Below are 41,255 nucleotides of genomic sequence, written 5' to 3' on the forward strand. Positions count from 1 at the left end.
CGCCCAGGTGGCGGAATTGGTAGACGCGCTAGCTTCAGGTGCTAGTATCCTTACGGATGTGGAGGTTCAAGTCCTCTCCTGGGCACCACCGCTCTCATGAGCAGATCGCGTCATGCAAGCTGAGCATTTTCAGAGCGAATTAACGAATTAAAAGAAACCGCGACCAGATCGCGGTTTTTTTGTGCCTGTGATTCCTCGCGCAGCCATTTATTTCAATAACGGGCGGGCAAGCGCGCCACCTCTTCCAACGCCCACCCCTCGGCGACGACCTCCCCTTCCAGCACTGCGGCCACCTCTTCGGGCAGGTTCGGGAAGAAATCGAGGCCGGTGCGCGCCTCCACCGCGTCGATGCTCACCAGGTAGTCATCCAGCGGTTCGTCGCCGCGCACATCCTGAGGCATGATGAAGGCCAGCGCCCTGGGCTCCTCGGCCGGTACCACGACGATCTTGTAGAAGGCTTCGGGGATCTCGACGAGCCCCACCCGATTGGTCACGTTGTCGAGGAAGCGTTCGGGGAAGACCGGACCGGTAATCACCTGCACCACGCCGAAGCGCGGCACAAAGTGGTCGATTACCACCTCCTCCAGGCGCTGCCACAGCCGGCGGTTGAGATCGGGCCGCTGGGGAGTGATGTTGCTCATCAGGAACGACTGCTGCTGGGCCTGGCGTCCATGCACCGCGGCAATGGCGTAGTTGGGAGCCAGATGACCGCGGTCGTAGCCGCTGCCGAAATAGCTGTCGGCGCCGATTGGCCAAAGGGTGCGCCAATCCTGGCGAAAGTCGGGCCTGGCCCCTGCCCTCGGGTCTTCCACCTCGTGCAGCAGATAGCTGACCCACAGCGGGTTGACCCGCACGTCCGACCAGCCGACCAGGAAACCGTCGTTGCGCAGCACGCGGTGGACGCTCAAGGGGGTTGGGCTTTCCCAGGTAGGCACGCCCATCCAGCTCAACTGGTCGCGGTACCCCTGTTCCTGGGTGTACCACAGGCCGCTGCCGACCAGCACGAAAACGAGCGAGATAGCGAACTGGCGGATGCGGGAGCGCCAGCGTGGCAGCGAAGCGCGGCGGCGCCTGCTGCGAGAACGTGCTAAGGCCATGGATCGTTCCGAATGGTGCCGCTGCCGGCACGTCTCGGCGCCGGCACTCAGCCTCCAGAGTATTGAGAAAAGAGAACCGCCGGGCTACCAGCCCAGCGAGAACATGGTTTCAAGATCGTGCCGGGAATGCACCTGCATGGCATTCAGGGTTTCGGTATCGCGAATGCCCTCGACGGCATTGAGGCGCTCGGTCACCAGCTCGGCCAGGCTCTCGAAATCACGGGTGCGGGCGATCGCCACCAGGTCGTAGCGGCCGCAAGTGGAGTAGACCTCGCTGATTCCCTCGACGTCGGCGAGCCGTTCGGCCACCGCCTTGACCTGGCCCTTGTCGGTGTTGATCAGGATCACGGCATTTTGCATCGGGCACCCTCCCCGTTAAAAAAAATCGTGCGGCTTGGCACGGCCGCGCTGGCGCGAGTATAGCAGGCCGGCCACAGGGGCTGAATCACGGTTCAGCCCCTGTCATCTAAATGCAAGGCGGCAGGAACACCACCGGGTAGCCGATGAACAGCGTGGCACCCGCCGAGAACAGATAAACCCCTGCCGAGGTGAAGGCAAAGTAGCATTCGCGGTGAAGCCCTGCCCGACGGGCCGCCGTGACACCGGCCCAGCTCAGCCCCAGCAGCAGCACGGTGGTGGCCAGCGTGGCCAGCCCCACAGCGATGTTGATGCCGGTCAGCATGCCTTGCTCCGGCGTGGGAGGCGCCACCGAGCAGGCCACCGAAAGTCCGGCATAGATGGCCACGAACCAGAGCCCCCAGATGGTTGGGCCGACAACCAGATGAATTGGATGAGCCATCCTCAACAGGCGCTTCATGAGGCCCCTCCCAGCAGTGTCGGCATGACCCAGACAGCCACGAACAGGCTCCAGTAGACGACCAGGTTGTAGTACCACAGGCGCAGCACCACCACCGGCTCGAGGGGCGCCTCGGCGCCGACGAAGCCGTAGCCGACCCGCAACCCCTGCAACAGACACAGCAGCGCCCCCAGCAGCGCATGGATCAGCACGTAGGCGAGCGCCACCAGTAGCGTAGCATCATGGGCGGTTTCGCTGGGTGCCAGCCCCGCCTGCCAGATCGCCAGGCCCAGCAGAGCCGACTGCAGCGCACCGAGCCCGGCGGCCAGGTACATGCCCCCGCCGAGCCCCGAATCGTTGTGCCGACGCAAGCGACGTACCATTTTGGCCAGCCACGCGCTGCCCAGCGTCAACGCGAGGCCCGCCCCCGCCAGCAGCGGCAGCGAGAGCGGAGACGTTTCCGGCATCTGCCATTCGGGGGCCACGGTCCACAGGTAGAACCAGCCGAACAGCAGCGAGAGGTAGAACGAACCGTTGGCCAGGTGGGCAACCGACATGGTCCAGACCCCGGGGCCATTCATGGTGCGTGAATGCAGCGGAGGCTGGCCGGGCGCCACCGTAGCGTCGGGCGCAGCCTTGGGATGCGCCCCGTTCTCCCATGACCAGCGCAGCAGGAACACGGCCGCCACCAGTGTCGCCACGCCCGCCAGCGGATAGAGCCTGACCAGAAGGCAGATGCACACCACTGCCAGGGACAGGGCAGCGAAGAATGGCCACCAGGAGTTGGTGGGCAAGTGCACCACTTCGCGCAGCTTGCCAGTCAGGGCATCGCTGCCCCAGGTCTCTCGTCGGCCATGGTCGATGGTGTTGAGGCCATGCTGCCCCTCGGTGATGGTGCGCGGCAGTTCGGGGTCGTCCCACAGCGGATGGCGCGTCTCGAGCCGCGGCAGGCTGACGAAGTTATAGGGCGTGGGCGGCTTGGGCATGGCCCACTCCAGGGTGTCGGCATTCCAGGGATTCTGCGGTGCCTTCCGGCCAAAGCGAAAATGTAGCGCAATGTCGAGGATCAGCAGCGCCACGCCGGCAGACATCATGAAGCCGCCCACCGACGAAATCAGATTGTAGATATCCCAGCCCATGGCGCTGTCGTAGGTGAACACGCGCCGGCGCATGCCCAGTAGTCCCGTCCAGTGCATGATCAGGAAGGTGACGTTGAAGCCGAGGAAGATCAGCCAAAAGCTCCACTTGCCAAGCCGCTCCGACGGCATTCTCCCCGAGACCAGCGGCAGCCAGTAGTAGAGCCCGGCCATCAACGGGAACAGCATGCCCCCCACCAGCACGTAGTGCATGTGAGCGACCACGAAGTGTGTATCGTGAACCTGCCAGTTGAACGGCACCAGAGCCAGCATCACCCCGGTCAGCCCGCCCAGCACGAAGATCACCAGGAAGCCGACGATCCACAGCATCGGCAGCGACATCACCGGCCGCCCCAGCCACAGCGTGGAGAGCCAGACGAAGATCTGGATGCCGGTGGGAATCGCCACCAGCATGCTCGCCGCCGAGAAGAAGGCCAGCGCCAGCTGCGGGATGCCCAGCGTGAACATGTGATGCACCCACAGGCCGAAGCTGATGAAGCCCATGATCACGATGGCGGCCACCACCCAGCCGTAGCCGACGATGGGGCGCCGGGCGAAGACCGGCAACAAGGTCGAGACGATACCCGCCCCCGGCAGGAAAATGATGTAGACCTCGGGATGCCCGAACAGCCAGAACAGGTGCGCCCAGAGCACCGGGTCGCCACCGCCCGCCACGTCGAAGAACGGCATGCCGGCGGCACGCTCCAGCTCGAGCAGGATGCTGCCCAGGATCAACGGCGGGAAGCCGACCACGATCATCAGCGCCATGGCCAGGATGTACCAAGCGAACAGCGGCATCTTGTGCAGCGCCATGCCTTCGGTACGCGTGCGCAGGATCGATACGACCAGCTCCACCCCGGCGGAAAGGGCGGATATCTCGACGAAGGTGATACCCAGCAGCCAGAAGTCCGAGCCGCGCCCCGGGGAGTAATCGCCGCTGCTGAGCGGGGTGTACATGAACCAGCCGCTTGATGGGGCCATCTCCAGCACCAGGCTGGAGGTCAGGATGATGCCGCCGAACAGATAGCAGAAATAACCGAAGGCCGAGAGCCGCGGGCAGACCAGGTCGCGGGCGCCGATCATCTTGGGGATCATGTAGATCGCCACTCCCTCGAGAATGGGGATGGCGAACAGGAACATCATCACCGTGCCGTGCATCGAGAAGACCTGATTGTAGGTCTCGTGCGACATGAAGTCGTTGTCGGGAAAGGCGAGCTGGGTGCGGATCAGCATCGCCAGCAGCCCGCCGATCAGGAAGAAGACCGCCCCGGTCACCATGAAGCGCAGGCCAACGCTGGTATGGTTGACTACGGTCAAAGCGCCCAGGCCGGCCGGATTGGCCCAGACTCTGGCCATACCCTCGTGCAGCCGGCGTATTCCGGGGGTCAGCGTCGCGTCCTTGGTATCGCTCATGGTTCCAACGTCTCCAGCCAGGCACCGATATCTTCAAGTGTCTCGGTATCGATATGGTTATGGGGCGGCATCCGGTTGCCGGGCTTGAGCGTCTGATGGTGCTGCAGCCAATAAGCGATGGCGCCCTCTTCCATGGGCAACACACCGGCGCCCAACGTGGGTCGGGAGCCGATGTCGCTGAGGTCGGGGCCCTCGATGTCGTGGGACATGTCGTCGACGATGAGCTCCTCGGGGAAGCCATCCACCGTATGGCAAGCCGCGCAGTGCTCGCCGAAGGCTTCCTGCGCCTCGTCGAATCCGTCACGCAGCTGGTGCGGTGAGCGGCGTTCGGCCAGCCAGGCCTCGAATTCATCACGCTCGAGCGCTTCGACGTGGAGCAGCATGTGAGTGTGCTGCGCACCGCAGTATTCGGCACACTGAGCGCCGAAGACACCGGACGACTCCGCCTCGAGGCGGACGGTGGAATGGCGCCCGGGCACCATGTCCCGCTTGCCCCCCAGGCGCGGAATCCAGAAGGCGTGAATGACATCGGCACTGGTCAGGCGAAAGTCGACGGGTTCGCCGGCCGGCATCACTAGTCGGTTGGCGGTGACGACGTCCCGCTCACCGTTAGCGCCGGGGTAACGCACCTCCCACCACCACTGGTGACCGACCACCTCGATGCGCTCGGCTTCACCTTCGGCAAGCGGCAGCGGCAGCATGCCGCGGCCGGTGGGTGCAGCGAATACCAACAGCGCGATGATGCTGGCCACCGGTAGCGCGACCCCTCCGCCGAGCACCCAGCGCAGCATGATACGTCGCTCTTCCCGCGCCGTGCGCTGCGGCTGCTCTCGCCGTCGGAAGGTGAAGAGCCACAGCACAAATACCACAGCGGCAACGATCAAGCTGACGGTGAGCATCGCCCACCAGACCCAGAATTGGTCCTGGGCCGCCGGACCCGCAGCATCCATGGTCGACATCTCGCCACTGCAGCCGGCCAGCAGGCCAAGCAGAGGACCTGCATACCAGATTGTCCGGCGTAGCCGGTTGACCCGGTACCGACCAAGGCGTTGAATGCCAGAGAGAGTATTGAACAGATCGCAAAGGACGCGAACATGGCCGACAAACCGATCCGCACCATCAATAGCCGTATTGCCATATTCGGCCACCCGATGCATCCCACCCTCGTCCACTTTCCTGTCGCATGCCTGCTGCTGCTGGTCGGCAGCGATGCTGCCTACCTTTATTCCGGGAACGCGTTCTGGGCCAAGGCGAGCCTGTGGTTGGCCGGTATCGGCGCATTGAGTGGCTGGATCGCCAGCACCGTGGGCCTGATCGACCTGGTCACGATCCGTCAGATCCGACGCAAGCTCCTCGGCTGGTGTCACGCCATCGTGGCAGTGATGATGCTGTCGCTGGCCTCGCTCAACTGGCTGTGGCGCTTCCTGGACTCCGCCAACCTGCTGCCCTGGGCTGTCGCCCTGACCCTCCTCACTGCAGTCCTGGTCGGCCTGACCGGTGCCCTTGGCGGCACGCTGGTCTACGAAGATGCGGTGGGAGTGGAGATCGACGACAAGTGAGGCGGACCATGCATGGCGGGGCGAATGGCACATCGTAACTCTCCTTGTCATGCCTCAAACAAATGGCTTGCTCAGCACAAGCACCAGGACAGTGAGCATCAACACGGCCGACGTGACGGCGATCAGCCCGCTTGCGGGTAACAGAAAGCGGTGTCGTTCCCGCTCCAGCCGCACGATCAGCCCCCCGCACAGGACATGGCACAGCACCATACCGCTGACGGCGGCGAGTTTGAGCACCAACCAGCCCATTGCAATCTGGCCGACAATGAACAACAGGGTACCGCTCATGATTGCGAGCAGAGCGAAAGGCGTGGCGATATGGGTGAAAACGAAACGCAGGATGATCGGCACGGGCAGATCGAACGAAGAAGCCCCCCGCGACCTGGCGCCAGCCAGCAACATGGCAGGGAGATAAAGCAGGGAAGCACACCAGCACAGCAGCGTGGCGATGTGCAGAACCTTGATCCACGGCATAACAGCATCCTTGCAGCAGCAGTGTGAACCCACCCTAACCAATGTAGGGCAGCGGGGCCAGGTTTACCGGACGACTTGCATCCGCCACGCACGGCCTCTCCCCTTACATAAGCGGCTCTGCTGAAACCGCATGACACCAAGCGGAAATGCAGCGCAACACTCTGCAATTGCGACCTTGGTAGAAAAAGTGTTCCCTCTGCTGACGCGAAGAACTTCATGTCCCTCGTTGAGTCAGATAGCCAGGCCGATGTATCAGCACCAACCTTGGCGCCAGTCTGGTCTGAAACGGGTATTCTTCCTTGACCGTGTTGAAGCAGGAGAGTCATCCATGGCCAAAAAGAGCCTCCCCTTGGCCGAACAGAGCCGACGTGCCTTTCTACGTTACAGCCTGCTGGGCGTAGCTGCCCTGCCCCTGGGAATCGGCGTCATGTCACGTCGAGCCTTCGCCCAGAGCCTGCCAAGGCTCGACCCCAACGACGAGCAGGCCCAGGCATTGAACTATGTCGAAGCGGCCGAGCAAGCCAGTGACCATCCGGCTTATGAAGAGGGTGAATCCTGCAGCACCTGCATGTTCTTCGAGCGGCGCAGCGAAGGCTGCCAGCTGTTTCCCCAGAACAGCGTCGAGCCCGGCGGATGGTGCCAATCCTGGGTCAGCGTGGACTGAGGCGGGCCCAAGGCCCGCCAGCGCCCCTCCTTTTCCTCGTACTACTCCTTTCCTTCCTCATCGGGTAGCGGCCACTGATAGCGCCGGACGACCGCTCCCTCTTCGGAGAGCGACTCCAGGCGCACGGGGAAGCCCCACAGCTGATGCAGATGCCGGATCACCGGATAGACGCTACGGCCCATCGGGCGTCGGCTGTCCTGCACGTGATGCAGGGTAAGCGAGCGATTGCCACGGATGTTGGCCTCGTAGACCTGAATGTTGGGCTCTCGCAGGGACAGCGCATACTGCTGCGCCAAGGCCTCGCGAATCCGGCGATAGCCACGCTCGTCGTGGATGGCGGCCACCTCGAGCATTTCCTCCTGATCGTCGTCGACGATGCTGAACAGCTTGAGGTCGCGCATCACCTTGGGTGAGAGGAACTGCTGGATGAACGACTCGTCCTTGAAATTACGCATGGCGAAATGCACCGCCTCGAGCCAATCGCTACCCGCGGTGTCGGGAAACCACTCACGGTCCTCGTCGGTGGGGTTCTCGCACATGCGCTTGATGTCGCTGAACATGGCAAAGCCCAGCGCATAGGGATTGATACCGCTGTAGAAGGGGCTGTCGAAACCGGGCTGACTGACTACGGCGGTGTGCGACTGCAGGAACTCCAGCATCAATCCCTCGTCGACCAGGCCTTCATCGTAGAGCCGGTTCATCAACGTGTAGTGCCAGAAGGAGGCCCAGCCCTCGTTCATGACCTGAGTCTGGCGCTGGGGATAGAAGTACTGCGCCAGCTTGCGCACGATACGCACGATCTCGCGCTGCCAGGGCGCCAGCAGCGGTGCGTTCTTCTCGAGAAAATAGAGCAGGTTCTCCTGGGGCTCGGGAGGATAGCGCCCCGCCGTGTGCAGTCCCAGGGGATCCTCCTCGCTGTCCAGGCTGCCGGGCAGGGCGTCGGCCTGCTGACGCCCTGGAATGGTACGCCACAGCGTGTTGACCTGGGCCTGGAGGTACTCCTCGCGCTCCGCCTGCCGCCGCACCTCCTCTTCGGCGGAGATGGGTGACGGCCGCTTGTAGCGGTCGACACCGTAGTTCTGCAGGGCATGGCAGGCGTCGAGCAGCTGTTCGACGGCGGTCACCCCGTGGCGCTCCTCGCACTCGGCCACGTAGCGGCGGGCGAAAACCAGGTAATCGACGATCGAACTCGCGTCCGTCCAGGTGCGGAACAGGTAGTTGCCCTTGAAGAAGGAGTTGTGGCCATAGCAGGCGTGAGCCATGACCAGCACCTGCATCATCAGCGTATTCTCTTCCATGAGATAGGCGATGCAGGGGTCCGAATTGATGACCAGCTCGTAGGCGAGCCCCATCTGGCCGCGCCGATAGGCCTGCTCCACCGCCAGGAACTGCTTGCCGAACGACCAGTGATGGTATCCCACCGGCATCCCCACGCTGGCATAGGCATCCATCATCTGTTCGGTGGTGATGATCTCGATCTGGTTGGGATAGGTGTCCAGCCGATACTCATCGGCCAGCCTGGCCAGCTCCCGCTCGTACGCATCGAGGATCTCGAAGTTCCAGTCGGAACCGGTGGCAATCGGCTTGCGTCGGGTCATGTTGCCTCCTCGTTCGCTCAATGGGCGGCGCGGCGCTTGAACAGCTCACGGAACACCGGATAGATGTCGCCCGCCTCGACGATCTGGCGCATGGCGAAACGGTCGGGGAATTCTGCAGCCACCGTCTCGTACTCCTCCCACAGTGCCTGATGTGCATGCGGGGTGATCTCCACGTAGGTGTAGTACTGCAGGCGCGGCATCAGCGTCTTCATCAACCGCTCGCGGCAGTTCACCGAATCGTCGTCCCAGTTGTCGCCGTCCGAGGCTTGGGCCACATAGAGATTCCACTGTGAAGGGGGATAGCGACGAGTGATGATCTCGTCGACCAGCGTCAAGGCACTGGAGACGATGGTGCCGCCGGTTTCGCGTGAGTAGAAGAACTCTTCCTCGTCGACCTCCTTGGCCGCGGTATGGTGGCGCACGAAGACCAGTTCGACCTTCTCGTAGTTGCGCTCGAGGAAGAGATACAGCAGCAGGAAGAAGCGCTTGGCGATGTCCTTGTGGGCCTGGGTCATGGAGCCGGAAACGTCCATGACACAGAACATCACCGCCTTGCTCGAAGGCTGCGGCTGGTTGATCAGGTTGTTGTAACGCAGGTCATAGGTGTCGATGAACGGCACCGCCTCGAGACGCTTCTCGAGACGCTCGATCTCGGCCTTGAGTTCGCTGATGCGAGATGGGTTACGCAGCACCGGGTCCTTGCGCTCTTCCTCTTTCAGCGATTCCTGCGCCTCTCGCAGCGCACGACGGATGGGGGCACGCATGGCAATGCGCCTGGCATACGCCTCGCGCATGGAACGCACGATATTGATCCGCGCCGGTACCCCGTCGCGGGTGACCCCGGCACGCACCGGCTTCACTTCATCCAGGTCCTTGAGCGCCTTGCGCTCGAGGTGCGGCAGTTCCAGGCCGTCGAAGACGAAGTCGAGAAACTCCTCGCGGGTCAGGCTGAAGGCGAACTCGTCCATGCCCTCGCCCTGGTTGGAGGCATTGCCCTCGCCGGCGCCCCCTCCACCGCCGCCCCCACCGGGGCGGCGCAGACGATCGCCCTCGACGAACTCCTTGTTGCCGGGGCTGACGATGGTGCGCTTGCCGCCGGGGCCATGCTGGAAGACCGGCTCCGAAATGTCGCGAGTCGGAATCGAGACCTTCTCGCCACGCTCCATGTCGGTGATCGAGCGGCGGTTGACGGCCTCCTCGACCGAGCGCTTGATGTGCGTCCGGTAGCGGTCGAGGAAGCGCTGGCGGTTCACGGCGCTCTTGTTCTTGGCGTTGGCGCGTCGATCGATGAAATAGGTCATGTTGACCTCCTGGCTCGCGCCGGTTATTGCGATTTACGCACCCGCAGGTACCACTCCGAGAGCAGCCGCACCTGCTTCTCGGTGTAGCCGCGATCTTTCATGCGGGCCACGAAGTCCTCGTGCTTCTTCTGGTCCGCGGTCGAGGCCTTGGCGTTGAAGGAGATCACCGGCAGCAGTTCCTCGGTGTTGGCGAACATCTTGTGCTCGATCACCCCGCGCAACTTCTCGTAGGACTGCCAGCTCGGGTTCATGCCGTTGTTCTGAGCTCGCGCCCGCAGCACGAAGTTGACCACCTCGTGACGGAAATCCTTGGGATTTGAGATGCCCGCCGGCTTCTCGATCTTCTCCAGCTCTTCGTTGAGCGCCTGACGGTTGAACAGCTCCCCGGTTTCCGGATCGCGATACTCCTGGTCCTGTATCCAGAAGTCGGCGTAGGTCACGTAGCGGTCGAAGATGTTCTGGCCGTACTCGGAGTAGGACTCGAGGTAGGCGGTCTGGATCTCCTTGCCTATGAAGTCGACATAGCGCGGCGCCATGAACTCCTTGATGTAACGCAGGTAGCGCTCGAAGGTCTCCTTGGGCAGATGCTCCTGCTCGAGGCGCTGCTCGAGGACGTAGAGCAGATGCACCGGGTTGGCGGCGATCTCGTGGTTGTCGAAGTTGAAGACCTTCGACAGGATCTTGAAGGCGAAGCGCGTGGAGAGCCCATCCATGCCCTCATCGACGCCGGCCGAATCTCGATACTCCTGGATTGACTTCGCCTTGGGGTCGGTGTCCTTGAGATTCTCGCCGTCGTAGACGCGCATCTTGGAGTAGATGCTCGAATTCTCCGGCTCCTTGAGCCGCGAGAGTACCGAGAACTGGGCCAGCATGCGCAGGGTGTCGGGAGCGCAGGGCGCCTGATCGAGCGAAGAGTGCTCGAGCAGCTTCTTGTAGATGTTGATCTCTTCGGTGACACGCAGGCAGTAGGGCACCTTGACGATATAGACGCGGTCGAGGAATGCCTCGTTGTTGCGATTGTTGCGGAACGCCTGCCATTCGCTCTCGTTGGAGTGGGCCAACACGATGCCGTCGAAGGGAATCGCCCCCATGCCCTCGGTGGGGTTGTAGTTGCCTTCCTGGGTGGCGGTCAGCAGCGGGTGCAGCACCTTGATCGGCGCCTTGAACATCTCGATGAACTCCATCAGGCCCTGGTTGGCCTTGCACAGGCCACCGGAGAAGCTGTAGGCGTCCGGGTCGTCCTGTGAATAGAGTTCGAGCTGGCGGATATCGACCTTACCCACCAGCGAGGAGATGTCCTGGTTGTTCTCGTCGCCCGGCTCGGTCTTGGAGATGGCGATCTGGTTGAGCCGCGAGGGATACAGCCGCACCACCTTGAACTGCGAGATGTCGCCGCCATACTCCTTGAGCCGCTTGGCCGCCCAGGGCGACATCACGCTCTTCACGTAGCGGCGCGGGATGCCGTACTCCTTCTCGAGCAGCTCGCCATCCTCCTCGGGAGAGAACAGGCCCAGTGGCGATTCGTATACCGGCGAGCCCTTGATGGCGTAGAACGGGATCCGCTCCATCAACAGCTTGAGCCGTTCGGCCAGCGACGACTTGCCACCGCCCACCGGCCCCAGGAGATAGAGGATCTGCTTGCGCTCCTCGAGCCCTTGGGCGGCATGGCGGAAGTAAGCCACGATCTGCTCGATCGCCTCCTCCATGCCGTAGAACTCGGCAAAGGCCGGATAGCGGCGAATCACCTTGTTGGAAAAGATTCGGGAGAGCCGCGGATCCTTGGCAGTGTCGATCACCTCGGGTTCGCCGATGGCCTTCAGCATCCGCTCGGCGGCGCTGGCGTAGGCCATGGGGTCCTCACGACACAGCTCCAGGTACTCCTGCAGGCTCATTTCCTCCTGCTGGACACGAGAGAAGCGGTTCTGCACATGATCGAAGATGCTCATCGAAGCCTCCTGTTTGCCTACCCTGTCGGCCACCCGGTCGGAATGGCCGCCTTGGGTTACTCATCAGCCTAGCCACTTCGGGGCGGAGTGGGTGGCAAAGAATCAACGCAAGGTAAGGATAATCATGAGAACGCCGAAGGCGCCAAGGGTTCGATGGATGAGAGCGCGGCATTAAACGCTGTTAAGACGCACAGCAAGGCCTACCTTGTTCGCCTCGCTGCAAGAGGCGCCTAGGCGACGAAAGGCGCATGACAGGCGGTCGGCGCCGGGTTCGGCGTCGGAAAATGCCATGAAGGGAGGGTTCGGCGGCACGACGAACGGTCGGGCGACCAACCGTCGCACATTGCAGGCAGGTAGCGATTGGGCAGCAAGAGATTTTTTCAGCTTAGCTGCCCAGGCGGGTTCGTCTGTCAACGCTACACGCTACAGTCCGGCCGCCACCCGCGTGCCCTGGTCGATGGCGCGTTTGGCGTCGAGCTCGGCGGCTTCGTCGGCCCCGCCGATCAGATGCACCGCCACGCCAGCCTCTTTTAGCGGATCGAGCAGCTCACGCACCGGATCCTGACCGGCACAGACCACCACGCTGTCGACTTCCAGCAAGCGCGGCTCCTCGACGTGGCGGATGTGCAGGCCAGCGTCGTCGATGCCTACATATTCACAGCCGGCCAACGCCTCGACGCCGCGGTGTCGCAGCGACATGCGGTGCACCCAGCCGGTCGACTTGCCCAGCCCCTTGCCGGGCTTGGAGCGTTTGCGCTGCAGCAGGTCGACCTGTCGTGGCGTGTCGGGCCGCTCGGGCGCCCGCAGTCCGCCCCGCTCGGCGACGCCGAGGTCCACTCCCCACTCGGCACACCAGGCCTCAAGATCCAGCGACGGATGCCCCACGTGGGTGAGCAGCTCGGCCACGTCGAAGCCGATGCCACCGGCGCCGATGATCGCCACACGCGGCCCCACGCGCTCGGGATGCAGGATCGCCGTGGGATAACTCATCACCTTGGGGTGATCGATGCCCGGCAGGTCGAGCCGTCGCGGGCGTACGCCACTGGCCAGGATCACCGCCTCGAAACCGCGCAGCGTCTGCACGTCCGGCTCGCTGCCGAGCTTCACCGAGACGCCATGCTTGGCGAGCATCACCTTGTAGTAGCGCAACGTCTCGTCGAATTCCTCCTTGCCGGGAATCTTGCGCGCCAGGTTGAACTGCCCGCCGAGCTCGCCGGTGCGTTCGAACAGCGTAACGCGATGGCCGCGCCGGGCGGCGGTGAGCGCCGCCGCCATACCTGCCGGGCCGCCACCGACCACGGCTACGTCGCGCGGCGTCTCGACCGGCTCGACCACGAGCTCGGTCTCATGGCATGCCTGGGGATTGACCAGACAGGAAGTAAGCTTGCCCTGGAAGGTGTGGTCGAGGCATGCCTGGTTACAGGCAATGCAGGTATTGATCTCGTCGACCCGCCCCTCGGCCGCCTTGCTCACCCAGGCCGGGTCGGCCAGGAAGGGACGCGCCATGGAAACCATGTCGGCATGCCCCTCGGCCAGGACCCGCTCGGCCACCTCGGGCATGTTGATGCGGTTGGTGGTGATCAGAGGAATGGAGAGTTCAGCCTTCATGCGCCGGGTCACCTCGGTGAAGGCCGCCCGCGGCACGCTGGTGACGATGGTCGGCACGCGCGCCTCGTGCCAACCGATGCCGGTGTTGATCAGGCTGGCGCCGGCAGTCTCGATGGCGCGCCCCAGTGCCACTACCTCGTCCCAGCTGCTGCCCTCTTCCACCAGATCGATCATCGACAGGCGGAAGATGATCAGGAAATCGTCTCCCACTGCTTGGCGAATGCGCGACACGATCTCGACCGCAAAGCGCATGCGGTTCTCGAACGCTCCGCCCCAGCGATCGCTGCGGTGATTGGTGCGCAGGCACAGGAACTGATTGATCAGGTAGCCCTCGGAGCCCATCACCTCGACACCGTCGTAACCGGCCTCACGCGCCAGGGAAGCACAGCGCACGTAATCGTCGATCTGGCGCTCCACCTCGTCGTCGCTGAGCTCGCGTGGAGTAAAGGGGTTGATCGGCGCCTGGATCGGCGATGGCGCCACCAGTTCGGGCGAATAGGCATAGCGTCCGGCATGCAGTATCTGCATGCAGATATGACTGCCTTCGTCATGTACCGTCTCGACCACGCCGCGATGGTCGGCCACCTGCTCGGCTCGCTCCAGCGTGGCGGCGCCCTGGAACACCGCACCTTCCGCATTGGGAGCGATACCACCGGTAACGATCAAGCCCACGCCCTCGCGGGCGCGCTCGGCATAGAAGGCCGCCAGGCGCGCAAAGCCATTCGGCGCCTCTTCGAGATTGGTATGCATGGAGCCCATCAGCACGCGGTTGGGCAGCGTCAGGTGGCCCACCTCGAGCGGACGAAAAAGATGAGGATAGCGCACGCCGAACTCCTCCTTGGGTCGAGTCACGGTTATTTCAAACAACTGTATGATAGCCAGGCGACAGGCGCAAAGGAAAAGCGAGCCTTACGCCCAAAGACGAAGTACGCTTTGCTCTCGCTACGGGGAGACGCCGCGACCCAGGCATGGCGGGCGAAAGCAAGACGGAGGGAGTATAGACGATACGAAAAGGCCCCGAGCCTGGAGCTCGGGGCCTGAAATCGGATGGCGGACCGGACGGGACTCGAACCCGCGACCTCCGGCGTGACAGGCCGGCATTCTAACCGACTGAACTACCGGTCCAACAGATGACGCAGCAATGGAAACGATGGCGGACCGGACGGGACTCGAACCCGCGACCTCCGGCGTGACAGGCCGGCATTCTAACCGACTGAACTACCGGTCCGCTGTTTGCTTCCTACGTGATCACCATTGCTTCGAGTTCGAGAGCGATGGTGGGTGGTACAGGGTTCGAACCTGTGACCCCCAGCTTGTAAGGCTGGTGCTCTCCCAGCTGAGCTAACCACCCCTGGTCACGTGGCGCTGAATTCTACAGGGATCGGCTTGGTTGTCAATGCCCTGGCCATGCAAAACGCTATCGAAGAGGCGGGTTCCCGCAGCGACAATCGCCACAGCCCGCGCCATCCGTAACATTGGTCATCCTGACGCCCCGTGCGCTTTCATGAAGGCGGCGATCACGGCCGCACCCTCCTCGATCAATTCCGCCTGGGTACGACCCGATCGTCGTCGCGGTTTCCAGTCGTGGTCGCCATCCTCCAACCAGTGCAGCTGCCTCTGGCCAGCCAGTTCATAGTGGGCAACTTCATCGCGGCTACCGAAGGGATCGCGACTGCCCTGCACCACCAGAGTGGGACAGGTGATCCGTGGCCAGTGTGCGAGGCGCAACTTCTCGGGTTTACGCGGCGGGTGGAAAGGGTAGCCACACAGCACCAAGCCGGCCGCTCGTTCTCGCGTCGCCAGCAGGCTGGCCACCCGGCCACCAAGGGATTTCCCGCCGAGCCACAGAGTACCCCCTTGAGGATGTGTCAGAATGTCGCACCAGCGCGACAATTCTTCTACCAGTTGGTCAATGGGTGGCGGCGGAATTCGCCTGTCTTCCCGCCGTGCACGCTGCATGTAGGCGAACTCTATGGCAAGGGTCTGCACGCCCTGTTCGGCAAGTGCATCTCGTAATTGATTCATGTAAAGCGAATGCTGCCCAGCCCCCGCACCATGGGCGATCAGCAGGCGCCCCACGCTGCCACTGCCCCTCACTTCGAGCGGCCCGAGCCCGTCGACGAGCCAGCGCCCAGGCTCCCGGCCGCCTCCCTGTTCACGCATCTGGAGTAAGCCAATGGCTACCGAATCTAAACGTGCAAAGTTGGACACACGTCAATTTCCTATACGAGTTTCGCCTGTATCCTTGTTTCAGTCTGTCAGGCGGCTGCGCTAGAATCCGCCCTGCTTTCTAACCTGCATTACCCTCAACCGGGATTCTTGCCGTGGCCAGCGCCACCGCGAGCTCTCGATATGCGTTCGACGGGAACCTGACATGAGCACAGCATTAGAGCATCCGACCTACAACTACAAGGTAGTTCGGCAGTTCGCGATCATGACAGTGGTGTGGGGCATCGTGGGCATGCTCCTCGGTGTCATCCTTGCCGCACAACTGGTATGGCCGCAACTCAACCTCGACTTGCCTTGGACGAGCTTCGGCCGCCTGCGCCCGTTGCACACCAACGCGGTCATCTTCGCCTTCGGCGGCTCCGCGCTGATGGCAACCTCGTACTATGTGGTACAACGCACCTGCCAGACACGGCTGTTTAGCGACCGGCTCGCCGCCTTCACCTTCTGGGGCTGGCAAGCGGTGATCGTGTCGGCGGTGATCACGCTGCCGCTGGGCTACACCACCGTCAAGGAGTACGCCGAGCTCGAGTGGCCGATCAACATCCTGATCGCCGTGGTCTGGGTCAGCTATGCCATCGTCTTCCTGATGACCATCAAGCAGCGCAAGACCTCCCACATCTATGTGGCCAACTGGTTCTTCGCCGCTTTCATCCTGACCGTGGCGGTGCTGCACATCGTCAACAACGCCGCGATCCCGGTGTCGTGGATGTACTCCACCTCCATCTATGCCGGCACCATCGACGCCATGGTGCAGTGGTGGTACGGGCACAACGCGGTGGGCTTCTTCCTGACCGCCGGCTTCCTCGGCATGATGTACTACTTCGTGCCCAAGCAGGCCGAGCGCCCCATCTACTCCTACCGCTTGTCGATCGTCCACTTCTGGGCGCTGATCATGATCTACATGTGGGCCGGCCCGCACCACCTGCACTACACCGCCCTGCCCAACTGGGCGCAGTCGCTGGGCATGGTGATGTCGATCATTCTGCTGGCGCCCTCCTGGGGCGGCATGATCAACGGCATGATGACCCTTTCCGGCGCCTGGCATAAGCTGCGCACCGATCCAACCCTGCGCTTCCTGGTCGTGGCCCTGTCGTTCTACGGCATGTCCACCTTCGAAGGTCCGATGATGGCGGTGAAGACGGTCAACGCACTGTCCCACTACACCGACTGGACCATCGGCCACGTACATGCCGGCGCGCTGGGCTGGGTAGCGATGATTACCATCGGCTCCATGTACCACCTGATTCCGCGCCTGTTCGGCCGCACCGAGATGCACTCGGTGGGACTGATTGCCGTGCACTTCTGGCTGGCCACCATCGGCACCGTGCTCTACATCGCCGCCATGTGGGTCAACGGCATCCTGCAAGGCCTGATGTGGCGAGCCATCAACCCCGACGGCACGTTGATGTACACCTTCATCGAAGCCGTCGAAGCCAGCGGTCCGGGCTACATCGTGCGCCTGATCGGCGGCCTGTTCTGGGTCACCGGCATGCTGATCATGGCCTACAACGTCTTCATGACCGTCAAGCGCAGCCAGGCCCTGGGCCAGCAGCCGCTGCCGCAGACCGCCTGAGCAACCGGGGAAACCGACACCAATGAAACACGAGATCATCGAAAAGAACGTTGGCCTACTCGCCGTGTTGATCCTGGTGGTGATCAGCTTCGGCGGCCTGGCCGAGATCGTGCCGCTGTTCTTCCAGAAGCAGACCACGGAACCGGTCGATGGCCTGCGCCCCCTCTCGGCGCTGGAGCTGGAAGGCCGCGACATCTATCGCCGCGAGGGCTGCGTGGGCTGCCATTCGCAGATGATTCGTCCGTTCCGCGCCGAAACCGAACGTTACGGCCACTACAGTGTGGCCGGCGAGTCGGTCTACGAGCACAACTTCCTGTGGGGCTCCAAGCGTACCGGCCCGGATCTGGCCCGTGTCGGCGGTCGCTACAGCGACGACTGGCATCGCGCCCACATGTACAACCCCCGCGACGTGGTGCCGGAGTCGGTCATGCCGGCGTATCCCTGGCTGTTCGAGAACACCCTCGACGGCGAGGACACCCCGCGCAAGATGGAAGTCCTGCGCAGCCTCGGCGTGCCCTACACCGATGAGGACATCGAGGGCGCCACGCGCGAGGTGCGTGGCCAGCAGGAAATCACGGCACTGGTGGCCTACCTGCAGCAGTTGGGGACCGTACTCGAGGGCACGCGCTGATCATGGATACCGGTACCTTTCGCGGCATCATCACCGGTCTGCTGATCATCGCCTTCCTCGGCATCGTCTGGTGGGCCTATTCCCGTCGGCGCAAGCCGGACTTCGACGAAGCGGCTCACTTGCCGTTCGCCGATGAAGACGAACAATCGAACCGAGACCGCAGCGCCTCGCAGCAGGGCTCGCACCGCGAGCAGGCAGGCGAAGCCGATTCCCGTAAAGACAGGGGAGACGAAAACGCATGAGCAATCTTTGGGATGACTCCCTTTCCGGGTTCTGGAGCGCCTGGATCATCTTGATCACGTTGGGCTCCATCGCCTTCGCTTTCTGGATCCTGTACTCCAATCGCAAGACCGACAAGGTGCCCGATGCCGAAGGCAACGTGGAAACCACCGGCCATGCCGCCGACGAGATCGAGGAGTACGACAACCCGCTGCCGCGCTGGTGGTTCCAGCTCTATGTCGGCACCGTGGTGTTTTCACTGGGATACCTGCTGCTTTATCCGGGCCTGGGCAACTTTGCCGGCCTGCTCGGCTGGACCCAGGAGGGCCAATGGGAAGAGGAGGTCGCCCGTGCCGAAGAGCGCTTCACGCCGATCTTCGCCCAGTACGAGGAGATCCCGATTCCCGAACTGGCCCAGGACGCCGAAGCCATGCGGGTTGCCGGCCGGATCTTCCAGAACAACTGTGCGGTGTGCCACGGTTCCAACGCTCAGGGCGGCTACGGCTTTCCCGATCTGACCGACGACGACTGGCTGTACGGTGGCGAGCCGGAGCAGATCCTGACCACCCTGGTGCGCGGGCGCAACGGCCTGATGCCCTCCTGGCAGCAGCTCGGCGAGGAGAACATCGAGAACGTCGCCAACCATGTACTGTCGCTCTCTGGCCTGGAGCACGACGCCGAGCGTGCCGAACTGGGTTCGGCGGTCTACACCTCGGTGTGTGCGGCCTGCCACGGGCCCGACGGCACCGGCACCCAGGCGCTGGGCGCGCCCAACCTGACCAACGATACCTGGCTCTACCAGGCCCCCGGTCAGAGCGTCCTCGATTCGGTACGACAGACCCTGCGTAACGGCCGCAACGGCCATATGCCGGCTCAGGAAGCCTACATCGGCGAAGAGCGCGTCCACCTGGTAGCCGCTTATATCTACAGTCTGCGCGACCGCGACTGAGGCCACCCGCCTCCAGGCGGGGCAGTGCGACCCACCGTCGCACTGCCCCGCCAGGCGACGGGCTCTCGATACAATGAAGCCCTCTTCATTGCCTTCCCCATGCGGGCCAGCGTTGCCCGCCGCGAGTCCGACATGAGCGACAAGATTCCCACTCGAGACGTGACCCCGGAAACGGTGGGCCACCACACGCCCCCGGCGACGGTCCGGCAGGACATGTACGCCAAGCGGCGTCATATCTACGTGCGAGAGATCAAAGGGCTCTTCCAGCGAGTACGCCGCGTCGCAAACTGGCTCCTGATGTTGGCCTTCTTCGGCCTGCCGTGGCTGACCTGGGGCGACCGCCCGCTGATCTGGTTCGACCTGCCCGGGCGCGAATTCCACATCTTCGCCGCGACCTTCTATCCCCAGGAATTCATCTTGCTCTCCTGGCTGTTGATCATCTGTGCGTTCGGTCTGTTCTTCATCACCGTGTTCGCCGGGCGCGTATGGTGCGGCTATACCTGTCCGCAGAGCGTGTGGACCTTTCTCTACATCTGGGTGGAGCATCGCCTGGAGGGTTCGCGCAATCGCCGCATCAAGCTCGACAGCGAACCGTTTAGCCTCGACAAGGCCTGGCGCAAGGTCGCCAAGCACGGCGTCTGGCTGGCCATTGCACTGGCCACCGGGGTCACCTTCGTCGGTTACTTCACGCCGATTCGCGATCTCGTGATCGAGCTGCCTACCCTGCAGGCCCATGGCTGGTCATATTTCTGGAGCGGCTTCTTTCTCGTCTTCACCTATCTCAACGCCGGCTGGTTGCGCGAACAGGTGTGCATCTACATGTGCCCCTACGCGCGCTTCCAGTCGGTGATGTTCGACGCCGATACGCTGATCGTCTCCTACGATGCCACCCGCGGCGAGCCCAGGGGCTCGCGCAAGAAGAGCCTCAGCCATGCCGAGGCCCGCGAGGCCGGTCATGGCGACTGCGTCGACTGCGATCTGTGCGTGCAGGTCTGCCCCACCGGCATCGACATTCGCAACGGACTGCAATACGAGTGCATTACCTGCGCGGCGTGCATCGATGCCTGCGACAGCGTGATGGACCGCATGAACTATCCGCGCGGACTGATTCGCTACACCACCGAGAACGCGCTCGAGGCAAAGCGGTCTCATATCCTACGCCCTCGCCTGCTCGGTTACTTCGCCGCCCTGATGGTGATGATCGGTCTGTTCGTCTGGGCGCTGGGCGACCGCATGCCACTCAATTTCGAAGTGGAACGCGAGCGCGGCCAGCTCTACCAGATGACCCGTGACGGACGTATCAGCAACGTCTATACCCTGACGGTACGCAACCTCGACGACCGGGATCATGGCTACCGACTCGACGTCCGCGGCCTGCCCGGCCTCGAACTCGACACCGAGACGCTACAGGCACCGGCCGGCACCTCACGGCTGTTCGCCGTGCAGGTCACCGCCGACCCCGCCGTGCTGGAGCTGCCCAGCCATCCGATCGAGTTGCTGCTGCAGTCGCAGTACGACGAGAACATCGCGCTCGAGCGCGAAACCCGCTTCATCGGCAATACCCGGAGATGACCGAAATGCACACTCACGCTCCCTGGTACAAGCAGTTTTGGCCCTGGTTCCTGCTCGGCCTGCTATTTTCGGCAATCATCGTCAGCTCGACCTTTGCCGTGCTCTCGGTCCGCTCCTTCGACGGCATGGTCCAGGAGGACTACTATGAGCATGGTCGCGCCATCAACATAGTGCTGGCCAAGCAGCAGCGCGCCAACGAGCTGAATCTCGGTGCCGACCTGCGCATCGACCCACTGACCAGCGACATCATCGTCCAGCTCGATGGCGAGGACCGCCCCGAGCAGCTCCACCTGCGACTGATCTTCCCCACGCAGGACGACCGCGACCAGGACCTGACGCTGGTGCACGTGCGCGACGGCCGCTACCTGGGCCAGGCACCCGACAATCTGCGTCACCGCTGGTACCTGCAACTGCAGCCCAGCACTGAAGCGGCCGAGTGGCGCCTGGTGGGCGAGGCACGCTTTCCCAGCGAGGAGAGCTTCAGCCTCACGCCTGGCGTACCGCAGCGCAGCTGATACGAGCAATGACGCCCCTTGACGGATAACGACATGAGCCTGACCGCCAGCCAGGCGGAGACGAGCCCGAGCTGCTATCACTGCGGCAACCAGGTGCCTGCCCAGGCCCCCTGGTCGATCACGCTCGACGAGGCCACTCATCCTCTGTGCTGCCCCGGCTGCGAAGCGGTGGCCCATGCCATCGTCGATGGCGGGCTGGCCAGCTACTATCGCTTCCGCACCGAGCTACCGGAACGCCCCGACGAGCGGCAGGCAGTCAAGGCGGAGACCTGGGCGGTATTCGACGACCCCGGCCTGCAGCGTCAGTTCGTCCACGCCGACGGGGATACCGGTCAGGTCCACGCGACGCTGGCGGTGGACGGCATCACCTGTGCCGCCTGTGCCTGGCTGATAGAGCACCGGCTAAACGCTCTCGAGGGGGTCACATCCAGCGCCGTCAACCTTAGCCACCATCGCGTGCGCGTGGCCTGGGATCCGACCCGACTGAAGCTGTCACGTCTACTCGCCGAAATGGCCGCCATCGGCTACGCTGCTCAGCCCTACGAACCCGACGCGGCCCAGCAACGTCTTCAGTTCGAGGAGCGCATGAATATCCGTCGCCTGATCGTGGCCGCGGTAGGCATGGCGCAGGTGATGATGTTCTCGATTCCCATCTACGTGTCCGGCCCCGGCGAGATCAGCGAGGACTTCTATGCCCTCTTTCACTGGCTCTCGTTCGCCCTGGCCACGCCGGTGGTGTTCTTCTCGGCCATGCCGTTCTTTCGCAATGCCGCACGCGACCTGCGTGCCCGTATGCTGGGCATGGACGTGCCGGTCTCCATCGCCATCGGCGGCGCCTATTTCGCCAGTGCCTATGCCGTACTCTCGGGCACCGGAGAGGTCTACTTCGACTCGGTGACGATGTTCACCTTCTTCCTGCTCTTCGGACGCTACGTCGAAGCGCGCGCGCGGCGCCGCAGTGGCCATACCGGCAACGCCTTGAGCGGCGCCCTGCCACTCTCCGCGGTGCGCCTGGAGGAGAACGGCGAAGAGCGCATCCTGCCCGCCAGCGAACTCGCCGCAGGTGACCGCGTCGTGATCAAGCCCGGCCACGGCGTGCCTGCCGACGGCGTGATCGAGGAGGGCGAATCGAGCCTCGACGAATCGATGCTCACCGGCGAATACTTGCCGGTGACCCGCCGCGTCGGTGATGGCGTTACCGGTGGCAGCCAGAACATCGAGAGTCCGCTGGTAGTGCGTGTCACGCATGCCGGCAAAGAGGCGCGCGTGGCCGGCATCGTCGACCTCACCGACCGCGCCTTCGCCAGCCGGCCGCGCCTGGCGCAGATGGCGGCACGCATGTCGCATCTGTTCGTGCTGCGCCTGCTGCTGGTCACGGCCGTGGTCGCCACCGCCTGGTGGTTCATCGATCCCTCTCGGATGCTGTGGGTGACGCTCTCGGTGCTGGTTGTGACCTGCCCCTGCGCCCTGGCGCTCGCCACGCCCACCGCGCTCACCGCCGGCCACGGCCAACTGCGGCGAAGGGGCGTGCTGATCACGCGCGCCGATGCCATCGAATCGCTGTCCCAGGTCGATCGGGTGATCTTCGACAAGACCGGCACGTTGACCTGCGGCGAGATGCAGTTGGTCGACACATGCACGCTCGGGGGAATCGCAGCGCAGCGCGCCAGGACAATCGGTGCAGCGCTAGAGGCCCGCTCGGAGCATCCCATTGCCCGCACCTTCCGCCCCTGGCGCGATGCCACGCTGGAGGCGAGTGACAGGAGAAGCTGCACCGGCCAAGGCGTGGAGGGAGTGATCGACGGCAAGCGCTGGCGCCTTGGGCGCCCCGACTTCGTCTGCCCCGGCCAGGCTCCCGAGGCGCCGGGTGACGGACAATGGCTGCTGCTCGGCGAGGCCGGCGAGCCGCGCGCCTGGTTCGCCCTGCGCGATAGGCTGCGCGACGACGCCGCCGAGAGCGTGGCAGCGCTGAAGGCTCGCGGCATGCAGGTCGAGCTGCTCTCGGGCGACACGCCCAGTGCCGTGAGCGGCCTGGCCGAGCAGTTGGGCATCGACACCTGGCATGCCGGCGTCAGCCCGGAAGGCAAGCTCGAGCGCATCCGCGCGTGCCAAGCCGTCGGCGAGAAGGTCGCCATGATCGGCGACGGTATCAACGACGTGCCGGTACTGGCCGGCGCCGACGTCTCGATTGCCATGAACGGCGCCACCGACCTGGCCCGCACCAGCGCCGACGCGGTATTGCTGAGTCCGCGCCTGATGCGTATCGTCGAGGCGATCGAAATCGCCCGCTCCACGCGGCATATCATGCGCCAGAACATGATCTGGTCGGTGTTCTACAATTTCTCGGCCCTGCCGCTGGCCGCCATCGGCATCGTGCCGCCCTGGGTCGCGGCGCTGGGCATGTCGGGCAGTTCGCTGGTGGTGGTGGGCAATGCGCTGCGCCTCAACCGCTTCCGCCTGCGTCCCGGCCCGATATCGAGCCCCGACGCACGATTGGTGAATGCATGACGATTCTTTACCTGCTCATCCCGCTCTCGCTGATCCTGCTCGGCCTGGCCGTATGGGCCTTCTTCTGGGCAGTCAAGAACGACCAGTTCGAGGACCTCGAGGGCCCGGCCCATCGCATCCTGTTCGATGATGACGAGAACGACCTGCCCCCGGCGGAGCGCGAGAGACGGCGCCAGGCCGCCCAGCGCAAGCCATCCGAAGAGGGCGACGGCCCGGCGGAGCGCTGATGGATCCCACCGGACTCGGTCTGCCGCCACTGCTGGCGGCCTTCGTCTTCGGCCTGCTCGGTGGCGCGCACTGCATCGGCATGTGCGGCGGCATCATGAGCGCACTGACCTTCGCCGTCCCTCCCAGCATGCGCAGCCCCGCCCGGCTCACCGGGCTGCTGCTCGGCTACAACCTTGGCCGTATCCTGAGCTACATGGCCGCCGGCACGCTGGTCGCCTCGCTCGGCACCGTGGTGGCATTGACGCCGGCCGCCCGCACGGGGCTGCAGCTGTTCGCCGCCGTCATGTTGATCCTGATGGCGCTCTATATCGCCAACTGGTGGAAGGGTCTGTTGCGGGTGGAAGCCGTGGGCAGGCACCTGTGGCGCTATCTGGAGCCCATCGGCAAGCGGCTGATGCCGGTAGTGAAAATCCCCCAGGCCATCGGCCTCGGCGCGGTATGGGGCTGGCTGCCCTGCGGGCTGGTCTATTCGATGCTGGCCTGGAGCCTGGCTACGGCGGATCCGCTGCGCGGCGCGGCGCTGATGGGTGCCTTCGGGCTCGGCACCCTGCCCTCGCTGTTGGTCACCGGCTTCGCCGCGCGCCAGTTGGGCGCCTTGATACGCCACCCGGCGACCCGCACCCTGGCTGCCCTCGCCATCATCGCCTTCGCCTTGTGGCAGGTCGTCGTCCTGCTACCGCTGGGTGCCACGGGTCATCATTGACGGCGCTGTGCCCTGCTGCCGCTGAACGCCTCGCAGCGGGCTGGGACGGTCCGCATGGTTGGTTGTCGCAAGGGGCATTTCACCTGCATCATTAATGTTCCATAATGCCTCCATGACGATGATCAAGGAGGTGGAGCATGCCGGTCAACGCGGCCAATGCGCTCGGCAAGCGGCGCTCACTGCTGCATGAAACCCGCTGCCAGAACTGCAGCTTGAGTTCGCTGTGCCTGCCTCTCGCTCTGGAACTCGAGGACATGGAGCAGTTCGATGCGATCATCCGACGCCGCTCTCCACTGAAGAAGGGCGAGTCATTGTTCCGCCAGGGCAGTGCCTTCAACAGCGTCTTTGCCGTTCGCTCGGGCAGCCTCAAGCAGATCACCACCGAGGGCTCGGGCGAGGATCAGGTCACTAATTTCTACCTGCCCAGTGAGCTGGTCGGCCTCGACGGCATCGATGAGCAGATCTACCCCGGCAGCGTGATCGCGCTCGAGACCACCACCGTGTGCGAGATTCCCTTCGATCGCCTCGACAGCCTCTCCGAGCAACTGCCCGAACTGCGTGGCCAGCTCTACCGCAGCATGAGCAAGGAGCTGCGCGACGACCGCAAGATGATGCGCCTGCTGTCGCGCAAGACCGCCGACCAGCGCCTGGCCAGCTTCTTCTCCAGCCTGTCGGACCGCTTCCGTCGCCGCGGCTATTCGCCCTACAGCTTCCGCCTCTCCATGTCGCGGGCCGATATCGGCAATTACCTGGGCCTGGCGGTGGAGACGGTCAGCCGCATTCTGGGCCGCTTCCAGCAGCAGGGGCTGGTCGAGGTCTCGGGACGCGAAGTGAACATACTCCATCTCGAGGCCCTGGTGGCCCAGGCGCAGGACGATCACTGAGCCATACGGCGACAAGTTGAAAGACGAGAGACCCGCGCGGCCAATGCCGGCGGGTCTCTCGCTTTGCGCTTTGGATCGGCTGTTTCGGGCTCAGCCGCCGGGCGACAGATCCAACGCGTCGATCCGGCGCTCGCACAATCGGGCCTGCTTGGCTTCGAGCCCCTCGAAGTCGAACAGCTCGCGGTCGGCCAACTGCGAGGGCGCCACGTTGGTCACCGCCTTGAACATGGATTCGATGCGCCCGGGATGCTTGCGCTCCCACTCGGCCAGCATCTCCTTGACCACTTGGCGCTGCATGTTGGGCTGCGAACCGCACAGGTTGCAGGGAATGATGGGGAAGTCCATCAGTCGCGCGAATTCGGCGATGTCCGCCTCGCGGCAGTAGGCCAAGGGGCGGATGACGATGTTCTTACCGTCGTCGGAAAGCAGCTTGGGCGGCATGGCCTTGAGGCTGCCGCCATAGAACATGTTGAGGAACAGCGTTTCGAGGATATCCTCTCGATGATGCCCCAACGCCACCTTGGTCGCGCCTATCTCCTCGGCGAAGCCATATAGCGAACCACGACGCAGCCGTGAACAGAGCGCGCAGGTGGTCTTGCCCTCCGGGGTCTTCTCCTTTACCACCGAATAGGTGTCACGCTCGAGGATGTAGTACTCGACGCCGGTGGATTCCAGATATTCGGGCAGGACGTGCTCGGGGAATCCCGGCTGCTTCTGGTCGAGATTGACCGCCACCAGCGAGAAATTCACCGGTGCATTGCGCTGCAGGTTACGCAGGATCTCGAGCATGGTGTAGCTGTCTTTGCCACCTGACAGGCAGACCATGACCCGATCACCCTCGTGGATCATGCCGTAGTCGATGATGGCATTGCCCACCTGGCGGCGCAGGCGCTTCTGCAGCTTGTTGAATTCACGACGAGCCTTGGCGTTGAGCTCGTCCAGCGGCGAACTCTTCCCGCTCTCCTCGCCCTGCTCCTGGTGAGCGTCGGGGCTGGCGGCAACAAGGGGATCGAAAATCGCGGCGTCTTGCATGGTCACGGGTAGCCAGAGCGTAGTGAATGACGGGGCCATCCTAACACTGCCGCTGCCCGGAGGCGACGCCATGGCAACGATTCAGCACCTCATGCCTCGCAGCGGTCCTGTAGCACGGCCCGCTCCAGGCGCAGGTACATCAGTGCCGTGGTCACGGCGTCACCGAGTGCGGTATTACGCCCCATGACAGGTACGCCGAGAGTCTCCGCCACTGCCTCGAAGCGCTGCGCGCGAGGCTCGGGTTCCATCACGCTACGGCGCTGCTGTCGGTGATACAGCTGTGCCACGTCGATACCGCTATTGGGCAGGTCGAAACCGAAGCGCGAACGAATCTGGCGATTGAGGATGGCCAGGTCGAAGTCGAGCCGCCAACCCAGTAGCGGGCGGTTGCCGATGAAGTCGAGCAGCGTTACCAATGCGTCGTCCAGGCTGACGCCGTCATCCAGGTCAATGCCGCGCAGACCATGCACGCGGATGGAGTCGCCGGTCAGTGTTGCGGGGCGCTTCAGGCGTAAATCAAGCGACTCGCTGGTCAGCACCCTGTCGCCACGTACCTTGACCGCACCGATGGACACGGGCTCGGCGATACGCGTATCGACACCGGTGGTTTCGCAGTCGATGGCTACCAGTTCATCCCCGGTATAGGGACGGAATAGCCAGCCATACTCGCCGCCCGCATGACGGCGACGATCATTGGCCCGGCGCAGAACTCGAAACATGCCGTTCCTCCTTGGTTCGCTCCTGCCTGCCTCTCGCGCCTGTCGGCCTCAGGAATACTCGAGGTGATAGCGCTGCGACAGGCTCTGCTTGAAGTCCTTGACGATATGCAGTGCCTCTCGCAGCAAGTCGCGCTCCAGCGACGACAGCTGCTGCACCACGACACGATCCGGGCTTTTGCTGGCGACATCGTCGTCCAGCCGTTCCAGCTGCTGCTTCAGGCGCAGCTCGGTGAACAGTGACAGCGCCTCGGCCAGATTCTCCGCGACTCGCTCCTCCAGCCTTCCATCCGCGGCCAAGGCCTCGAGCCGCTCCAATGTCGAAGTGGGCTTGACTGCCCGCTCCAACGCCATGGTGCGCACCCCATGCACGATGGGAAAGATGCCGCCCTTCTTGATATCGATGCCGTGTTGAGGCTTCTTCAGCGAACCGAACAAGGTCAGTGGTGTGGAGAAGCGCAGCGCAGCGCGAGCGAAATAGGAGAGCAGCAGCTCGTCACGCGAGCACTGCTCGAAGAGGGACTGGCGCACGCGGTCGAGCAGCGCCGGGTTGCCGGCCACGGCATGGGAATCGAGCATGATGGCAAGCTTCATCAGGCTATCGCCGTCACGCTTCTCGGCCCAGCGGGCGATACGCTCGCGCCACTGCGACACGCTCCCGACCCATTCGGGATTGGATACCATGATATTGCCCGGACAGGGCGGGTAACCGAGTTCGATCAATGTTTCGGTGAGGCGCTGCATCTGCGTTTCGACACCCGGCCACTCGAGCCCATCGGCGAGTATCAGGCCGTTGTCCTGGTCGGTCTTGAGGATTTGCTCACCGCGCCCCTCGCTGCCCATCACCATCAGGCAGCTTTCCTGATGGTAGCGCTCGTCGATGAGAAAACCCCAGGCCTTGGATATGATGCGTCCGTTGAGCGCCGCCAGCAGATCCATGGCGAAACGCAGCTTGACGCCCTGGGCCATGAGCGCCTTGACCAGCTCCGGCGTACGGCGGCTGGCGCGAAACAGGGCCTCGAGGCTGTCCGCCTGTTCGACTTGCAGGCTCACTACATAGCTGCGGCTGGAGAAGTAGCTGAGCACATCGGTGAGTTCCACGACACCGATCGGCGGGGCTTGTTCCTCTCCTCGCTCCATGACCACGACCCGTTCCACCTTGAAGCGGGTCATCATGACGAGTACTTCGAACAGGTACTGATCGGGGCGTACCGTGACCAGCTCGAAATGAGCGATCTCCTGAAGCGAACTCTCCTTGTCACGCTCCTGGAGCACCAGCGCTTCGAGCAAGTCGGTCTTGGTCACCATTCCCGCTCCGCTGTCGCCCTCCACCAGCAGGCTGTCGGCGTGGCTCTCGTGCAGCCTCGCCACCGCCTCGGCGATGGTTGTCTCCGCCCCCATGCATAGCGGCGGTCGCATGCATTCGCTGACCTTGGCCAGCATGAAGCCGGCCATTGTCACGCCACCCTCGGCGCGCTGCTCGGTCAGCAGACGAGCCTTGTGCGCCAGGGTCTGGCGAAAGAACTCGGCAAAGGCGGGATAGTCGTCGCACAGCTGCAGGAACAACGCTTTTGGCAACAGGTAGCAGAGGCACTCCTGTTCGGTACGAAAGCGGTAGCGACTCTTTCCGTTGAGAATGCTGATGGCACCGAACAGATCGCCTGCCGTGTAGTGCCCGATTCGTTCCCGAGCTCCCGGCAGGGTGGTATCCAGTTCAGCCACCTCTCCCTTGTGGATGAGAAAGACGTATTCTCCGGGCTGGCCGGTCTCGAGGATGACCTCGTCGCGGTCGAAGTAGGCCAGGTCGATGCCATTGCGGACGCGATCACGCCCCTCTTCACTCAGAAAGGAGAACGGGGGTTGGGAAAGATCGACATCGACCATGTTGGAGCCCTCGTTGTGCGGCCGTCATCGCCGTCAGCACCCGAACGAGTCTGAAAGGAGGCCTGGCGAGCAGGTCACAGTACCAAGGGGAAGCCCAAGCCTATGCCATGCACATCCCTGTCGCCTGAAACATTAGCGAAACAACCCCTCTCTATTTCGATGCCATTGGCATCGAACAGGACTTCTTGAGGCAGAATAACAGCCCTCACTTTCAAGACATAACCTAGACCAACGTCAAAGGGGGGAAACTTCCCGCGCCGCATTCAGCACTAGACAATGGTCTTACAATGAAGGATATAGACAAAAGTACAACGCTAGACAATCGTCCTATCGGTTCAAAACCGACCACACCAACTTTCGACAAAAGACATAATAATTTATTGTTTTTAAAGGGAAATAGCATCAATAAGATCATTATAGTTTGCTCATGATACCAAAGTCTGGGATTTTATTTTTCTCATTTATTGACCACTATTGTCCCTGTGTCATCCAGGGCAAATCGCACCTTGATAAAGCGATTCGACTATCGGTAACCAGACGTGGTGGGAAGTGCGGCTCGTCCGCAGGGAGCATGGGAACATCAGACGCTGGCCAGCGTCATCGTCCTTACCACTCGACTCGCTTAGTACGTCCTGATGAAGCTTGGCAACTCTCTTGACGACTTCCCAACCTTAAAAACAAGTGGAGAGCAACACTATGGCTGATGACAAATCCAACGCGACTGCATACTGGAAGGCGAACCTACGCCTGATAACCGGCTGCATGATCGTCTGGGCATTCGTCTCTTACGGCTGTGCCATCCTGTTCCGCCCCCTGCTTTCAGGGATCCATTCTGACCTTCATCGTCCTGATCTTCTTCTATGCCTGGAAGATGAATCGGCTCGACAAGCAGTTCGGCCTCGGGGAGTAAGCCAGCATGAGTCAATTTGCCATCAACCTGTTATTCGTTGGCGGATCCTTTGCCCTCTATATTGGCATCGCGATTTGGGCCAAGGCAGGCTCGACCAAGGACTTCTACGTCGCCGGCGGCGGGGTCCATCCGATCACGAACGGCATGGCGATCGGCGCCGACTGGATGTCGGCGGCGTCGTTCATCTCAATGGCAGGCCTCATCGCTGCTGGCGGCTATGCCAACTCTACCTTCCTGATGGGCTGGACCGGTGGTTACGTGCTGCTGGCCATGCTGCTCGCGCCGTACCTGCGTAAGTTCGGCAAGTTCACCGTGCCCGAGTTCATCGGTGACCGCTTCTACAGCAAGCAGGCCCGGCTGGTGGCGGTAATCTGTTTGATCGTGGCCTCGGTAACCTACGTTATCGGCCAGATGGCGGGTGCGGGCGTGGCATTCTCCCGCTTCCTCGAGGTCGAAGCGACTACCGGCCTGATCATTGCTGCCGTGGTGGTGTTCTTCTATGCGGTGCTCGGCGGCATGAAGGGGATCACCTATACCCAGGTGGCCCAGTACATCGTGCTCATCGTCGCCTATACCATTCCCGCTGTGTTCATCTCCCTGGAGTTGACCGGCAACCCGCTTCCGCCGCTGGGCCTGTTCTCCGACCATGCCGAGTCCGGCGTGCCGCTGCTGACCAAGCTCAACGAGGTGGTCACCGCGCTGGGTTTCAATGAATACACGGCGGACGTGGACAACAAGCTCAACATGGTACTGTTCACTCTGACGCTGATGATCGGTACCGCTGGTCTGCCGCACGTCATCATCCGCTTCTTCACCGTGCCGAAGGTGGCCGACGCGCGTTGGTCCGCCGGCTGGGCCCTGGTGTTCATCGGCCTGCTCTACCTGACCGCTCCGGCCGTGGCCTCCATGGCGCGCCTGAACCTGGCGACTACCATCTATCCGGAGATGGCCGGCCAGGTCGAGAACATGGAGGAAGCCGCTACCAACCCCATCCTCTATGAGGACCGTCCCGAGTGGATCCGCACCTGGGAGGAAACCGGCCTGATCGCCTTCGAGGATCTCAACGACGACGGCCGCATCCAGTTCTACAACGGCAGCGCCGACTTTACCGATCGTGGCTGGGAGGGCAACGAGCTGACCGTCAACAACGACATTCTGGTGCTGGCCAACCCAGAGATCGCCAACCTGCCCGGCTGGGTCATCGGCTTGATTGCCGCGGGCGGCCTGGCGGCGGCCCTATCAACTGCCGCAGGCCTGCTGCTGGCGATCTCCTCGGCGATCAGTCACGATCTGATCAAGGGCTCGATCAACCCCGGCATCTCGGAGAAAGGCGAGCTGATGGCGGCTCGGATATCGATGTCCGTCGCCATCGTCGTGGCCACCTACCTGGGGGCCAACCCGCCAGGGTTCGCCGCTCAGGTGGTGGCACTGGCCTTCGGTATCGCCGCCGCCTCGCTGTTCCCGGCACTGATGATGGGGATCTTCTCCAAGCGGGTGAACAATGTGGGTGCCGTCGCCGGCATGCTGTCCGGCCTGGTCTTCACCCTGGCGTATATCTTCGTCTACAAGGGCTGGTTCTTCATTCCGGGAACCAACAACCTGCCGGACACGCCGGACAACTGGGTGCTGGGCATTTCGCCGCTGTCCATCGGCGCGATCGGTGCCCTCATCAACTTCGCCGTGGCATTCGCCGCTTCCAAGGCGACCCAGGCACCGCCCCAGGAGATTCAGGATCTGGTGGAAAGCGTTCGCTATCCCAAGGGCGCTGGCATGGCGGTCGACCACTGAGTCATAATCCCACCCCGGCGTCGTCCCGGCGCCGGAACCCATCTCACATCGGGCTTCCTTCGGGAAGCCCGATGGCTGTCAGGAAGCTTCCAACATGATTTGGCACTTGATTGCGGCGGTCTTCGCCGGACTGGGCGCTGCGGGCGTCGGATTACTGCTCCGAACCCTGAGCGGCAAGCGGCTGCCCAGCTGGATCGTCCCGGTCTTCGCCGGACTGGGCATCCTCGGCTACCAGATTAATCACGAGTACAGTTGGTTCGAGCACAAGCGCAGCCAGCTGCCGGCGACGGCGCAGGTGGTCGAAACCGAGGAAGACCGCATGTTCTGGCGCCCCTGGACTTATGCCGTTCCCCTGACAGTCGGCTTCAGCGTGGTCGACCGGAGCAGCATGAGGCAGTTGGAAGCCGATGGTGATCCCCTCGTCGAATTCATTCTCTACCGCTTCGAGAAGGAGTACATGGATCGCCTGGACCACCAGTCCTATTTGATGAACTGCAAGACCCGGGAAATAGTGCCACTGGTTGGCGAAGACCCCAGCCCGAACTTGCAGGCTCTACGTGAAGTGGATTCTTCCTCGCAGCTGTACGAGGCGGTCTGCATCAACGGGTAACGTCCGTCAACGGCCCGGCACGTGCCCTTGCGTCGCAATACCCTTTAGAATGGTCGACAATCTTCTGGGGGGAAGCGCATGTTTGCCGGTTGGCTGCTGATCGCCGTATCACTGCTCTACATCGCCATACTGTTCGGCATCGCCTGGCTGGGCGATCGTAATGCGCGTCGGCGCGGCGCCAGCCGCCAGCGTCCGGTCATCTACATCCTCGCCCTGGCCATCTACTGCACGTCGTGGAGCTTTTACGGGGCGGTCGGTCAGGCGGCGACTTCCGGCTGGTCCTTTGCCAGTATCTATGTCGGACCGATCCTGACCTTCCTGCTGTTCTGGCCGATACTCGCCAAGATGATTCGCGTGGCCAAGCGGCAGAACATCACCTCGATCGCCGACTTCATCGCCTCGCGCTACGGCAAGGCACAATCCCTGGCGGCCTTCGCCAGCCTGGTCGCGCTGATCGGCACTCTGCCCTACATCGCCCTGCAGCTTAAGGCCGTGTCGACCTCGTTCGCCGTGCTGACGGATGCGGCCGACATCACCCATACCCCGCTGTTTGCCGATACGGCCTTCTTCGTTGCCATCGTGATGGCGGCATTCGCCATCCTGTTCGGTACGCGCCACACCGATGCCACCGAGCATCATGAGGGGCTGATCCATGCCGTCGCCTTCGAGTCGATGGTCAAGCTGCTGGCCTTCCTGATCCTTGGCGCCTACGTCACCTGGGGCATGTTCGATGGCCTCGGTGAGCTGATGGCACTGGCCGATAGCCAGATGGAGCTTCAGCGCCAGCTCGCCGACCAGGACTTCGGCCGCGGTTTCTGGGCCCAGACACTGCTGGCGATGCTGGCGATCTTCTGCTTGCCGCGCCAGTTCCACGTCGCCGTGGTGGAAAACACCCATCCCAATGATGCCGCCAAGGCACGCTGGCTGTTCCCGCTCTACCTGGTGGCATTCGCCTTTTTCATCCTGCCCATTGCCGCCGCGGGCCTGGCCCTGTTCCCCGACGGTTCGGTGGAGCCCGATACCTTCGTGCTGGCGCTGCCGATGGCTGCCGGCCAGCAGTGGCTGACCCTGCTCACCTATATCGGCGGCTTCTCCGCGGCGACCGGCATGGTCATCGTGGCCACGGTCGCCGTGTCGATCATGATTTCCAACGAGATCGTGATTCCGCTGCTGTTCCGCCTGCGCTGGCTGGATGCCCGGCCGCGCGACTATGGCCGCCTGGTGCTGCAGGCCCGGCGCATCACCATCGGGGTGATCCTGGCACTGGCCTACGGCTTCTACCAACTGATCGGCGAGTTCACCTCGCTGGCATCGATCGGCATGCTCTCCTTCGCCGCAGCGGCCCAGTTCGCCCCTGCCCTGCTCGGCGGGCTCTACTGGAAACGCGGCAATCGCCTAGGGGTCGTGGTGGGCATGAACGCCGGTTTCGCCATCTGGGCCTATAGCCTGCTGATGCCGGGAATGATCCAGGCGGGCGTGCTGCCGGCCGAATGGCTCGCCGGTGGCCCTTTCGGCCACCCCTGGCTGACGCCCACTGCACTGTTCGGGCTCAATTTCGGCGACTCCTTCACCCATGGCGTAATGCTCTCGCTCGGGGTCAACCTGTTCTGCTACATCTTCGTTTCCCAGGTCACCTCGCAGCGGGTGGTCGAACGCATCCAGGCCTCGCTGTTCGTCGACAGCGTCGAAACCCGCCAGACCTCGGTCAACCGCCCCTGGACCGGCGCCACCACGGTGGGCGACCTCAAGGTACTGTGCGAGCGCTTCCTCGGCGCCGGCCAGGTGGCTCGTGCGTTCGACGACTACGCGCGGCGCGCCGGCAAGCCGCTGGAGGATGGCAACCGCGCCTCGATCGACGTGATCCAGTTCACCGAGCGCTTCCTGGCCTCGGTGCTGGGGGCCTCCTCGGCGCGCATCGTGGTCAATTCGGCGCTGCAGGGGCGCGGCATCGGTATTTCCGACGTGATCTCCATCGTCGACGAAGCGTCCCAGGTCCTGGAGTTCAACCGCGCCCTGCTGCAGGCCACCATCGAGAACATCAACCAGGGCATCAGCGTGGTCGACCAGAACATGCGCCTGGTGGTATGGAACCAGCGCTACCTGGAGCTGTTCCGCTTCCCCGACCACCTGATCCGGGTCGGCGCGCCGATGGACAAGATCTTCCGCTATAACGCCCACAACGGCGAATACGGGCCCGGCGACCCCGAGGAGCACGTGCAGCTGCTGATCGACAACATCCGCGAGGGCCAGCCCCACCGCTACGTGCGCTATCGCCAGGACGGCAGCGTGCTCGAGGTACAGGGCAACCCCATGCCGGGCGGCGGTTTCGTCTATACCTACCAGGACATCACCCAGCAGAAGCGCATCGAGGAAGCGCTGATACGCTCCGAGAACAACATCCGCATCTATACCGACAACGTGCCGGCGCTGATCGCCTACTTCGACAAGGAGTGCCGCTACCTCTTCACCAACCGTGCCTACGAACAAGCTTTCGGCATCGACCGCAACGAGGTCATCGGCAAGCACGTCAACAGCGTCATCAGCGATGAGATGGCGCTCGAGCGCGAGCCCTGGATCCACCGGGCGCTGGCTGGCGAGCGAGTCAACTTCGAGGTATCGCTGCGCCTCGGCGACGACCTGCGCTACATGCTGGTGACCTATACCCCACACTTCGGCGACAGCGGTGCCATCCTTGGCTTCTTTGCCCTCTATCAGGACATCACCGAGCGGCGCCTGGCCGAAATCGCCCTGAAAGAAACCAACGAGACCCTGGAAGAGCGGGTACGCGAACGTACCCAGGCACTGTCGGAAGCCAACACCGCACTGCGCCAGGAGAACCGAGTACGGGCCGAGGCCGAGCAGGCCCTGCGCCAGGCCAAGCAGGTGGCGGAGGATGCCAATGCCTCCAAGACCCGCTTCCTTGCCGCCGCCAGTCATGATCTGCTGCAGCCGCTGAATGCGGCACGCCTGTTCACCTCGGCGCTGTCCCAGGAGATGGACGCCGAGGACATGAAGCGCACCATCGGTCATATCGACAACTCGTTGCAGGCCGCCGAGGAACTACTCGGTACGCTGCTCGACATCTCCAAGCTCGACGCCGGCGCCCTCACCCCGCGGCGCAACCACTTCGCGCTGGCCGATATCTTCCGTCCGCTGCGCGCCGAATTCGAAGTCATGGCCGAAGAGCGCGGCCTCGATCTAGTCGTGGTGCCGACCCGCTCCTGGGTCGATAGCGACCCTCAGATGTTGCGGCGGATCGTGCAGAACTTCCTGTCGAACGCGCTGCGCTACACTCAGGAGGGCCGAGTACTGCTGGGTTGCCGGCGCCGCGGTTCGCGCCTGACCATCGAGGTGTGGGACTCGGGCCCGGGCATCCCCGAGTCCAAGCAGGCGGAGATCTTCCAGGAGTTCCGCCGCCTGGACCAGGCCTCACGGCACAAGGAGAGCGAGAAGGGTCTGGGTCTGGGGCTGTCGATCGCCGACCGCATGAGCCGCGTGCTCGATCACCCGATCAAGGTTTTCTCCCGCGAGGGTATCGGCACCATGTTCTCGGTCAGCGTACCTGTGGTGGCCGCACGCAGCGAGGCCGAGCGCGCCGAAGAAGCTGCCTCGCCGCGGCGCGTGGGCAACAAGCTGGTCGGAACCCGAATATTGTGCATCGACAACGAGACGCTGATTCTGGAGGGCATGAAGGCGATGCTCTCGGGCTGGGGCTGCGAAGTCTACACCGCCACCACCATCGGCGGTGCCAAGTCGGTGTTGCGTAACCTCGACGGCGAGCCGGATGCGATACTGGCCGACTATCACCTCGACAACGAAGTGACCGGCCTGATGGCACTGGAAGCGCTGAGCGAACGGTTGCAGGGCGCGGTGCCTGGCATCGTGATCACTGCCGATCGCACCGAGGAGGTAGCCGAGGAGATTCGCCGCAGCGGCTATCACCTGTTGCAGAAGCCGGTTCGCCCCGCCGCCCTGCGAGCCCTGCTGACCCGTACGCTGCAGGCCAGTCGGGCGCCAAGTGCTTAGAGGGAAGAGGGAAGAGGGAAGAGGGAAGAGGGAAGAGGGAAGACAGGCTTTGCCTTTTTCCTTCAAGGCGTAAAGCGCCGTACTTCCCTCTTCAAGCGGCGAAGCCGCGTCTTATGCCTTCTGACCGAAGGTCAGGATTCCACCTTTGGTGGCTCAACCTCGAGCTTCTGCGCCGCGATGACCGCCTGAGTGCGTGAATGCACGCCCAACTTGCGCAGGATGGCGGTGACGTGGGCCTTGATAGTGGCCTCGGAGACGTTCAGCTCATAGGCGATCTGCTTGTTGAGCAGGCCTTCGGTGAGCATGTTGAGCACCCGGAACTGCTGTGGCGTCAAGGAGGCGATAGCCTCGGCGAAACGGGTCTCTTCCTCGTTGGCATCGCCCAGGGAGTCGGCCAGCTCCTGGGGCAGCCACACCTCGCCGTCGAGGATCTCGCCGACCGCCTCGGCGATCAACTGCAACGAAGACGACTTGGGAATGAAGCCTGAAGCCCCGTAGTCGATCGCTCGACGCACCACATGGGGCTCGTCGCTGCCGGAAACCACCGCCACCGGAATGTCCGGTGTCTGCCCCCGCAGTTGAATCAGGCCGGAGAAACCATGCGCACCCGGCATGTGCAGGTCGAGCAGAATCAGGTCGGCATCAGGGTGGCGGGTAACGACCTCACAGGTCGCCTCCATGGTGTCGGCTTCGACGATCTCAGCCTGTGGCGCCAGCTGGCGCAGCGCCTGCGTCAGCGCTGCACGGAACAGCGGATGGTCATCGGCAACGATGAATTTCTGGGCAAAAGCCATGGATTCTCCTCCGGTTCCTCGGGCTCGGGGCCTGGGGCCGCCACTTTGGGCTCTTAGATTGTTCACCGCATGTTACCCCATGCCAGGACGCTTCCCAAGCGTGGGAAACGAGTTGTCGACAATACTTTTCGAACTGGCTCCCTTCGAAGAGAAACCAAGACAACTTTCTTTTCACTTCGAAACAGCAACTCTCTTGATGAATCTAAAAAGCGGCTTCTATCTTCAAAGACGATGGCAGACGCCAGCAGTGCCGGATTCCCGGTAAATGGAAGTACATGGATTGGTATGTCCATGCGGAAAGGATTCAAGGAGTTTTACCATGGCACAGCGTAACCAGAACCCAGGAAATTTCGCCAACGATCCTCAGAAAGCCTCACAGGCCGGACAGAAAGGCGGACAGCGCAGCAGCGGCAATTTCGCCAACGACCCGGAGAAGGCCTCACAGGCCGGACAGAAAGGCGGGCAGCATAGTGGCGGCAACTTCGCCAACGACCCGCAGAAGGCCTCCCAGGCCGGCCAGAAAGGCGGGCAGCATAGTGGCGGCAACTTCGCCAACGACCGTCAGAAGGCCTCCGAAGCCGGTCGCAAAGGCGGCAAGAATCAGGGGCACTAAGCTCCCGGTCGCATAGGGCTGCCGGAGCGATTCCGGCAGCCCTCTTCCTATCACTCGTTTCCACTCGCTCACCTGCAGGCAGATTCGTTACTGGCTCAGCCAGAAGAGCCAGGGCCTCGGTGACGATTCGTCATGAGACGCAGGAGACGTCATGTTTCATCATTCATCCAAGCTGCAGTACCCGGTCAAGGTCGACAAACCGGATCCGGAGTTCGCTATGCTATTGCAGCAGGCGATCGGCGGTGTCGAGGGCGAGATCCGCGTGGCCATGCAGTACTTCTTCCAGGCCATGGGGGCCCGCGGTGATGACAGGATCCGCGATATGCTAATGTCGACGGCGACCGAGGAGCTGGCACACATAGAGATGCTTGCCCATGCGGTGGCGCTCAACCTGGAAGGCGCCCCCGTCTCTTACCAGGAGAAGTCGGCCCAGGATCCCGTGGTACGCGCCATTCTCGGCGGCGCCAACCCTAGACACCTGCTCTCTTCGGGCTTGTCCGCCATGCCCGTCAATTCGAACGGCGTACCGTTCGACATGAGCCACATCTACGCCACAGGTAACGTGGCCGCCGATATGCTGGCCAACGTTACCGCCGAAGCGAGCGGTCGGATGCTGGCGTCGCGCCTGTACAACTGGACGGACGACCACGGCATGAAGGACTTTCTCTCCTTTCTGATAGCTCGCGACACCATGCATCAGCAACAGTGGCTGGCTGTTATCGAGGAAATGGGTGGCATGGAGGCACAGCTCCCGGTACCCAACGCCACGCCCGAGGCTCACGAAGCCATGCAGCACTCCTATTATTACCTCAACACACTGCTCGACAAAGAGGCTCCGCAGGGCCGCTGGTCGCAAGGTCCATCTTTCGACGGTCGCGGCGAGTTTTCGGTCAAAAACCAGCCGGCTCCCGAGGGCCAGGAACCCAAGCTTGGCCCGGCCAAGCCGCACTCAGGCGCTCAGGAGGAGCAGATCAATCCGCCCAAGTGAGCGGATCCATCGATCGCAACTGTAAGGAGACATCATATGGGTACCGAACCGCAGACACCCAAACATCTGGAAGACTGGCTGCGCGACGCTCACGCCATGGAAAAGCAAGCGGAAAAGATGCTGGAAACCCAGGCCAGCCGTCTGGAGCACTACCCGCAGCTCAAAGCGCGCATCGAGCAACACTTGATCGAGACTCGAGGGCAGGCGGAAAGGATCGAGCAATGCATCTCGCTGCTCGGTACCGACCTGTCGGTAGTGAAAGACATCGGCGGCAAGCTGGCCGCATTCGGCCAAGGCATGGGCGGCATGATGGCAAGCGATGAAGTGGTCAAGGGCAGCATGGCCAGCTATGCCTTCGAGCACTTCGAGATCGCCAGCTACAAGGCGTTGATCCAGGCGGCGGAGAAGGCCTCGAGGCCGGAAATCGCGCGTATCTGTGAAGAGATCCTCCGCGAAGAGGAAGCCATGGCGCAGTGGCTGTCCGATCATCTCGACGACACCACTCGGCAGTACCTGGAGCGCGCGGAAGATGACCAACTTACCGCCAAGAAGTGATGCACACCCCAACTCTCCGTGAGTGAAGGGCGTTTCGTAGGCCCCTCCTTCCCCGGCATAGGCCGGGGTTTTTTGCTTGTATCAGCCACGAGCCGTCGCGTCCCGGCACAGCCCGTGCCGAAGAAGAAGATCGCATGAAGAAGGCCGCACCCGACAGGATGCGGCCAGCCAGGCCCGCCATTGCCGGCGCGTCTCACATATGGTCGCGTGGGATCACTTTTTCCCAGTTCTTGGAAAAGACCCGGTAGTCGTCCTCGTAGGCGTCGAGCTGGGCGTGAATGAAGAAGTTGCTTTCATCGCAGCTCAGAATGCTGCGTGTATAAATCTCCACATTCCAGTCGTCGCGCTTGAAGGAACGCTCGGTATAGGTCTCGCCGCGCGCCGAGGTGAAATCGTCATGGAGGGTGGTGTACCACTCCCGCGTGCTGCGACGGATCTCGGTGCCGATGTCCTCGATGCGAAAGTGGCCCTGATCGTTGATCACCTCGAGGGTCGACTCCTTGGTCGCCAGGTCGCGGTGCAGTAGCCAGTTGTGGTCACTGGCTTCGAAGGTGTGGATCTCCAGCGGCGGTGCTTCCTCGGGCTCGTCGAACTCTGGCAGGTGTGCGTCCTCCTCTCCCGGCTTTCGCTCCGGTAGCACCAAGGCACAGCTACTCGGGTAGATCTCGACCTGGGCCGGCTCCGGCGGCAACCAGGCCAACGGCCAGTAGGAGGTCGATACGGACAGACGCAACTGGTGACCTGCGGGGAAACGCTGAGCGATACCGTTCATCGGTATGCGCACCCGGTAGCGCCGGTGCGGTACAAGCGGCTCAGGGTTGGCATCGCTGTCGCGATGCGACAGGTTGAGCAGGCCATAGGTAACCCGTGTCGACTTGCCGTCCGGCGCCACATCGGACAGACGCACCGCCAGCATGGCCTGTGGCTTGTCGCTCGAGAGCTCGAGCTCCACGACGGGCATGCCGAAGATATCGAGCGGTTCCGCCAGCTGTCGGCTACTGAAGATCAACGAACCGCCATCCTCTTCGCGCTGATCACCAGGCAGGTCGGGCGTGGCAGCGTAGGAGCACCACTTGCCGGCGAACAGCCCGACGCTCAGCGGCGACTGCAGCGCCAGTGAGCTTTCATGCTCGTCGCGCTGATGCGGACCGCCATGCCCTTCCCCCATGGCGATGGTATAAGGGCCCAGTCCATAGCGCCTCATGCTGATGTTATCGGACGGCCATCCCGACTCGCCGATCCAGCGCCCAGGGCGTTCAGCATAAGACGTATCGGGGGGAATGCTGTCTTGCTCCCAGGCACGCAGCATGGGTTCGTCCATGATGCCGTTGTCCTTGCCCTTGAGCCAGTAGTCCCACCAGCGCAGGGCCTCTTGAAGAAAGCCGATAGCAGGTCCTGGAAGCCCCTGATGGGGGTACTTGTGTCCCCAGGGGCCGATCAGTCCCTTGCGCGGCACCTCGAGGTGCTGCATCAGGCGTAGCACGGTGTTGGTGAAGCCATCGGCCCAGCCGCCGATGGCATACACCGGGCACTCGATGGCCGAGTAGTATTCGCAAACCGAACTGGTCGACCAGTAGTCGTTACGACGCTGGTTTTCGACCCACTGTTCCAGCCATAGCCCACTGTTCTCCATGCGATCGAACCACATGTCGCGCCAGCGGTTGCCGACGATCATGGGGTCCGGCGGCAGGGTGTTGAAGGCGAACATCACCGTGGCTTCCGACAGGTTGTCGCCG

At 62.9% G+C, this 41,255-nt stretch carries 34 protein-coding genes, 4 tRNA genes and 1 pseudogene; 20 read left to right on the forward strand and 19 right to left on the reverse strand.

Going from position 1 to position 41,255, the window contains the following annotated elements:
* Position 1: 1 nt before the first annotated feature.
* Positions 2-88 (forward strand) — tRNA-Leu (locus tag HBJ55_RS04305).
* A 124-nt stretch (positions 89-212) separates the two neighbouring features.
* Here the strand turns inward: HBJ55_RS04305 and HBJ55_RS04310 are convergent.
* From HBJ55_RS04310 to coxB, 5 genes are all read right to left on the reverse strand, one after another.
* On the reverse strand, positions 213-1,097 hold the full coding sequence (locus HBJ55_RS04310) for a DNA/RNA non-specific endonuclease (protein ID WP_167111405.1): 885 nt from the start codon (positions 1,095-1,097) through the stop codon (positions 213-215).
* An 84-nt stretch (positions 1,098-1,181) separates the two neighbouring features.
* Positions 1,182-1,457, reverse strand: coding sequence for an Lrp/AsnC family transcriptional regulator (locus HBJ55_RS04315; protein ID WP_043510462.1), 276 nt, complete (start codon positions 1,455-1,457; stop codon positions 1,182-1,184).
* 106 nt (positions 1,458-1,563) lie between these two features.
* A complete protein-coding gene (locus HBJ55_RS04320; RefSeq protein ID WP_167111407.1) occupies positions 1,564-1,914 on the reverse strand; it encodes a hypothetical protein in 351 nt (116 codons plus the stop codon).
* A complete protein-coding gene (gene ctaD, locus HBJ55_RS04325; RefSeq protein ID WP_167111409.1) occupies positions 1,911-4,442 on the reverse strand; it encodes a cytochrome c oxidase subunit I in 2,532 nt (843 codons plus the stop codon). Before ctaD ends, HBJ55_RS04320 begins: the two co-directional genes overlap by 4 nt.
* Positions 4,439-5,392: a cytochrome c oxidase subunit II gene (coxB, locus tag HBJ55_RS04330; RefSeq protein WP_338071964.1), complete on the reverse strand. Its 954-nt coding sequence runs from the start codon at positions 5,390-5,392 to the stop codon at positions 4,439-4,441. The genes ctaD and coxB overlap by 4 nt, the downstream gene beginning before the upstream one ends.
* Before the next feature lie 144 nt (positions 5,393-5,536).
* Between coxB and HBJ55_RS04335 the strand changes: the two genes are divergently transcribed.
* Complete coding sequence (locus tag HBJ55_RS04335; protein WP_167111413.1) at positions 5,537-6,001, forward strand: DUF2231 domain-containing protein; 465 nt, start codon at positions 5,537-5,539, stop codon at positions 5,999-6,001.
* A 54-nt stretch (positions 6,002-6,055) separates the two neighbouring features.
* Here the strand turns inward: HBJ55_RS04335 and HBJ55_RS04340 are convergent, their stop codons facing one another.
* A complete protein-coding gene (locus tag HBJ55_RS04340; protein ID WP_167111414.1) occupies positions 6,056-6,475 on the reverse strand; it encodes a CopD family protein in 420 nt (139 codons plus the stop codon).
* Between the two features lie 349 nt (positions 6,476-6,824).
* On the opposite strand from HBJ55_RS04340, the gene HBJ55_RS04345 reads away from it, so the two are divergent.
* On the forward strand, positions 6,825-7,139 hold the full coding sequence (locus HBJ55_RS04345; protein WP_167111468.1) for a high-potential iron-sulfur protein: 315 nt from the start codon (positions 6,825-6,827) through the stop codon (positions 7,137-7,139).
* A 41-nt stretch (positions 7,140-7,180) separates the two neighbouring features.
* Here the strand turns inward: HBJ55_RS04345 and HBJ55_RS04350 are convergent, their stop codons facing one another.
* The 8 genes from HBJ55_RS04350 to HBJ55_RS04385 form a co-directional block, all read right to left on the reverse strand.
* Positions 7,181-8,737, reverse strand: coding sequence for a SpoVR family protein (locus HBJ55_RS04350; protein ID WP_167111416.1), 1,557 nt, complete (start codon positions 8,735-8,737; stop codon positions 7,181-7,183).
* A gap of 17 nt (positions 8,738-8,754) precedes the next feature.
* Positions 8,755-10,038 carry a YeaH/YhbH family protein gene (locus HBJ55_RS04355; RefSeq protein ID WP_167111418.1) on the reverse strand — a complete coding sequence of 428 codons (1,284 nt, stop codon included), beginning with the start codon at positions 10,036-10,038 and terminating at the stop codon, positions 8,755-8,757.
* 23 nt (positions 10,039-10,061) lie between these two features.
* Positions 10,062-11,984, reverse strand: coding sequence for a PrkA family serine protein kinase (locus HBJ55_RS04360; protein WP_167111420.1), 1,923 nt, complete (start codon positions 11,982-11,984; stop codon positions 10,062-10,064).
* A gap of 423 nt (positions 11,985-12,407) precedes the next feature.
* Complete coding sequence (locus HBJ55_RS04365; RefSeq protein ID WP_338071965.1) at positions 12,408-14,444, reverse strand: FAD-dependent oxidoreductase; 2,037 nt, start codon at positions 14,442-14,444, stop codon at positions 12,408-12,410.
* Between the two features lie 196 nt (positions 14,445-14,640).
* Positions 14,641-14,717 (reverse strand) — tRNA-Asp (locus HBJ55_RS04370).
* 26 nt (positions 14,718-14,743) lie between these two features.
* A tRNA-Asp gene (locus tag HBJ55_RS04375) sits at positions 14,744-14,820 on the reverse strand.
* Positions 14,821-14,867: 47 nt separating this feature from the next.
* A tRNA-Val gene (locus HBJ55_RS04380) sits at positions 14,868-14,943 on the reverse strand.
* Between the two features lie 128 nt (positions 14,944-15,071).
* Positions 15,072-15,755 (reverse strand): alpha/beta family hydrolase, encoded by a 684-nt coding sequence (locus tag HBJ55_RS04385; RefSeq protein WP_167111422.1) that lies wholly within the window; start codon positions 15,753-15,755, stop codon positions 15,072-15,074.
* Positions 15,756-15,966: 211 nt separating this feature from the next.
* On the opposite strand from HBJ55_RS04385, the gene ccoN reads away from it, so the two are divergent.
* The 10 genes from ccoN to fnr all read left to right on the forward strand — a co-directional run bounded on the left by ccoN (position 15,967) and on the right by fnr (position 25,603).
* A complete protein-coding gene (gene ccoN / locus HBJ55_RS04390) occupies positions 15,967-17,394 on the forward strand; it encodes a cytochrome-c oxidase, cbb3-type subunit I (RefSeq protein ID WP_167111424.1) in 1,428 nt (475 codons plus the stop codon).
* A 22-nt stretch (positions 17,395-17,416) separates the two neighbouring features.
* The gene (gene ccoO / locus HBJ55_RS04395) at positions 17,417-18,025 is read left to right on the forward strand and encodes a cytochrome-c oxidase, cbb3-type subunit II (RefSeq protein WP_167111426.1); all 609 of its coding nucleotides are present in this window, start codon (positions 17,417-17,419) and stop codon (positions 18,023-18,025) included.
* A gap of 2 nt (positions 18,026-18,027) precedes the next feature.
* The gene (locus HBJ55_RS04400) at positions 18,028-18,267 is read left to right on the forward strand and encodes a cbb3-type cytochrome oxidase subunit 3 (RefSeq protein ID WP_167111429.1); all 240 of its coding nucleotides are present in this window, start codon (positions 18,028-18,030) and stop codon (positions 18,265-18,267) included.
* On the forward strand, positions 18,264-19,193 hold the full coding sequence (gene ccoP, locus HBJ55_RS04405) for a cytochrome-c oxidase, cbb3-type subunit III (RefSeq protein ID WP_167111431.1): 930 nt from the start codon (positions 18,264-18,266) through the stop codon (positions 19,191-19,193). Before HBJ55_RS04400 ends, ccoP begins: the two co-directional genes overlap by 4 nt.
* Positions 19,194-19,325: 132 nt before the next feature.
* A complete protein-coding gene (gene ccoG, locus HBJ55_RS04410) occupies positions 19,326-20,765 on the forward strand; it encodes a cytochrome c oxidase accessory protein CcoG (protein WP_167111433.1) in 1,440 nt (479 codons plus the stop codon).
* 5 nt (positions 20,766-20,770) lie between these two features.
* Positions 20,771-21,280 (forward strand): FixH family protein, encoded by a 510-nt coding sequence (locus tag HBJ55_RS04415; RefSeq protein ID WP_422674168.1) that lies wholly within the window; start codon positions 20,771-20,773, stop codon positions 21,278-21,280.
* Positions 21,281-21,313: 33 nt separating this feature from the next.
* Complete coding sequence (locus HBJ55_RS04420) at positions 21,314-23,788, forward strand: heavy metal translocating P-type ATPase (protein ID WP_167111437.1); 2,475 nt, start codon at positions 21,314-21,316, stop codon at positions 23,786-23,788.
* Positions 23,785-24,015, forward strand: coding sequence for a cbb3-type cytochrome oxidase assembly protein CcoS (gene ccoS / locus HBJ55_RS04425; RefSeq protein WP_167111439.1), 231 nt, complete (start codon positions 23,785-23,787; stop codon positions 24,013-24,015). The genes HBJ55_RS04420 and ccoS overlap by 4 nt, the downstream gene beginning before the upstream one ends.
* Positions 24,015-24,719, forward strand: a complete 705-nt coding sequence (locus HBJ55_RS04430) for a sulfite exporter TauE/SafE family protein (RefSeq protein ID WP_167111442.1) — start codon at positions 24,015-24,017, stop codon at positions 24,717-24,719. Before ccoS ends, HBJ55_RS04430 begins: the two co-directional genes overlap by 1 nt.
* 137 nt (positions 24,720-24,856) lie before the next feature.
* Positions 24,857-25,603, forward strand: coding sequence for a fumarate/nitrate reduction transcriptional regulator Fnr (fnr, locus tag HBJ55_RS04435; RefSeq protein WP_167111444.1), 747 nt, complete (start codon positions 24,857-24,859; stop codon positions 25,601-25,603).
* Between the two features lie 90 nt (positions 25,604-25,693).
* Here fnr and ttcA read toward each other — a convergent pair whose 3' ends face one another.
* Genes ttcA through HBJ55_RS04450 form a run of 3 tightly spaced genes read right to left on the reverse strand, consistent with a single transcriptional unit; the run spans position 25,694 to position 29,235 of the window.
* The gene (gene ttcA, locus HBJ55_RS04440) at positions 25,694-26,674 is read right to left on the reverse strand and encodes a tRNA 2-thiocytidine(32) synthetase TtcA (RefSeq protein WP_167111446.1); all 981 of its coding nucleotides are present in this window, start codon (positions 26,672-26,674) and stop codon (positions 25,694-25,696) included.
* A gap of 50 nt (positions 26,675-26,724) precedes the next feature.
* Entirely contained in the window at positions 26,725-27,354 is a 630-nt protein-coding gene (locus HBJ55_RS04445) for a 3'-5' exonuclease (protein WP_167111448.1), read from the reverse strand.
* Positions 27,355-27,402: 48 nt separating this feature from the next.
* On the reverse strand, positions 27,403-29,235 hold the full coding sequence (locus HBJ55_RS04450) for a DUF294 nucleotidyltransferase-like domain-containing protein (protein WP_167111450.1): 1,833 nt from the start codon (positions 29,233-29,235) through the stop codon (positions 27,403-27,405).
* Between the two features lie 696 nt (positions 29,236-29,931).
* Here HBJ55_RS04450 and HBJ55_RS04455 point away from each other — a divergent pair.
* The 4 genes and pseudogenes from HBJ55_RS04455 (at position 29,932) to HBJ55_RS04470 (ending at position 36,569) form a co-directional block, all read left to right on the forward strand.
* Positions 29,932-30,145 (forward strand): annotated as a pseudogene (locus HBJ55_RS04455) (DUF4212 domain-containing protein).
* Between the two features lie 6 nt (positions 30,146-30,151).
* Positions 30,152-31,933, forward strand: a complete 1,782-nt coding sequence (locus HBJ55_RS04460; protein ID WP_167111452.1) for a sodium:solute symporter family protein — start codon at positions 30,152-30,154, stop codon at positions 31,931-31,933.
* 94 nt (positions 31,934-32,027) lie between these two features.
* The gene (locus HBJ55_RS04465; RefSeq protein WP_167111454.1) at positions 32,028-32,543 is read left to right on the forward strand and encodes a hypothetical protein; all 516 of its coding nucleotides are present in this window, start codon (positions 32,028-32,030) and stop codon (positions 32,541-32,543) included.
* A gap of 78 nt (positions 32,544-32,621) precedes the next feature.
* Positions 32,622-36,569, forward strand: coding sequence for a hybrid sensor histidine kinase/response regulator (locus tag HBJ55_RS04470; RefSeq protein ID WP_167111456.1), 3,948 nt, complete (start codon positions 32,622-32,624; stop codon positions 36,567-36,569).
* 131 nt (positions 36,570-36,700) lie between these two features.
* Here HBJ55_RS04470 and HBJ55_RS04475 read toward each other — a convergent pair whose 3' ends face one another.
* A complete protein-coding gene (locus tag HBJ55_RS04475; protein WP_167111458.1) occupies positions 36,701-37,363 on the reverse strand; it encodes a response regulator in 663 nt (220 codons plus the stop codon).
* 319 nt (positions 37,364-37,682) lie between these two features.
* Between HBJ55_RS04475 and HBJ55_RS22685 the strand changes: the two genes are divergently transcribed.
* From HBJ55_RS22685 to HBJ55_RS04490, 3 genes are all read left to right on the forward strand, one after another.
* Positions 37,683-37,976, forward strand: coding sequence for a con-10 family general stress protein (locus HBJ55_RS22685; RefSeq protein ID WP_167111460.1), 294 nt, complete (start codon positions 37,683-37,685; stop codon positions 37,974-37,976).
* A 151-nt stretch (positions 37,977-38,127) separates the two neighbouring features.
* Positions 38,128-38,964: a manganese catalase family protein gene (locus HBJ55_RS04485; protein WP_167111462.1), complete on the forward strand. Its 837-nt coding sequence runs from the start codon at positions 38,128-38,130 to the stop codon at positions 38,962-38,964.
* A gap of 36 nt (positions 38,965-39,000) precedes the next feature.
* On the forward strand, positions 39,001-39,519 hold the full coding sequence (locus HBJ55_RS04490) for a ferritin-like domain-containing protein (protein ID WP_167111464.1): 519 nt from the start codon (positions 39,001-39,003) through the stop codon (positions 39,517-39,519).
* 193 nt (positions 39,520-39,712) lie between these two features.
* Here the strand turns inward: HBJ55_RS04490 and HBJ55_RS04495 are convergent.
* A partial coding sequence (locus HBJ55_RS04495; protein ID WP_167111466.1) for a CocE/NonD family hydrolase occupies positions 39,713-41,255 on the reverse strand: 1,543 nt, incomplete at its 5' end.

This window comes from Billgrantia bachuensis (assembly GCF_011742165.1).
Taxonomy (GTDB): domain Bacteria; phylum Pseudomonadota; class Gammaproteobacteria; order Pseudomonadales; family Halomonadaceae; genus Halomonas; species Halomonas bachuensis.

Excerpts from the sequence above, each read along its gene's own strand:
- HBJ55_RS04310 (WP_167111405.1), bottom strand. The coding sequence starts at position 1,097 with ATGGCCTTAGCACGTTCTCGCAGCAGGCGCCGCCGCGCTTCGCTGCCA.
- HBJ55_RS04315 (WP_043510462.1), bottom strand. The coding sequence starts at position 1,457 with ATGCAAAATGCCGTGATCCTGATCAACACCGACAAGGGCCAGGTCAAG.
- HBJ55_RS04320 (WP_167111407.1), bottom strand. The coding sequence starts at position 1,914 with ATGAAGCGCCTGTTGAGGATGGCTCATCCAATTCATCTGGTTGTCGGC.
- ctaD (WP_167111409.1), bottom strand. The coding sequence starts at position 4,442 with ATGAGCGATACCAAGGACGCGACGCTGACCCCCGGAATACGCCGGCTG.
- coxB (WP_338071964.1), bottom strand. The coding sequence starts at position 5,392 with ATGGATGCTGCGGGTCCGGCGGCCCAGGACCAATTCTGGGTCTGGTGG.
- HBJ55_RS04335 (WP_167111413.1), top strand. The coding sequence starts at position 5,537 with ATGGCCGACAAACCGATCCGCACCATCAATAGCCGTATTGCCATATTC.
- HBJ55_RS04340 (WP_167111414.1), bottom strand. The coding sequence starts at position 6,475 with ATGCCGTGGATCAAGGTTCTGCACATCGCCACGCTGCTGTGCTGGTGT.
- HBJ55_RS04350 (WP_167111416.1), bottom strand. The coding sequence starts at position 8,737 with ATGACCCGACGCAAGCCGATTGCCACCGGTTCCGACTGGAACTTCGAG.
- HBJ55_RS04355 (WP_167111418.1), bottom strand. The coding sequence starts at position 10,038 with ATGACCTATTTCATCGATCGACGCGCCAACGCCAAGAACAAGAGCGCC.
- HBJ55_RS04360 (WP_167111420.1), bottom strand. The coding sequence starts at position 11,984 with ATGAGCATCTTCGATCATGTGCAGAACCGCTTCTCTCGTGTCCAGCAG.
- HBJ55_RS04385 (WP_167111422.1), bottom strand. The coding sequence starts at position 15,755 with ATGCGTGAACAGGGAGGCGGCCGGGAGCCTGGGCGCTGGCTCGTCGAC.
- ccoN (WP_167111424.1), top strand. The coding sequence starts at position 15,967 with ATGAGCACAGCATTAGAGCATCCGACCTACAACTACAAGGTAGTTCGG.
- ccoO (WP_167111426.1), top strand. The coding sequence starts at position 17,417 with ATGAAACACGAGATCATCGAAAAGAACGTTGGCCTACTCGCCGTGTTG.
- HBJ55_RS04400 (WP_167111429.1), top strand. The coding sequence starts at position 18,028 with ATGGATACCGGTACCTTTCGCGGCATCATCACCGGTCTGCTGATCATC.
- ccoP (WP_167111431.1), top strand. The coding sequence starts at position 18,264 with ATGAGCAATCTTTGGGATGACTCCCTTTCCGGGTTCTGGAGCGCCTGG.
- ccoG (WP_167111433.1), top strand. The coding sequence starts at position 19,326 with ATGAGCGACAAGATTCCCACTCGAGACGTGACCCCGGAAACGGTGGGC.
- HBJ55_RS04415 (WP_422674168.1), top strand. The coding sequence starts at position 20,771 with ATGCACACTCACGCTCCCTGGTACAAGCAGTTTTGGCCCTGGTTCCTG.
- HBJ55_RS04420 (WP_167111437.1), top strand. The coding sequence starts at position 21,314 with ATGAGCCTGACCGCCAGCCAGGCGGAGACGAGCCCGAGCTGCTATCAC.
- ccoS (WP_167111439.1), top strand. The coding sequence starts at position 23,785 with ATGACGATTCTTTACCTGCTCATCCCGCTCTCGCTGATCCTGCTCGGC.
- HBJ55_RS04430 (WP_167111442.1), top strand. The coding sequence starts at position 24,015 with ATGGATCCCACCGGACTCGGTCTGCCGCCACTGCTGGCGGCCTTCGTC.
- fnr (WP_167111444.1), top strand. The coding sequence starts at position 24,857 with ATGCCGGTCAACGCGGCCAATGCGCTCGGCAAGCGGCGCTCACTGCTG.
- ttcA (WP_167111446.1), bottom strand. The coding sequence starts at position 26,674 with ATGGCCCCGTCATTCACTACGCTCTGGCTACCCGTGACCATGCAAGAC.
- HBJ55_RS04445 (WP_167111448.1), bottom strand. The coding sequence starts at position 27,354 with ATGTTTCGAGTTCTGCGCCGGGCCAATGATCGTCGCCGTCATGCGGGC.
- HBJ55_RS04450 (WP_167111450.1), bottom strand. The coding sequence starts at position 29,235 with ATGGTCGATGTCGATCTTTCCCAACCCCCGTTCTCCTTTCTGAGTGAA.
- HBJ55_RS04460 (WP_167111452.1), top strand. The coding sequence starts at position 30,152 with ATGAGTCAATTTGCCATCAACCTGTTATTCGTTGGCGGATCCTTTGCC.
- HBJ55_RS04465 (WP_167111454.1), top strand. The coding sequence starts at position 32,028 with ATGATTTGGCACTTGATTGCGGCGGTCTTCGCCGGACTGGGCGCTGCG.
- HBJ55_RS04470 (WP_167111456.1), top strand. The coding sequence starts at position 32,622 with ATGTTTGCCGGTTGGCTGCTGATCGCCGTATCACTGCTCTACATCGCC.
- HBJ55_RS04475 (WP_167111458.1), bottom strand. The coding sequence starts at position 37,363 with ATGGCTTTTGCCCAGAAATTCATCGTTGCCGATGACCATCCGCTGTTC.
- HBJ55_RS22685 (WP_167111460.1), top strand. The coding sequence starts at position 37,683 with ATGGCACAGCGTAACCAGAACCCAGGAAATTTCGCCAACGATCCTCAG.
- HBJ55_RS04485 (WP_167111462.1), top strand. The coding sequence starts at position 38,128 with ATGTTTCATCATTCATCCAAGCTGCAGTACCCGGTCAAGGTCGACAAA.
- HBJ55_RS04490 (WP_167111464.1), top strand. The coding sequence starts at position 39,001 with ATGGGTACCGAACCGCAGACACCCAAACATCTGGAAGACTGGCTGCGC.